Source organism: Acanthopleuribacter pedis, assembly GCF_017377855.1.
Lineage (GTDB): Bacteria > Acidobacteriota > Holophagae > Acanthopleuribacterales > Acanthopleuribacteraceae > Acanthopleuribacter > Acanthopleuribacter pedis.
This window is the reverse complement of the sequence record NZ_JAFREP010000049.1, coordinates 1-54,281: the sequence shown is the minus strand read 5'-3', so window position 1 is coordinate 54,281 and position 54,281 is coordinate 1. Positions and strand designations below refer to the sequence as shown.

Annotated in this window: 30 protein-coding genes and 2 tRNA genes; 11 read left to right on the top strand and 21 right to left on the bottom strand. The window is 60.1% G+C overall.

Annotated elements, in window-relative coordinates; translation table 11 throughout:
* Positions 1–11,540 (bottom strand): Ig-like domain-containing protein (locus J3U88_RS31865; RefSeq protein WP_207863074.1); only part of this gene is annotated, 11,540 nt, incomplete at its 3' end.
* A 440-nt stretch (positions 11,541–11,980) separates the two neighbouring features.
* Entirely contained in the window at positions 11,981–14,920 is a 2,940-nt protein-coding gene (locus J3U88_RS31860; RefSeq protein ID WP_207863073.1) for a TonB-dependent receptor plug domain-containing protein, read from the bottom strand.
* A gap of 738 nt (positions 14,921–15,658) precedes the next feature.
* On the opposite strand from J3U88_RS31860, the gene J3U88_RS31855 reads away from it, so the two are divergent.
* Both J3U88_RS31855 and J3U88_RS31850 read left to right on the top strand, forming a co-directional pair.
* Entirely contained in the window at positions 15,659–16,225 is a 567-nt protein-coding gene (locus tag J3U88_RS31855; protein ID WP_207863072.1) for a hypothetical protein, read from the top strand.
* 183 nt (positions 16,226–16,408) lie between these two features.
* Positions 16,409–17,068: an HAD family hydrolase gene (locus J3U88_RS31850; protein WP_207863071.1), complete on the top strand. Its 660-nt coding sequence runs from the start codon at positions 16,409–16,411 to the stop codon at positions 17,066–17,068.
* A 4-nt stretch (positions 17,069–17,072) separates the two neighbouring features.
* Here the strand turns inward: J3U88_RS31850 and J3U88_RS31845 are convergent, their stop codons facing one another.
* The 10 genes from J3U88_RS31845 to J3U88_RS31800 form a co-directional block, all read right to left on the bottom strand.
* Positions 17,073–18,077 carry an XdhC family protein gene (locus tag J3U88_RS31845; RefSeq protein WP_207863070.1) on the bottom strand — a complete coding sequence of 335 codons (1,005 nt, stop codon included), beginning with the start codon at positions 18,075–18,077 and terminating at the stop codon, positions 17,073–17,075.
* Positions 18,070–20,376: a xanthine dehydrogenase molybdopterin binding subunit gene (locus J3U88_RS31840; RefSeq protein WP_207863069.1), complete on the bottom strand. Its 2,307-nt coding sequence runs from the start codon at positions 20,374–20,376 to the stop codon at positions 18,070–18,072. The genes J3U88_RS31845 and J3U88_RS31840 overlap by 8 nt, the downstream gene beginning before the upstream one ends.
* A complete protein-coding gene (locus J3U88_RS31835; protein ID WP_207863068.1) occupies positions 20,373–21,797 on the bottom strand; it encodes an FAD binding domain-containing protein in 1,425 nt (474 codons plus the stop codon). Before J3U88_RS31835 ends, J3U88_RS31840 begins: the two co-directional genes overlap by 4 nt.
* A 558-nt stretch (positions 21,798–22,355) precedes the next feature.
* On the bottom strand, positions 22,356–22,658 hold the full coding sequence (locus tag J3U88_RS31830) for a hypothetical protein (RefSeq protein ID WP_207863067.1): 303 nt from the start codon (positions 22,656–22,658) through the stop codon (positions 22,356–22,358).
* Between the two features lie 526 nt (positions 22,659–23,184).
* Entirely contained in the window at positions 23,185–25,065 is a 1,881-nt protein-coding gene (locus J3U88_RS31825) for a prenyltransferase/squalene oxidase repeat-containing protein (protein ID WP_207863066.1), read from the bottom strand.
* A 138-nt stretch (positions 25,066–25,203) separates the two neighbouring features.
* Positions 25,204–26,061 (bottom strand): prenyltransferase/squalene oxidase repeat-containing protein, encoded by an 858-nt coding sequence (locus tag J3U88_RS31820; protein WP_207863065.1) that lies wholly within the window; start codon positions 26,059–26,061, stop codon positions 25,204–25,206.
* Entirely contained in the window at positions 26,021–27,748 is a 1,728-nt protein-coding gene (locus tag J3U88_RS31815; RefSeq protein WP_207863064.1) for a polyprenyl synthetase family protein, read from the bottom strand. The genes J3U88_RS31820 and J3U88_RS31815 overlap by 41 nt, the downstream gene beginning before the upstream one ends.
* A 59-nt stretch (positions 27,749–27,807) precedes the next feature.
* Complete coding sequence (locus J3U88_RS31810; RefSeq protein ID WP_207863063.1) at positions 27,808–28,731, bottom strand: 4Fe-4S dicluster domain-containing protein; 924 nt, start codon at positions 28,729–28,731, stop codon at positions 27,808–27,810.
* Positions 28,732–28,792: 61 nt separating this feature from the next.
* Positions 28,793–29,923 (bottom strand): GTP-binding protein, encoded by a 1,131-nt coding sequence (locus J3U88_RS31805; protein WP_207863062.1) that lies wholly within the window; start codon positions 29,921–29,923, stop codon positions 28,793–28,795.
* Entirely contained in the window at positions 29,910–30,374 is a 465-nt protein-coding gene (locus tag J3U88_RS31800; RefSeq protein ID WP_207863061.1) for a glycine cleavage system protein H, read from the bottom strand. The genes J3U88_RS31805 and J3U88_RS31800 overlap by 14 nt, the downstream gene beginning before the upstream one ends.
* A gap of 446 nt (positions 30,375–30,820) precedes the next feature.
* Here J3U88_RS31800 and J3U88_RS31795 point away from each other — a divergent pair, with 446 nt between their 5' ends.
* From J3U88_RS31795 to J3U88_RS31780, 4 genes are all read left to right on the top strand, one after another.
* Positions 30,821–32,017 carry a cysteine desulfurase family protein gene (locus tag J3U88_RS31795; protein ID WP_207863060.1) on the top strand — a complete coding sequence of 399 codons (1,197 nt, stop codon included), beginning with the start codon at positions 30,821–30,823 and terminating at the stop codon, positions 32,015–32,017.
* Positions 32,018–33,546: 1,529 nt separating this feature from the next.
* The gene (locus tag J3U88_RS31790; protein ID WP_207863059.1) at positions 33,547–34,737 is read left to right on the top strand and encodes a radical SAM/SPASM domain-containing protein; all 1,191 of its coding nucleotides are present in this window, start codon (positions 33,547–33,549) and stop codon (positions 34,735–34,737) included.
* 176 nt (positions 34,738–34,913) lie between these two features.
* A complete protein-coding gene (locus J3U88_RS31785) occupies positions 34,914–37,469 on the top strand; it encodes a polynucleotide kinase-phosphatase (RefSeq protein WP_207863058.1) in 2,556 nt (851 codons plus the stop codon).
* Between the two features lie 69 nt (positions 37,470–37,538).
* A complete protein-coding gene (locus J3U88_RS31780; RefSeq protein ID WP_207863057.1) occupies positions 37,539–38,960 on the top strand; it encodes a 3' terminal RNA ribose 2'-O-methyltransferase Hen1 in 1,422 nt (473 codons plus the stop codon).
* A 388-nt stretch (positions 38,961–39,348) separates the two neighbouring features.
* Here the strand turns inward: J3U88_RS31780 and J3U88_RS31775 are convergent, their stop codons facing one another.
* Both J3U88_RS31775 and J3U88_RS31770 read right to left on the bottom strand, forming a co-directional pair.
* Positions 39,349–42,087, bottom strand: a complete 2,739-nt coding sequence (locus J3U88_RS31775) for a CHAT domain-containing protein (protein WP_207863056.1) — start codon at positions 42,085–42,087, stop codon at positions 39,349–39,351.
* A 535-nt stretch (positions 42,088–42,622) separates the two neighbouring features.
* On the bottom strand, positions 42,623–44,158 hold the full coding sequence (locus tag J3U88_RS31770; protein ID WP_207863055.1) for a tetratricopeptide repeat protein: 1,536 nt from the start codon (positions 44,156–44,158) through the stop codon (positions 42,623–42,625).
* A 278-nt stretch (positions 44,159–44,436) separates the two neighbouring features.
* On the opposite strand from J3U88_RS31770, the gene J3U88_RS31765 reads away from it, so the two are divergent.
* The gene (locus tag J3U88_RS31765; RefSeq protein ID WP_207863054.1) at positions 44,437–44,928 is read left to right on the top strand and encodes a DUF4214 domain-containing protein; all 492 of its coding nucleotides are present in this window, start codon (positions 44,437–44,439) and stop codon (positions 44,926–44,928) included.
* A gap of 270 nt (positions 44,929–45,198) precedes the next feature.
* On the opposite strand, the gene J3U88_RS31760 is transcribed toward J3U88_RS31765, so the two are convergent.
* The 5 genes from J3U88_RS31760 to J3U88_RS31740 all read right to left on the bottom strand — a co-directional run bounded on the left by J3U88_RS31760 (position 45,199) and on the right by J3U88_RS31740 (position 49,103).
* Entirely contained in the window at positions 45,199–46,620 is a 1,422-nt protein-coding gene (locus J3U88_RS31760; protein ID WP_207863053.1) for an MATE family efflux transporter, read from the bottom strand.
* Positions 46,621–46,699: 79 nt separating this feature from the next.
* Positions 46,700–46,789, bottom strand: a tRNA-Ser gene (locus J3U88_RS31755).
* Between the two features lie 25 nt (positions 46,790–46,814).
* Positions 46,815–46,901 (bottom strand) — tRNA-Ser (locus J3U88_RS31750).
* Positions 46,902–47,002: 101 nt separating this feature from the next.
* Positions 47,003–47,959: a cation diffusion facilitator family transporter gene (locus J3U88_RS31745; protein WP_207863052.1), complete on the bottom strand. Its 957-nt coding sequence runs from the start codon at positions 47,957–47,959 to the stop codon at positions 47,003–47,005.
* Positions 47,960–48,368: 409 nt separating this feature from the next.
* On the bottom strand, positions 48,369–49,103 hold the full coding sequence (locus J3U88_RS31740) for an HAD family hydrolase (protein WP_207863051.1): 735 nt from the start codon (positions 49,101–49,103) through the stop codon (positions 48,369–48,371).
* 155 nt (positions 49,104–49,258) lie between these two features.
* Between J3U88_RS31740 and J3U88_RS31735 the strand changes: the two genes are divergently transcribed.
* Both J3U88_RS31735 and J3U88_RS31730 read left to right on the top strand, forming a co-directional pair.
* Positions 49,259–49,675, top strand: coding sequence for a VOC family protein (locus J3U88_RS31735; RefSeq protein WP_207863050.1), 417 nt, complete (start codon positions 49,259–49,261; stop codon positions 49,673–49,675).
* A gap of 134 nt (positions 49,676–49,809) precedes the next feature.
* Positions 49,810–51,216, top strand: a complete 1,407-nt coding sequence (locus tag J3U88_RS31730) for a WS/DGAT/MGAT family O-acyltransferase (RefSeq protein WP_207863049.1) — start codon at positions 49,810–49,812, stop codon at positions 51,214–51,216.
* Between the two features lie 127 nt (positions 51,217–51,343).
* Here J3U88_RS31730 and J3U88_RS31725 read toward each other — a convergent pair whose 3' ends face one another.
* Positions 51,344–51,658: an FmdB family zinc ribbon protein gene (locus J3U88_RS31725; RefSeq protein ID WP_207863048.1), complete on the bottom strand. Its 315-nt coding sequence runs from the start codon at positions 51,656–51,658 to the stop codon at positions 51,344–51,346.
* 378 nt (positions 51,659–52,036) lie between these two features.
* Here J3U88_RS31725 and J3U88_RS31720 point away from each other — a divergent pair, with 378 nt between their 5' ends.
* Both J3U88_RS31720 and J3U88_RS31715 read left to right on the top strand, forming a co-directional pair.
* Positions 52,037–52,360: a hypothetical protein gene (locus J3U88_RS31720; RefSeq protein ID WP_207863047.1), complete on the top strand. Its 324-nt coding sequence runs from the start codon at positions 52,037–52,039 to the stop codon at positions 52,358–52,360.
* Positions 52,361–52,460: 100 nt separating this feature from the next.
* A complete protein-coding gene (locus tag J3U88_RS31715) occupies positions 52,461–53,276 on the top strand; it encodes a hypothetical protein (protein WP_207863046.1) in 816 nt (271 codons plus the stop codon).
* 584 nt (positions 53,277–53,860) lie between these two features.
* On the opposite strand, the gene fliN is transcribed toward J3U88_RS31715, so the two are convergent.
* Positions 53,861–54,281: flagellar motor switch protein FliN (gene fliN / locus J3U88_RS31710; RefSeq protein ID WP_207863045.1), on the bottom strand; the 421-nt coding region annotated here is incomplete at its 5' end.

The window sequence follows — 54,281 nt, the reverse complement described above, 5'->3', positions numbered from 1 at the left end:
CGGTGGCGGCTGTCGTATTCGTAGCTGGACAGCCGGCCGTCTTTCCTCATCGCGCGCAGGCGGCGCTCGCCGTCCCATACAAAATAAGTGTCCGCGCCGTCCGTTTCTTCGATGCGTTCCAGGTTGCCGTTGGCGGCGGCGTAGGTCATGGTCCGGTCGCGTGTTACCTCCGGCGTCTCGGCCTGGCCGAGCACCCGCGCTTGCGCTTCGCTTTGCGCCGCGATGCGTGGGCCCGCTTGATCCGTGGTCTCCCTTCGGCGCAGTTGGATGTCGCCCCGTTGCGTTCCATCGCCCAAGGCCTGGTCGCGCAGGACCAAGGTTAGGTTTTGCAGCAGTTGCTTGTCGCCGCTGCCGTAGGTCTCATCGAAGCGCAGCGTTTCGTAGCTTGGCTCCGCCCCCGACTCGCCTTCCGGCGGCGGCGGGCCCCGCTCGCCGATGTGTCGTTCTACCGCCACGCTTGCCAAGGTGTGGTTGCTGTTGTACGTCGGCGTCAGAATCTCGCGCAGGTCTGGGCCCGCCCGCGTCACCCGGCTGATTTTGCCGCCGATGTAATCGGCCGCGCTGTCGCATCCGTCGATTTGCGCGCTCCCGTCATAACCCAGCTCAAGCGCAAAACCACCGTCCGCCGATTGGACCGCCGCCAAGCGGTTGCTCCCGTCCAAGGTGACCGAAAACGCGGTGCCGTCGCCCCAGGTCATCGCGGTTGGGTACCCGTTTTGCCAGTCGCCAAAAGCCACATGCATGCCCGCCGCGGCAACATCGGTCATGTTACCCGCATCGTCGTAGCCATAATAAAAGCTGGGTCCCTCGTCCAACCAAATCCCGTTTAAGCGATGGTGCCGGTCGTACGTGTAACTCTGAACCACCCCGTTGCCGTCCCGGTAACTTTGCAGGCGGCCCAGGTCGTCCGAGCTTGGGTCGTAGGTGAACACCTCATGTGACGGCGCCCCCACACCCGACACCTGGGCACGGGTCAAACGCACCACCCTGCCGTTGCCGTCGTACTCGGGAACGGTGGTTTCGCTACCGATCCCCGGCAACTCCGCCGCGGTCACTTCCGATACGGGCGGGGTCGTGGTGATGCGCGTGACACGGCCGTCCGCCCATTCGAGCGCACGCGCCTGGTGATCCGCGCCCTCGAACAGCCCGGTCAATCGGCCGTCCGCGTCATAGGCAAACTGCTTGGCCGCCAATCCCGGATAAGCCACCGATTCGGTTAATCCCCGTTCGTTGATCACCACCGAGACGTTGTTGGGGAAGGACAATTGATTGCTGTTACCTTCCTCAAATAGTGGGAAGGTTTCACCGCCGTTGGTCAGCGATTGCGGCGCACCCCAGGCGTTAAAAGCCACCGTGGTGGACGCCTGATGCGGTCGCTGATGACGAATCAGGTCACCGTGGACGTTGTAATGGAAACTCTCCGGCGCCTGGCCGGCGGGTTTGACGGTGACACACTTGGCTTGGCCGCCGGCGTGGTAGGTCACGGCCACGTCCTGCAACAGGATGCCGTCATTTTCGGTGGTAATGCCGTGGGGCCGGGTCTGCCCGGCCTCATAAGCGTAGGTCACCCGCGTGCCGTCGCTGCTTTCGATTCCGGTCAGGTTCCAACCATCGTAGGTGAAGGACAGCCGCTCGGTGGCGGTAACAAGTTCGGTGATGCGCTGTTCGGCATCACGGACGATTTCCAGCGTTGGGGTGAAGTTACCCGCTGTGTCGTTGACCCCGCGACCCATCAGCAGGCCGTAATGGTTGTAAAAACTTTGGGCGGTGGTGCCGTCAGGTGCCTGCAGCAGCACCTGGTGGTTGTCCGCTTGCCAGGAGATGTGGGTGGTTTCACCGGTGAAGGTGGCGAAGGAAGCGGGCAAGCCGGTGTCGGTGTCGGTGATGATCCGCGCGCCGGCCTCGCCGCGGGTCAAGGTGGTGACGCCGAGCGTTTCCGTGTCCCGTGCCACCTTCACCGCGTCGCCCAGCCAGGTGCGGTGGGTTTGGTTGGCGCTGCTCACGCCGGCGACGGGGTCGGCTTGGATCAAAGGGCCGTCGGCGCGGTTGGCTTGTTGGGTTTCGACGGCGTCGATGACACCACTCGCGCCTTGGTAGCGGGTGCTCAGGGTGAGGTCGCGCGGCGAGGTGCTTTGGTTGATGCGGCCGCGCGCATCGTAACCGTAGCGCGATTCGAGCCCGCCGAGGGTGGTTTTGGTGATTTGGGTGGCGGCGTTGCGGGTGAATTCGAGGGTGCGCCCGTCGCCGGTGGTCCAGGTTCTAAAGGCGCCGTCGGTTGCGGTATCGGGATTGCTCGCGGTCAGGCCGCGGTTCCCGCTCTCAAAACCGGTCACCCGACCCAAGCCGTCGAAACCGGTCCGGCGTTGGATGCCGCTGGTGGTATTGAGCGCATGTTGTTCGAGGCTGTTGCCGTTCACCGTGGTGCGCACCTGGTGATGGATGTTGGTATTCAGGTTGCCCAAATTGGGCAGCGGCACGGGGCCCTTTTTAGATTGGGTATTGAATTCGAACGCAAAGGGTTTCAGCGTTTCGGTGATGTCCACATCCAGCCAGGAGCCGTCGACCGCCGTGGTCAGGGTTTCCCGTTGGTTGAGGTTGTCGGCGACGTGGACGGCGCCTGGGCGGTAGGTCCAGGCAAGCAAAGTCCGTTGGTTTTTGCGCGGGCCGGTGGCTTTGCCAACACCACCACCGCCGCTACCTGTGCCGCCGGCCTCACCTTCGCCCTGCAAACTCAGCGGGTTGCCAAAGGCGTCGGTCGCCAATCGCACGGTGCCCACCCCGTCCACGCGCGTTTCAACCACGCGCCCGAGAGCGTCGACTTTGAGCGGCACGTTGTCGGGCTGACCGACAACCGGCGTGACGGTTAACCCGTCCACAAACAGGCCGGCGTCGGCGCGAACGGTGTAAACCATGGAACCGGCCGGGGTGGTCACACTGGTGAGCACCGGGGTATCGCCGTGGTAGCGGTAGGTGGTTTTGAAGCTCGCGTCGTCGCGGTCGATGCTTTCGGTTAAGCGGCCGTGGTCGTCGTAAACGAAGGTACGCGAACCGGGAGCGGGCCCACCCACGACTTCTACCGCACGCAAGAGCCCGCGCTGATCGGTGTTCAGCGTGGTGGTGCTGCCGTCGGCGCTGTCCACCACGCTGACGATCCGCCGTCCGTCCTCGTAGCGGTACGCGTAATCACGCCGCTGGGCAACCTCACCCAAACCCCGGCGTTCCTGAGTCAAGCGACCCAGTCGGTCGTAGGTCAGGGTGGTTTCCGCACCCAAGCTTTTGCCGCCGACCGGTTGGCCCCAGATGTTGAAGCGGGTTTCCGAAACCACCCCCTTGTTCGGGGTCAGCTTCAGGGCGAGACGGGTTGCATCCGACCGGGCAATCAGCCCACCGCGCGGATAATACCCCAAACTATCGGTGGGCCCGGTTGCGATGCCGGTGACATCCTCGGCGCGCGTCGGAACGCCGCTTGAGGAGAAATGCTGAACCACCTTGGGGCGGCCTGGCGAGACGTTATCGGTGATGGTGACACGGTTATCCGCTCCAACAGCATAGCTCAGGCTCACGGCCGCTTGATCCTGGCCCGGTTCCACGTCAAAGGTGGCCGGGACATGCTGATAACCGGGGGTGGTGTGGTAGGTGGTTCGTTGGCGCAGGCCGTCGACGGCGGTTTCGGCGACAAAGCCGCGGTTGTTGTAGACAAAACGTTGCGCGCGGAAGCTGTCGGCGACCAAACGCTGCTCGTAAACCGTCCGCCCCTCGATCAGCCCGTCAAACGCCAAGCGTTCCCAGGTCAAGGCCCCCGCGGCGGCGCCCCGTGCCCAGCTTTTGCTGAGCCGCCGTTGGCTGCTCGCATCAAAGGTCACCACCCAATCCGGGGTAACCCCGTCACAAGCGGGCACGCTGACCCGCGCGGTCTCGCCGCCGGCCAATTCGAAGGTGTAGGGGGTGTCGGTGCTGCAGTAAGGATCGCGAAACGCGTTGACGGTAACCCCATTGCCGTGGGCGTACCGCCATGCGCCGATCACAAAGGAACCCTCGCCGCTATCTTGTTCGACGGCGGTCAGGCGTTTGATGGGGAGATCGCCGGCTTTAATGCCGGTGTCTTCCCAACGGTAGCGGGTGACACGGGTTTGACCGTCCGGCGCGCTCCGGCGGACCAATACGAGGTAGGCGTCGCTGTCGTATTCGTATTCAACCAAACTGCCGGCCCGATCCACGACTTCCAGCAGGTTGCCGAAGCGGTGCGGTCGGTAGGTACGGTCGACACGCCGGTGCGCGCCGCCGTCGTTGGGGCGGTCGCTCAGGGTTGTGGGTAAATCGGTGACGGCTTGGTCTAAATCACCGCGTTTGAGTTGGTTGTACCAGGGAAAATCTTTGCGTTCGCGTTCGATGACGCGGCCGAACAAGGCGCCGGGCGTACCCGCGGCGGCCTGGTAACGCATCAAGGGATAAATGATGCGGTCTTTTTTGTCGATGCCGCCGGCGCTTGGATCGGCGTCGTCCTCGGCTTTGTTCAGGCTTCGGAAGATGGGTTCGTAGGCAGGCAAGGGCCGGCTGCTGTACCAGGTGGACGTCATGGTTTCCCGGTGGGTCAGGGTCCATTTTTTCTGTTCGTAGGTGAGTTTGCTGAGGGCGTCGTCACGCACGGCGACCTGCGCCCCACCTTCCTTCAAGTCCCCCTCAATCCGCCACAAGCCTGGCTGCCCCAGCAGGATACGTTGATCGGCTTTGAGGCGGTCGGCGGTGATTTGGGTGGGTAAATCCCCGGCGCGGAACCAAACGGCGGAACCCAGGTGCAAAGCGCCGCTGTCGCGCATGGCGACGCCGTAGGTGCCCACCGAACCGAGTAAATCCCCGTGGTGGTAGCGCATGGTGCTGAGGTCGATGCGGCTGTCAACCGAGCTGACCGCGTCGTCCACGGCGAATTCGCTCGGGGTACGGCTGAGCAGGTCGAGGGCGCCGTGGGTGCGGTAGGGATCGTCCGTGGGTGGGTTGATGTAGCGCACGACGAAGGGGTAGCGCTTGACCAGGTTGTTTCGGCCGTTGAGGGTAATTTTTAGGTCGATTTCGAAAGCGAGGATGCCGCGGGTTTTCAGGATTTCCTGCCGCCCCTGCAGCCAGGTGCTGAGTTCGCGGGTGTTGACGCTGATCAAACGCGGTTGGTTCAGCGGTTTGACGGCAAAGCTTTGTTCCCAGTCCGGGTCCAAACAGGTCATGGTCAGTTCCAGGGCTTCGCCGGGGAAGAGTTGAACCTGGAAAGTGCCGACCTCGGTGGTGAAGGCGCGGGTGACGGCCTCGCTCTGGCCTTGGCCGGGGTCCTCCCCGGCGGCGACGTCGGCGGCGTGCAGCACCACGGTCGCTTGGCGCTGCCAAACGTCGGCCACGGCGTTGCGCTGACCCGGGTCGCTGTTCCAAACGGTCATGTCGTAGCTCAGCCAACCCAGTTCACGGCGCAGGGCGGCGTTGACGGGCTGGCGCACCAACTCGGTTTTGCCATTGGTCCAGTAGAGGTAGCCGTCGTGAAAAAACAAGGCGTCGCCGACGGCGTTGTCCAGCTCGGCCCCGAAAACGGCGGTCACGAAAGGCGCCTCGGTGGTGACGGCGATGGGTTCTTGCGGATCGTCTTGGAGGGCGGCGTAGACGGCACGGGCATCCAACAGCATGACGTCCAACGGCTGACCCTTTTGGTTTTTCTGGAAGGTGACGGCGATCAGACCGGTACCCGGGTCGGCGGCGAGGTTGCCGATGCGACCGTCAAACACGAGGCTCACCCGCGGTAGGCTTGGCTCGGTGCGGTCCTTGCCGTCCTGATCCTTGGGGATTTCCAAAAAGTGCAGCAAGGCCTTGGCGTCACCGCGATCCGTGCTGCCGAAGTTTTCGGCGAACAGGGTGAGGTCCACCACCTTGGCGTTGCCCCGATCAACGAGGCCGATTTGGGGAAGGACGGCGGTGCGTAGGCGGAAGCCGCCGGGTCGGCCGGGTTTGCCGGCTTCCTCCGGCCGGGTGATGCCGTCGATAACGGGATAATGACTGCGAAACAGCAGCCGTTGGTCGTACCAGGTGTCCCTGGGCGCGATGAAGGTATTGTTACCGGGCACGAGGCGGCCGACGGCGGGGAAGGTCGCGGCGGCGGCGGTAAAGGCGAGCACCTGTTTTTGGGCATCGGTGTGGACCAAAGGGGCGAGGTCGAACACGCCGCGCGGGTAAAAGAATTGGGCGGCGAGGCCGGCCTCGGCAAAAGCACGGGCCCGTTGGTGCGGACTGAGGTTGGTGTGAACCTGCTGTTCCTTGAGTTCGTCCAGCTTCTCGAGATAGGCGCGCAGGTCGCGCACCTCAATGCGCCCGATCTGGGTACCGATGGATTCAAAGGCGTTGTGACCGAACACCAAAAAGGGGCCGTGGCCAATGACGTCGTTGATGATGCCGGGCGAGGGCAACGCGTGGTGCCCGATGGATTCGAAGGAAGCGCCGGTCCAATGCAGCAGGAAGATGCGGTTGAGCGCTTGATTGCCGTCCCAATAGGTCACGGCCAGCACACTGCCGGCGGGTAATTGTTTGACGGCCTTGCGGGAAGGCCCCTCGATCGCGGCGAGTTCGTCGCCTTCGGGGGTCGCCAACGCCTGTTGGGTCACCAAGGCGGGTTTTGGGAAAAAGGGGCTGGGCGCAACCAACTCATGGCGGGCCACAACCTGCCAGGGTTTTTGGTCGTCGCCTGGCTCAACGACCTCGATCGTCAGGCCCTCGCGCTGGTCACGCGACCCACCGCGCCGGCTGACTTGCACCAATAAATTGCGGTACTGGGTGTAGCCGCGTTGGCTGCTTTCGTCCTGGTCAATGCGCTTGGGTTCGATGGGCTGGGTGGCGAACACGGCGCTGTAGCGATCCGAAACGCCGGCATCGGTGTGAACCACCAATGGGTTGCGGTCTTGATCGCGCACACCTGTCACGATGAGGGTGTAGCGGTGGCCGAGCTTGAGCACCTTTTCGGCGCGAACGTAGACCTCGTGGACAAGGTCGGTGTTGGCGATGGGATCCCCGGCGAGGTCTTCGAAAACGAGGTCGACGGCGGCGCCGCCTTCTTCGCGCAGTTCAATATGCGCGGCGGATACCCCGGTGACGGGTTCACTGAAGTTGATTTGGATGGGGTCGAAGAGAGGCACGCCCCGGTCCTGATCGGCGGGAAGTGAGCCGGTGACGGTGGGCGGGTTGGCGGGATCATCGGCAATGGTACCGGTCTCGCCAATCAACCAAATGCGGCGTTCCAGCTCGCGAGCCTGGCTGACATCGGTTTCAAAGCGAATGACGAGGTCGATATAGGGGCGGTCGCGCGGTAGGTTTTCGTAGCGGTAAACGACCTGTGTACCGGACTGATTGGGGGGAACAAGCACGCCGTCCTGGTAATCAGCCTCAAAACGCACTTCTTTGAACGGGTTGTTGGCGGCGCGCAGGGTGACCTCAAGCGCGCGGTTCTCGGCGAGTTTGATTTTGCCGAGTTTTTCGAGCCGGGTCGTTTCGGCGGCATTGAGGGTCACCTCGGGTTCGGGGCGACCATCAAGGGTTTTGAGGTCGACCACGGCGTATTCGAAGACGACATCTTGGTTGGCGGTGCCGACGCTACCGGGATCGGGCCAGTTAAGGTAACCATAGGCACGAATGCTCTGCATCCCGGCAATCACGGGCCCCTGACTTTCGGGGGTCATGCTCGTCAAGGCTTGGGTGACGGGGTCCATGACGAAGTAGCCGGGGCGCCCGCTGGAGGCGCGCGAAAGGATTCGTGTTTCACCCCTGACCCCGGTACTGCCGACGTAACGCAGCGCGGTGGCATCACCGCTGCCGACGAGCTCGTAGACGGGTGCCCCTTTGATGGTGGCATAGGTAACGCCGCCACGCTGTCGCAGGGTTGGCGGCTCGGCCCACAAAAGTTCGTCCTCATCAATCCCGGCGGCATCGGGCGGGATGATGACGTCGCGCAGGCCGGCCAGCACGGCGGCGTAGGTCTCGGGTTCGGCCAAACGCAGCGCGAGGGCGAAGGCGGTATGGGTGGTGAGGGTCCCCATTTGGAACGAGACGTAACCCAAGCTGCCGCGTTTGCCGGGGTCGGCGGCGGTTTTGCCGGCGCCGGCGGCGCTGACGGGGACGGCATCTTGGAAGACGGCGATGGTGTGCTCGGAGAGCTCCTCGGGCTGACGGGGATCGGCGGGTGCCCGCACCCCTTCGATGATGCCTTGAAGGGTGAGGAACTGTTGTGGGTTGTTTTGCAGCAGCGCGGCGTGGGCGCTCAGGTCGGCGAGCAGGCGCCCTTTGATTTGAGGAACGGGTCCGCCGTCGCTGCTTTCCAAAATGAAACCGGTGACGGCGGTGCCGAGGTTGGCTTGGCTCGCGGGCAATTGACCTTGCAGGCGCGTTTCCTCGGCGGGGTCCAGGTTACGCCAACGCAGCTCGCGGCCGACCCCGGTCACGACCTGATCGACGGCAAGGGTTAAGCCGTCGCCGACGGGAACCCGGAAGGGCAAGCTGCCGAGCAAAACGCGGTCGTCACCGAGGCGCACGTTGTCCAACACGCGGGTGCCGGTTTGCCCGCCGGGCGTGGTGACGGAAACGCTGATGCGGTGGCCGGGATTGCCGGCAATGATCCGTGCGAGGGGGCCGGCGGCGAGGGTTTCGCTGCTGCTCCAGGCGGTGTCGAGGTTGAGCACGACAAGTTTGCTTCGGCTGGGGAAACGGTCGGCGGGTGCGTGCAGCACGAGGTTGTTGTTTTCTTGGGCGAGGTACCAGGCGTCGAGGTCCAGTTGGGTTTCCTCGGCGCGGGCGTGGGTGGTGAACTGGAATTGCACGGGGTTGCCGAGCAGATCGCCGGACTCGGCCTGTAACGCGGGGTCAAGGTCGACGGTGTAGGTGGTTGCTTGGTTCAAGGCTTGGCGCGCGCGCAGACGCACGCTGCTGGTGCTGAAGCGGCGGGTGAAGTCGAGCGGGATCGCGCCCTCCGGGCCGGTGAGGCGGATGTGTTGGGCGAGATCGGCGGACTCCCAGCGCAGGGGTTGGCTGAAATCGAGGTCGATGAAACGCCAGGGCGGGACCGCGACCGCGCCCGCCTCGGGCGTGTGGGCCACGAGCAGAAGGTTGGTGCGGCCGAGGTTAAAAGCGACGCCGGTTTGGGGGGCGGAATCGATGCCGGCAAAAGCGCGGGTGGCGTGGAAACCGGTGACGTTTTGGTGGGCGGTCACGGTTTGTGTTTGGTCCCAAACGGGTAGGAAGAAGTGGTAGGCGCCGTCGGTGTCGCTCCAGGCACGCCAGGGATGGGAAGGCGTGGTGAGCAAAACATCGGGGTGGGGTTGGTTGTCGAGCAGGGTTTGTCCGCTGAAGCGACCGATGGCGAAATCCAATGAAACCAAGGCATAAAACCCATTTTGATGCAGTTCACAATGGCCGTCGTTGTTGTGCCAAGCAGTGCCGTCGTGTTGCAGGGCGCCGACGAACAGCCAGCGATCCGCGCTGTCGCGGCGCAGCAGGATCATCGCGCCTCGGGCGGGATGGTCAAAACGGAGGCGGGGCGGCGGGGTATCGGCGCCGAGGTGCCACTGGAAGCCAAAGGCCAGGTCGGCGCCGTTCATGAGGGGCAGATCGGTGGGGGCGTCGGCGAAGGCGTTGACGGGTTGGGTGCCGTCACCGGGGAGCTGCAGGGTCAAGTTTTCGAGGGTGATTTGGTTTTGGAAGCGGAAGTTGCCGGTGGGCGGCGGGTAGACGATGCCGGTGAACAGCACGACGGCGCTTCGGGTCTGGCCGGATTGAATGTCGCGGCGGGTGTGGACGGGCAGGGACCCGCGCATGGGTGCGCCGGCGTCGAAGGGGTTGCGGTAGAGCAATAGGTCGAGGCTGTGTTCGGGCAGGGTGACGGTGCCGCCGACGTGCTGGTGGCGTTCGCGTGCATGAACGCGGGCCCAGGCGCCGGAGGGCGCGGTGGGCGCGGCGGTGATGGTGACCTCGGTTTGGGGTGTTTTGAGGAGGGAGACGGCGGGGGGATCGATGGACAGGGTGCTGAGTTGGGCGTGGCTGAGGTGGTATTCGCCGGTGCGTTGCAGCAAATCGCCGATGTTGGGCGCGCGGGTACCGGGCTGGCCGGCGGCGAGCAAGAAGGCGCCGGCGCCGGTGTCGAGGGCGACGCTTTGGGAGCCGCTTAACAGGGCGGCGAGCCGCCAGCCGGCAGGTTCGCCGCGGAACAGATAAAGCACGGCGCCGGCGGGTGCGGCATAGGGCAGGCGTCGGAAGGCGGCCTCGATGCGGCCGGTACCGGTGACCTCGGCGAGTTCAAAGCCGGCGAGCGGGGTCCAGCCGAGCGCGAGTGGGACGGGCAGCGCTTGTTGGGAAAAGGGCGAGATCCGGGGCGTACCGGCAAAACCACTGAGGCGCAGGTCCAAGGTGTCGGTTTGGAACGGCAGCGACAGGGATTGGGGCGGGCCGCGCGGGGTGAGCCGCCAATCGCTAAAGCGACGGCCGCCGCCCGCGGGGGTGTCCATGCGGCGACGGGCGTTGACGTAACGGGCGTCGCTGATCTCGAGCAACACGGGCGAGCCGGTCAGGGTGAATTGGTAATCGCCGTCGGGCCCGCTGACGAGGTCTTGGCTTTGCAAAGGGGTGCTGACACGCAAGGCGACACCGGCGAGGGGGCGGCTGTCGCGGTCGTCCAAAAGGGTGCCGTACCCAAAAGCGGGGAAGGCAACCTGAACAAGGTGTTCGGCGCGGGCGCGATTGCCCCAAAGGTCCTCGGCCTGAACCGCGATGCGCCAGGTGGTGGTAGCGCCGTGGGCGATCTGTTGGCTCTGGAACGGCGCGCCGTTTTCGGCTTGGTGCAATTCGGTTTGGTTCAGATGAACCTGGTAGCTTTTGATGTGATCGGGTTGGGCGAAGGTAACCTGGAGGTTGAAGCTGTCGCCGTGGGCGAGGTGGTTGGGCGCGGTGATCACGGGTTGCGGCGCTTGATCATGAAAGGAAAGGGTCAGGATTTCCTCGGCGACGTTGCCGGCACGGTCGGAAACCACATAGGTAAAAGTATTGTCGCCGGGTTCCAGGCTGATCCCGGTTTCTTGGAAGCGCCCGTCGACGAGGGGCACGGGGTTACCGGCGCGGGCCAGGGTAAGTTGGGTGTCGTGGTTGTCGGCGACGCGACCGGCGAGGATGATCGGGGTGCTGTTGACAAAAAGCGGGCGGGCGGGTTGGGTCAGGGTCAAGCGGGGCGGTTCGGTATCGCGGACAACGACGAGGGTACGCTGCAAGGGCGGCTGACCGGGTTGGCGCGCGGTGAGAAAGAAGTTGTTGACGCCGTCGCGCAGCGCGAGGTTTTGGGAAAAAGTACCGTCGGGATTAACGGCCACGGTGAGGGCGCCGAGGCTAAGGGCGCTGTCGGCGGGTGTGACGGTCCCGGCGATGGTGACCTCGGTCGCGCGCGTAAAGGCGGGTGAAGGTTCGAGCACAACGGTGGGCGGCGTCTGCGCGAACAAAAAAGCAAGGGACAGCAAAACCCAAACAAAACAGGACCGAGCCATAACAACACACCTAATCAATAAGGATGGTTCGTCAAGAGTACCGGACATCCCCAAACCACGCCGAACAACTAAAAAAACAAGAACAAAAAACGGGCGTCACCTGGGTGTCCTCCAGACTACACGGACGATTACAACTACCCGCGCATTTTAAAAGAGAATCCGGTGATCGGAAGGGTCACTTTTTCAAAAATCACGGGCAAGGCCCACCCCAAAAAGTCACAAACATAACAAAACAAGCACCTTAATCTGGATCTTCAAAAAAACGCGCGTTCCCCCTCTGATGCACAAAAAAAAGCGGAAGCGAGCAGGCCTGTGAAACGCCGTTGCCAACTTCCGCTTGTTCTTTGAGTGGTTGCCGTTTCAACAGGGCAACTCGGCTATTTTCGGTTGTGGGTTACCCAAACCGTCCCCGCGAGGACGGCTCGGGTGATTGGGTGGGGTTACATTTGCCAGCCGAGGCGGACGTAGCCGACGCGGCCGGGAAGATCGTGAACAACAGGACTCATGCCGATAACACCGCAGGAATCGCAGGTGGGCGGATCTTCGTCCAAAACGTTGTTGGCGCCAATCACGAAGGAGAACATGTTTTTGCCGAGGGGGCGACGGTAGCGGAATTGGAAGTCGGTGAAAACCGCCGAATCCAGTTCGTTGCCAGAGGCCATGGTCATGGAATCCACGTACCGCCAGGTCAGGTCGGCACCCATGCTGTCGAGGTCCCAACTCAGCGAGGAACGCATGCGCGTTTCGGGGAAGGCGCGTTGGAAGGTTTCGTCGGTGATGGTGCCGGTGCGATCATTGCGCGTCAGGCTGCCGTCGGGGTTGTCGGTCAGTTCGATGAACTCATCGAGGAAGGTGGCGTTCATTAGGAAACCAAAGCTACCCACGCTGGTGCGCGGTGAGGCGTAACCCAGAGAAAAGTCGTAACCGGAAGCCTCGATACCACCGATGTTCTGCAGTTGGTTGTCAACGAGGTTGATGTTGCCGTTGGAAGTACGCTCGATGGCGTCGCAGAAGAAGGGGTCCAAGGTGTTGACACAGGCGTCGATCAATTCGCCGGGATCGCGACCTTGCACGGCGTTATCAATTTCCAATTCGTAGAAATCCACGGACACGGTGATGCGGTCGGCCCAGTCGATGTTTTGTACGAAGGAGGGGCTGTACACCAAACCGAAGGCGAGGTTGTCCGAGGTTTCCGCGGTGAGCCGCTCGTTACCGGCGGAGACGGCGGAAAGCTGCGGGTTGCGTTGGATCAGGTCGGTGGGCAAGCCGAGCGAACCACAGTTGTCGATGATCTGCTGCGATTGCGGCGTGTCACGACCACCGTTGGCGGAACCAATCAAACCCAAAACGTCGGCACAAGGATCCAAGAAGGTGAAATCCTCACGGGCGGCGCCGCCGAACAATTCACCAATACCGGGTGCACGGATCCCGGTGGAGACCGAAGCACGCAGCGACAGATCGCGAACGGGACGCCACAAGGCGCCGGCTTTGTAGGTGGTTTCGTCACCGAAGTTGCTGTAGTCGGATGTACGACCGGCAAGGTTGAATTCCAAATAATCGAGGCCGGGTTTTTCGATGGCCAGCGGGACGTTGACCTCGCCGTAGAACTCGGTTACGTCGAAGGCACCGGCGGTGGGCCCGGAAGCAATACCGGCGGTTTCACCGCTGGCGGCAACGGGATCCGGTTGGAACGAACCGTCGTGCTCGCGGTACTCGAAACCGGCGGCGAAACCGACGTTGCCGGCAGGCAGGTGGAAGAGGTCACCGGTGATGTTACCGGCGAAATCAATCAAGGTCTGCTCACTGAAATCCCGCTGGACGTAGCTGATGTAGTTCAACATTTCCGGGGTAATGGAACCGGTACCGTTGGGGCCTTGGCCACCGAACAGGTTGAAGGGAACGCAGTTGGGCGTCGCCGCACAAAGCGCGGGGTCACCCAAGGCGATGGCGATCCGCGCCATGTTGTGGGCACCGTGTTTCTGCTGGAAACCGCGGTTGTCGCCGTAGGATGCGGTGAGGTCCCAAGAGAAGATGCGGTCGCTGTCGGTCACGAAATGACCTTCCAAACCAACGGAACCGAAGTAGGTGTTGATGTCCTGGTCGAAGATACGGGGACCGGATTCCAAAGGACGACGCCCGAAGAATTCCAAGGTGCCGTCGGCAACGGACAGGTCGACACCGAAGGGGTTGTAGATCTGGTCGGCATCAATCACGATGTTTTCGGAAATGCGGTTCCCGCAACCGGCGCCGAAACACAGCGGCTCGGGTGCGCCTTTGGTTTTGGATTGGCGGTTGGTGTAGGTGGCCTTGGCAACCAAACGCACATTGTCGTTGATTTGGTGGCGGGCATTGATGAAGAGGTTCACCCGTTGGTTGGGGGTCGCCAAGAAGTTGAAGCCGGGACCGTTGAAGTTGAAACGGTCGGCGGCGGAGAAACCGTGGAAATCGCCACTGGCCGGGTTGTTGGGATCAAAAAACGGAACACTGGCGCCGCCGTCGTTGAGCACGCCGTTGTTCAGGGTGATGTCCGCGAAATCAAACGCGGGTCCCAAAATGAAACGACCTTGCGGGGTGAAGGAGGAACAGCCGCCGTCCAAACAGGAGTCACCAAAAGGCGTGGGGAAAGCGGATTGGGCGCGGTCGGCGGTGAGGATGTCGCGCTCTTCGGCGTAAGACAAGCTGACGGTGAAGCGGGAACGGTCATTGCCGCCGCCCCACAACATGGAAACCTCGTTGGTCTCGCCGTCGTTGGTGCTCATGAATTCACTTTGGTGGAAATCAAATTTGAGGCCGTCAAAGTCGGTTTCGGTGATGATGTTGACAACCCCGCCGATGGCGTCGGAGCCGTAAATGGCGGAGGCACCGTCTTGCAGCACCTCAATGCGTTTGATGGCGTTGGCGGGCAGGGTGTTGAGGTCAACGGCGCTGGGAACACCGGATGCCGAGGCACCGGCGATCCAGCGTTTGCCGTCCACCAGAACCAGGGTCCGTTTGGCGCCGATGTTGCGCAGTGAAAGCTGAACGGCGCCCGCGCCGATACCGGTCCCATCCTGAGGGAAACCGGAGTTGCCGGGTACGTTGAAGCGGGTGTTGATGGCGCTACCCATGACAGGTAATTGTTGCAGGGTGGCACCGAGGTTGGTCAGACCGGATTTTTCCAGATCTTCTTTTTCGAGTTCCATGACAGGCGCCGGTTCATTGAGCGGATTCTTGCGAATGCGCGAACCGGTAACGGTAATTTCTTCGGCGACTTGAACTTCTTCCTCGTCCTCGTTGTCGCTCGACTCTTGGGCAAACGCGAGGTTGGGGACAAGCCAAAACAACAGCGTCGCGCAGGTCATCATCCAAAGGGCAAAGCGGTCCTTATTCGACTTCATCATAAATCTCCAAAGCTCCCTGGTCCGAAAAACGAATTCACCCGGAAACGGTGGTCACGTTCAGCGATCAAGAAAGCCAAACCCCGCGGTTTTATCGAAAAGGCCAACCGCGGGCGCGAAAACGTGCCGGGGCTGAATGGATAGAGATAAACGCGACGTTGGAAAAGCGAACGGCCTTGGCGGTTTCGCGCGCTTGAGGAAAACAGCTAGCTGCCTCTAAGCGAAACCATTTAGGCAAAATGTTCTTCGGTATATTGCCGGTAAACTACCACGGGAAAATACGAACCGTCCAGCCCAAAATTCTGCCAACACGGCCGTTTTGCGGTAAAACCGATTGAAAAAAATCCTGAAACCGGGTCGGCGGTACCGGGGCGCACGCAGGAAGCAAGCAGCGGGGGTGCGAAGCACGCAACCAGTTGACCCGCAAGCAAACTCCGTCGCACAATAGGCATCACCAAGTCCTGAACCCATCCGCCGCCCGACCGGGAACCCCAGTTGCCATCCGCACCCTGAATCACCCGCCCGGGGACCTTTTGACACAAACGGCGGAAAAGCCATACCAAACACCCCGAGCGAAAAAAACGCGGCACCGGTTGACCCAAGGCGCACAACGACACCGCATTCCCAACAAAACCCAGGGTTCAACGAAAACGACTTGGCATAAAACCTAAGAGGCGCGATAACGCGCGGTTCTTAGGTAGAATGAACGGCTGAGGCAGCCGCTTCACGGAGAACTTCACCATGACAGCACTTTTGTTTTTATGTTTTTTGCCGATCTCTTCACCGGCGACGCAAGCCGCCCAACAAGATTGGACAGCCCTGACAGACAAGCTGTACCAAGCGTTGCGGTACGACGATTGGGACACCTTTCAGCACTTTATGAAAAAAGCCGATTCAAACTTGGTGAACGATTTTCACAACTTGCGTTTCAAACCGCGCGGCGCATTCATCGGCGGCAATCTGTTTCGCGCCATCGTTCACTGTCGCGCCAACACCATCGGGTACCAGGTGGTGGCCAAACTTCGCACCAGTGTCGCGGAAGACCGTTTTGTCGCCGATTACCTCAACCACATCGACGACCAGGACGGCCTGACCTTCCTTGGCTGGCTGAAAATGCGCGCGCAGAGCCTGAACTTCGACGCGCCCCATGATTGGGAAGAACTGCGCAAGGACGCCCTGGTCCTCCAAAACTTCCGGGTCATGGGCGCCAAAGTCGAATGCGAGCTCGATCCCGAGTTCCCGTGCACGGAAGAGTTCGACCCCTGGCTGTTTTGGATCGCGGAAGAGCTCAAATCCCGGGTCAAATAACGGCCGCAACCCTCATCTTCCCAGCCCTTGGTTAACCATGGGTCCCACCAGAACGGCGTCGCGTTCGAGCCGGCGCCGGGGACAGGTCGTCGGTCGCGCTTTCCTTAGCCGCCGACTTGGTTTAGGCTTAGCGCTTTGGCGCGTCTCCTTGGCGCGCTTCACTCCTCGAAAAGGCGGTTGGTTATGGCTGGGTTGCGTTATCCCACCTTGATTTTTGATTGGGACGGGACGCTGATTGATTCGATTCCGCGCATCGTGCGGTGTTTCCAGGAAAGTTTTCGGCAGCTCGGGTTAACCCCACCCGCGGACAACGCCATACAAGCCACCATCGGCCTGCCGATTGCCACCGCTTTGCGCCAGGTCGCCCCCAACGAGGCCGTTTTGCCGGAACTGGCGGCCTTGTACCGCACCATCTGGCGTGGGGACAGTGTTCCGCAAGCCACGCTTTTTGATGGCGTTCCCGACATGCTGCAAACCCTAAAAGACGCCGGATACCAACTGCTGATCGGAACCGGCAAGTCACGCGTGGGTTTGGAACGCGAAATGAACAACAACGGCGTCGCCCCCTTCTTCAGCCACAGCTTGTGCGGCGACGAGTCGTTCCCCAAGCCGGACCCCCGTTTTTTGACGGAACTCTGCCGCATCGCCGGGGTCACGCCGAATATCTGTTTGATGATCGGCGACAGTGATTTGGATATGGCGATGGCGGAAGACGTACCGATGGATGCGGTGGCGGTCACCAGCGGGAGCGTTAGCCGCGCGGTGTTGATGCGCCACGCGCCGGTGGCCTGCTTGGCCTTGGCAACGGAATTACCCGCGTGGCTTGAACCCGAACCCAAATAGCAGGTTAAATCGCGCCTTCCCGGTTGAAGGATCGGCGCCGCGCGATGATTTGGGCGGTGATGCTGACGGCGATTTCGGCAGGGGTTTCGGCGCCGATGGGCAGGCCGATGGGCATGGCCACCTTGTCAAATGCGGACGACGTCACGCCCCGTTCCAGCAAGCGCCGCTTAATCTCGGCGATTTTGGCCTTCGAGCCCATCAAGCCAAGGTAGGCGATGTTTTTGTCGATCACCTGGTACAAGGCCTCGGCGTCATGATCGAATCCGGTGGTCACAATCACGACGTAGATATGGCTGCCGTCGGGTACCAAGGCCCCCACCCGCGCCATGGGTAGGTGGTGTTTTTCATCCGCGAACGCGTTGTCGCGAAAGGTGGCCACATCATCGCGATGATCCACGGCGACCACGCGTAAGTCGTTTAAGGTTTGCAGGGTCCGACAAACAGCCAAACCGACGTGCCCGGAACCGATGACCACAACAGTGTCCACGACACCCAGGCGCTCACGCCACACAAAGGAATCGCCGCTCTGTTCAAAATGGAAGGGGTCGGCGTCAGCCTCGACCGGACTTAATCGCGGGGCTTGATGCGCGCTTAGGTTCAGCCATACGGCTTCCTGACGCGCGTGGTGGTCGATGATGCGTTGGAACAACGGTGCCTGGTCTGGGTAAACCGGCCACAGAATTTGCCACTGGCTACCGGCGCAAATCATGCCGGACTGCTCGGCGAGGGGCGCTTTTTTATGGTGGACCTGCTTGATCAAGCGCGGCGCCTGCTCGCGGTCGGCAAGCATGCGCAGCGCCTGTTCGCGCAAGCGGAATTCCATGATGCCGCCGCCAATGGTGCCGACGGTCTCCCCTTCCTCGGGCACCACCATCTTGAAACCGGGCCGACCGGGCGTGCTGCCCTCGGCACGGACCACCAACAAAAGCACCAGAGGAACACCCGCGGCCAGGCAGGCGTGGGCCGCTTGGAAACGGGCGTCGCCGATATGGTTGGGCGGATTAGTCATTGGCACCGGAGGCAACTTCTTGGTCCACAACGGGTTCGTCGGCGAAATCGGGGTACAGCCCCAACAGGGCGCGCTCCGGCGTCATGGGCGCGTGAAACGCCATGGCTTTGGTGTCCCGCCAAGCGCGGATCGCGTCACGAATGGCGAAGTAAGCACCCATGCCGTACATCAACGGCGGCTCGCCGACGGCCTTGGATTTGAGAATCGCGAGCGGTGCGCCCTCGGTGTCAATGAAGGTCACGTCCATTTGTTTGGGAACAGCGTAGATGTCGGGGATTTTGTAGGTCGAGAGCGCGTTCGACATCAGGCGGCCTTCCTTGTCGTAGAGCAGGTCTTCCATGGTCATCCAACCCATGCCCTGCACCAAACCGCCCTCGGTTTGCCCCAGGTCGATGATCGGGTTCATGCTTTGGCCGAAATCGTGGACCACGTGGACGGCGTCGAATGCGTAGGTACCGCGAATGATGTCGAGGGTGACCTCGTACAGGGCGGTCCCGTAAACGTGGTAGGCAAAAGGTTCGCCTTTTTCGGTGTTGGTATCGAAATGCAGGCCGGGCGTGGCGTAGTGGGCTTGCTGGGACAGGCTGATCCGGTTGAGGTAGGCGCTCATCACCAGGCGCTCCCAGCTCAGGTCGGTGGCGGCACCGTCGGCCCACACGGCGTTGTCTTTGAGGGACAAGCCGGCGGTGTCGGCGCGACCGAGTTCGCGCGCGGCCTGTTCCAGCAGCCGATCCCGCAAGCAGTCACAGGCCTTCTCAAGGGCTTTGCCGTTGAGGTCGGCACTCGCACTGGCGGCGGTGGGCGAGGTGTTGGCGACGCGCGTGGTGTTGGTGGTTTCGATTTTGAGTCGGTCGGCGGAGACGGAAAAAATGCCGGCGGCGACCTGCAACATCTTGGTGTTCACGCCTTGGCCCATTTCCACGGCACCGGTGCTGACACCAATGCTGCCGTCGCTGTAAATATGCACGAGCGCGGCGGCTTGGTTCATGTGGGTTTTGGTGAAGGAAATGCCGAAACAAATCGGCTGCATGGCGATGCCTTTTTTGCGGAACCGGTTGGCGGCGTTGAAGGTATCGCGTTTTCCCAACAAGGCGGCATAGCCGTATTGCTCCTCGGTTTGGCCCCAGGCCCGTTGCGCCAAACACCCCACGGTTTTCTGGCCGTAGGGGAAGCTGTCGCCCTCGCTCAAGAGGTTGGCCTTTTGGATCTGTTCCGGGCGCACGCCCAACTGCTCGGCGGCGTGGCAAATGGCGGCTTCGATCACGAACATGCCCTGCGGCCCGCCAAACCCGCGGAAGGCGGTGTTGGGCGGCACGTTGGTGCGGCAGGGATAGGCGGTGGTTTTGACGTTGGGCACGAAATAACTGTTGGTGCAGTGGAACAAGGTGCGTTCCAACACGGCGGGCGACAAATCGGCGGCGGCGCCGGCGTCCTGGTGGAAGGAAGCCTCGTAGGCCACGATCTTCAGGTCTTTGTCTAAGCCGATTTTAAAATCCGAGCTGTAGGGGTGGCGTTTGCCGGTCATGCGCATGTCGTCCAGGCGATGCAGGACCACCTTCACGGCGCGACCGGTGACAAGGGCGCCCAAGGCGGCCATGACGGCCCAAGGCGTGGCCTGGTCTTCCTTGCCACCGAAACCGCCGCCCAAGCGGGTGACATCGACCTCGACGAGGTGCATGGGCACACCCAAAACCTTGGCGGCGGTGCGCTGCACGGCGGTGGGCCCCTGGGTGGAAGAATAGACGCGAACCCCGCCGTTCTCAACCTGATGGGCGTAGGCACCCTGGGCTTCGAGGTACAAATGTTCCTGACCGCCGGAATCGGCACGACCGGAAAAAACGTGAGAACAGGCGGCCCAGGCGGTGTCCACATCGCCGAGCTGGAAGGTACGCGGTGGATGGAGCAGTTCGCCCTTGGCGCGGGCCTCGCGCGGATCGGTAATAACGGGTAACTTTTCGTATTCCAGTTCGATATGTTCCAAGGCGGCACGTGCCTGGTCCTCGCTGTCGGCCAACACCACGGCAATCGGCTGCCCGTTAAAGTGGAAGGCGTCCTCGGCCAGCAAGGGCTCGTCGGGAATGATGCCGCCGATTTGGTTTTCGCCGGGAATGTCGGCGGCGGTTAACACGGTAAACACGCCGGGCGCGCGTTGGGCGGCGGAAACATCCAGCCGTTTGATGTGACCGTGGGCGTAAGGCGCGCCGAACACGGCGGCGTGCAAGGTGCCCTCGCGGACGGGCATGTCGTCGACATAAATACTTTCCCCGCGAACATGACCCCGTGAATCAATATTTTTCATCGGGCAACCTCCATGTCGACCAGGCCCGGCGCCAGTACTTGAAAATGGGCAAAGATGAGTTGTCGCAGCAACAGGCGCTTGTAGCGGGCTTCACCGCGTGCATCGCTAATCGGCGTGGCCTGGGCGGCGGCGGCATCGGCGGCTTGTGCCACCAATTCGGCGCTGAGCGCTTTGCCGGTCAGCAAGGCGGTGACCTTGTCAAGAAACAGGGGCGTGGGACCGACCCCGCCGGCGGAACAAAAAGCGCGGGTCACGGTATCGCCGTCAAATTCCATGCGGATCGCGCTGTTGACGGAGGCGATGTCGAGATGGGTCCGTTTGGAGACTTTTTCGAAGTTAAACCAAACCTTGCCGCGCGGCGCCTCAAAGCGCACTTCCCCAACAACCTCGCCTGGCTCCCGATCCAGGGTTTTGTACCCTTTATAAAAGGAACGCAGCGGCACCACGCGTGGGCCGGCGTCGCTTTGCAACACGACCTCGGCATCATTGGCCAACAAAAAACAGGTCAGGTCGCCAATCGGCGAGGCGTTAACCAGGTTGCCGACGACGGTACCCATGTTGCGGATGGGCGTGGAGGAGACCAGCTTCATGTAGGTGCGAATTTGGGGAAACAAACGCTGCATCAGGGCGGAGGAACGCATGTCCTCGGCGGTGGCGGAGGAACGGATGATGACCTTGCCGCCGTCTTGGTAAATCTGTTCTTTGTGGGAACGGTCGAACACCAGGGTGAGTTTGCGCTGGGCGGCCATGGCCTCGGGCCGCTGAACGAAGAGATCGGTGCCGCCGCCGACGACGACGGTATCGTTTTCAGTTTTTAAGGTGTTGAGCCCGTCTTGGAGGGCTGCCAACCGGGCGGGAATGCCGGGAAAATAAGCGGGCAAAAAATCGTGTTCGGCCAGCCAAGGAAGCACGGCGTCGGTTTGGGTCGGCCGTTCTTGCAGCAGGTCAACCACCTTGGCGGCGGCGCGTTCGATGGATTTGTAACCGGTGCAGCGGCAAATGTTGCCGTCGACGGCGGCGACGGCGTCTTCCTGGGTCGCTTTGCCCTCGGCCAGACAATAACCGGCAAAGGACACGATAAAACCGACGGTGCAGAAACCGCATTGGGTGCCGGCCTCGTCGACCATGGCCTGCTGGTAGGGGGTGAGGTCTTTGACGTTCAAACCTTCGATGGAGACGATGTGTTTGCCGTGGGCGTTGGCAACGGGCATGATGCAGGAAGTCATCGACTGGTAGCGCATGACGCCGTCTTCCAATTCGCCGACCAGCACGGTACAAGCCCCGCAATCGCCCTCGCGACAGCCGATTTTGGTGCCGACCAAGCGTTGATGTTTGCGTAAAAAGTCAAGCATCACGGTGCCGGGCGGCAGGGTGGTGGTCACTTCACGATCATTGAGGATGAAACGAATCGGTTCGAACATCGGGGTTAACTCCTTCAGAAGCAGCGCCACAAATTCTCACCATTTTCTCACAAAAGCAGAAATGGGGATGCTTATCTTGCCGCAAAAGGCGGCGAGGAGCAACGAAGAATCCAGCGTCATCAAATGGAAATTGCCCCATTTTAGCATTTCGTGAAGCGGATGGGTTGGGTTTGGCCTTGTGGCGACCGGGCGGGGACCTGTTTGGGCTGTGGTTCATCCGGCGTGATCCCTGGTTGGCCGCGTTGTTGTTTGGCCGGCGCCTTCAGCGGCCTGCTCGACGGAAACCCCCTCTTTGGACGCTTGCCGACCCGGCGCGCCACTTCAGCACACGCGTGTGCGTGTACCGGAGCGGGCCGCACCACCCCATCTACGGACCATGCTTTGAATGAACGCGAGGCGCCGCCTCGCCACCCTGTACGCCCTCTGAAGGAGGGCCATAGGTCAGCCCCGGGTACGACCATTGAAAATGGTCGTACCCTGGGTCTCTGGGGTTCACGGAGAGGAAAACGCTGAAGGCGTTGACACCCGAGGCGCCTGGGGTTCAAACCCCGCGGCGTTTCATGGCGTCAGGGTCGGGTTTTCGGTGGTGTTGGTTCGTTCGGTGTGGGTGGTGTTGGTTCGTTCGGTGTGGGTGGTGTTGGTTCGTTCGGTGTGGGTGGTGTTGGTTCGTTCGGTGTGGGTGGTGTTGGTTCGTTCGGTGTGGGTGGTGTTGGTTCGTTCGGTGTGGGTGGTGTTGGTTCGTTCGGTGTGGGTGGTGTTGGTTCGTTCGGTGTGGGTGGTGTTGGTTCGTTCGGTGTGGGTGGTGTTGATCCATTGGGTTCGGTGGGGTGTTGTTTGGCCGGCGCCTTCAGCGGCCTGCACGACGGGAACTCCCGGGGACCTAGGGTAAACGGTTGTTTCACAACCGTTTACCCTAGGCTGAAATCTCATAACGCCTTCAGCGTAACCAGTTGAAATTCGCCTCCGGCTCACAGCTCAAATTAGTGGTGGTCCAACCATTTCGGTGTGCGACCCCGTTGGGGTGCGCCGGATCAGCCACGCGCGAGCATTCCGTTTACCGGATCGCCCCCGTGCGAGCATTTCGTTTGCCGGATCGCCCCCGTTCGAGCATTTCGTTTGCCGGATCGCCCCCGTTCGAGCATTTCGTTTGCCGGATCGCCCCCGTGCGAGCATTTCGTTTGCCGGATCGCCCCCGTGCGAGCATTTCGTTTGCCGGATCGCCCCCGTGCGAGCATTTCGTTTGCCGGATCGCCCCCGTGCGAGCATTTCGTTTGCCGGATCGCCTCCGTGCGAGCATTTCGTTTGCCGGATCGCCCCCGTGCGAGCATTTCGTTTGCCGGATCGCCCCCGTTCGAGCATTTCGTTTGCCGGTTCACCCCCGTGGCGGCTAGGCCGGGATTGAGACCAAACCCGGGGCGACGCGGAACCAGGCCTGCTTGGCGGCCACCGCGTTTAAGGCGCCGGTTGCGAAGATGAGCGGGTACAACCGCTCGAAATACCACAGGTTGGCGAAGTAAAAGCCAATCGGGGCCGCTTCCATTTCCCCCTTGAGGCGTACGTGGTCGATCAACCAAGCTACCGCCGATTGGATGCGGTGCCAATCCGCAACCAGCGCGGGATCCTCGACGACCTGGTCGGGCAAACCCACGGCCAAGGCCTCAATCGCCAACGCCGTTTCTTCAATCGACGAAGGTAAACCCCGTGCGCCCCCGTAACCACCGTCCTCGTTGATCTGGTTGCGCAGCCAAGCGCGACCGCGCCGGATCATGGTCACCAATTGGGTGTCTTCTTTTTCTTCCATCGCCCACCAGGCCTGCAAACCCAGCAACACGCGGGCGGTCCCGTACACGGGGTTTTCGTTGTGTTCGTCGCCTTGGTTACCAAACCACAGCGGCACCCAACTGCCGTCGGCTCGCTGGTTTTTGACCAAATACTGCTTGGCATCTTCGATGGTGCCGTCCCACTCGTCGCCAACCACGCCGCGGAATTTCCAGGCGGCAAAGGCTTGCAGCGCATGCGCCGTGATGTCGGGACAGCTGCGGTCAAAGGGCAGGTTCCCCCAACCCCGGCAAAAAGTGGGCATGCCGCCGTCGCGATTTTGCAGGCCGGCCAACCAGCCGAGCCCCAGCTTGGCGGGTTCGTCGGCCTCGTGGCCGGACGGCACCAAGTTCGACAAAGCAATCACGGCACCCGAGGTATCGTCAGCATCGGGCACGCCCCCCGGCAACGGGGTCCAGGCCCAGCCGCCGGGATCGGCGCCGGTAAAGGGATGGACACCGTGGTATTGCTGATCCAACAACCACTTTAACAGCTTGCTTTTGTCTTGTTCGCCGAGGAAACGACCGTGCCGTGAAAGCGCGTTGACCGACAGGGTGGTCAGCCAAGTGGCGAGATGGGTGTCAATCGCCCAGGATCCGTCGTGCTTCACCAGGGACTTGAGAAAGTCACAACCCTTCTTCACGACGGGATGATCTTTTAAACCCATGGAGGCCAGCGACATCACCACGAAGGAAGTCAGCGGGACGGCCTCGAGGAAACCGCCGTTTTCGGGCTGGATCCGCGCCAACAAGTCCATGGTTTTGTTGCGGGTGAGCAACCGCGCCATGCCGGTCACGGGGTTCCAGGTCGGCTTGTGGTGTTGGATCGCTTGGCCGATGGCAATCAGCGCGGGCAGGGCGTAACTCACCACGGGCAGTTGCAGCATGCGGTACCACTTTTGCGGGAAAGCGGCCAATTCAAAAGGCAAGTGATTGATGTGACGCCAGGCCGCGCGCCCTTCACCCATGCGGCCGCACAGCGCCAACATGGTCATGATGGGGACGGCGAAGGTTTGGTCGGCGCCGTAAATGGATTTCATGGCGTCGGCAATGTGGCGCGGTTCGGTGCCGCCAATGGCGTCGGTCAACCATTGTTGGGCGCGTTTCAGGGCGCCGCGGGTTTCGGGATCGTCCACCAACGACAGGGCGGCCCAAGCCAAGGCAGTGGTGCTGACGTTGGAATCGCTGCGAACGGTATCGCCCCAGCCACCGTCTTTATTGGCGTGGCGCGCCAGCCAATGCACGCCGTCAATCACCATGGGGCGGTGGTGCTCCGCGTCAACGAGGTAGAGCGCGACCACCGCGGTGGCGGTCGACAGGGCGCTGGTCGACAATTCCCCTTCCCAAAAACCGTCGAGTTCGCGCCAGCCGAGCAGGCCGTCGATCAGGGATTTGTGGGCCCAAGCGAAATCAGCCGGTTCAAAGGTACGGTTCATTCCTTGTGCAGTCATGATCACTCCCGCATGAACAAATCAATCTCAAGTTGTTTGGAGGGCACCAAAATAACATCGACACGGGCGTCGATTTTATAAAGCACCGTTTTTACCGATCGCCGACAATTCGCGCTAGATCACACTTCGGCATTTTTTTCACAAGGCAAGGCATCCCAAGGCGAGCAAACCGTAAAAAGTATACTCGCAGTCCAGGATATCGTCGCCCCAATTGCCGTAAAAGGCGCCGCGGTTAACCCATAAGCTATCAATGTAGTCCAAGCATGGTTCGCGGATAACCTCAAGCGAAACACCCAGCGCGGTAAGCGCGAAAAGAGCGACGGCCGTGGAAAGTAGGTCCGGCATGGGCGCACCTGGCACGGCGAGAAAACCACCGTGTTGTCGTTGGTTCAACAGCCAGTCGCCGTCTTCCGGGCGCAACGGTTGACCCAAGGCGCGTTTGACGTTTTCCGCGGCGGAAAAAGCGGGCGTGGTGCCCATGGGCAAATCGCGGTAATTGCCGAACCCGCCGTCTTGGGTGCGCAAAGCGTCGACGGAGGCCAAAATGCGGTCGGCATGGGGTGTTTCGCGGTTCAAGTCTTGGTAAGCACCCACGGCCAGAAAAGCACCGTACGCGCTGCCGGTCGCCTCGTCCGGGGTTTCGTTAAAACCGCCGTCGGCGCTGCGGTAGCGCTCAAGCCCCGCGGCCAGGGCGTCGTGGTGTTGGGCGGGGACGTCGCCCAGCCCGGCCCAAGCGCGGATCAAGGCGCAACGGTGGATCAGGTCCAGATCTTCGCCGGACCCGAAACTTTGGAGGTAACCCACCAAGGCCTCGGCCGGTACGGTTTCTTGGAGCGCCAGAAGGTTGCCGAGCCCGAACACGGTGTAGTACAGGTCACAATCACCGGCGCGGTCGGCGAAACCGCCTGCTTGATGGTGGTGTGCGTGGGTGAATTCGGCAACGAGTGACGCGGCGTCAGACAGTAAACGGGGCGCGAGCCTCGCGGTCTGCAGCATTTCGAGCCTCATACTCACGGCACCAATCCTTAATTTCAATATCGTCAAAAATTTTGCCCAAAACGCGGCGCAGCAGCCCTTTCAGGTTGATGCTCTCCAGCGTTTGCAGCGATTTCACGGCTTGATCGCGGTAGTGGTTTTCCAACTGTTGGGCGCGATCCACGATCTCGTATTTTTCGTAAAGGCGGGCGACGTCCTTGGAGAAGTTGGGATGATCGCCGGTCTGGCGCGACCACAGTTGGGTCAACAACTTCTTGTCGGGACCCTTGGCGCGTTGGTGCGCCATGGCCAATAAGACGGAAGGCCGCAGCGCTTCGATGTCGTCGGCCTCGTGCTCGCTGCCGGAATCCTGGAGATCGTCGTGAACCTGGTAGGCAATGCCGAGCGCTTCGCTGTAGCGCTGCATGGCGTCGTGAACCTTGGCGTCGGCACCGGCGAAGGCGGCACCACAGCGCAGGGCGACCTCAAAGGCGGGCGCGGTTTTTTTGCTAAAAATGCCGAGCACGTCGTTGACTTTCAGGGGCATAGGCGTGCGCAGCCATTCCAACTCGCGGCCCTGACCAATGCACAAATCGCGTTGACCGACGGCGGCGATGCGCAGCATTTCAGCCACGGCAACGGGATCGGCGCCGCATTCGGCGATCAGGCGGTAGCCTTCACCGATGAGCAGGTCACCGATGTTAATCGCCATGGCTTCGCCGTAAATTTCATGCAGGGTTTGCTCGCCGTAGCGGTAGGCGTCGCCGTCCTGAATGTCGTCGTGAATCAAGGAAGCCTTGTGGAAGCACTCGATGCCGACCGCCAACTTGTGGAACCCCTCGGGCAGGGGCGCCTCGGGATCCTCGGCCAAGGCCTTGGCGACACAGGCAGCCAGGAAGGGACGCCAGCGTTTGCCGTTTTTGCGAAGCCAGGTGCGCGCGATTTGTTCACTCTCACCGGAGGCGGGCCCCATGATGGTTTCGAGGCTTTCTTCGCGGAACCAGGTACTTACCTCACGGCGCAGTTCTTCCAAATCGAGGCGCCGGGTTTTGTCGTCGTGGGTCAGGTGGATCGCATCCCACACCCAATCCAAATCGACATTGGTGTCCAGGCAATCGCCCTGCAGCAGCGGGATGGCCACGCCGGGCACGGCGGCGGCTTCCATGTAGGGGAAGGCGCGCTCCAAAACGGAAAGACAGGAAACCCCGACGATGGCGTCGATTTTTCCGGTTTCAATGATGGCCATGACCAGCGCCGAACCCTCGGCAATCAGCACGGCGTAACCCATTTTTTCGGCTTCCAGTTGCAGGTCTTCCAAGGAACACTGGCCGCATTGTTTGCAGAGCAGGCCGAACTCGTCGAAGGGCGCGGGGCACACGGCCTCGGTGCGCAGGCACTTGGGCAACAAGAGCAAGCGGCGGTTGAAGGGGATTTTGGCCAGCGTTTCTTCCCAACTCTGGTTGTTCATCAGAACCGCCAAGAAGTTGAGGAAATCGTGGGGGATCGCCTCGCGCTCGGCAAGTTCCAACGCGTGGACCTTGAGGTCGTCGATGGGGATGGGCGGGATCAAGGCTTTTTCGGTCACGTAGGCGCGCACCTTGTCCTTAATTTGGCGACGCAATTCCTGGGTCGGCGGGACATTGCCCTCGGCGGGACGCTCGGGCCGCGAGGTAATGATTTTCGGAAGTGTAAATTCGCTGGTACTCATCAGTGTTGCTCCCTATCGTAAACCAAAGAAAATTACGGCCGGCGAGGCGGCCCGGCACCTTAAGCTTCAGCCGTGGGCGGCTGTTCCGAGGCTTTTTCGAACCTGTTTTGGATTTGCTCGGCCGACGGCAGTTGCTCCATCAGCTCTTGCGGAATGTCCAGGGTTTCCTGCAGTTTCTTTAAGCAGCGTTTGCGTTCTTTGAGCGCGCGTTCCTCGTCGCGTTCCTTGGAAAAGCGCGAGCGGGCGCGGGTGGAGCGGTCGCGCAACATGCTGTAGATGTCGCCGCCGAGCAAGGAGGAAATGTCGACCTTCATTTTTTCCCGCTCCAAATCAGCTTCTTGGACGGGGGCGCCGTTGATGGGTGCGGCGCGGTATTTGGGGAAAAGGATGGCGGCCTCGGGGCAAACCCGCGAGCAAGCCGGGCAGTCGGTTTTGCACTTGGTCGGGTTCTTGACCTGGATCTGCTTGTCGTCGGAAACGCCGTAGACGTCGAACAAACAGAAGCTGAGGCACTGCATGCAGTTGGTACAGCGGTCGAAATCGATGACGGGGAACCAGGGTTTCCACGGCTGACTTTTCTCGGCAACCACCTCGGGGCTCTCTTCCGGCAGGGTGACGGGTTCACCGACAATCGCCTCGCACACGGCCTCGGCGGAGTCCTCACGCATGTTGAGTACCTCGTGGTTTTCCTCGTCGAGTGGGTTCTCGGCGGCGTGGAACAACCACTTCACGGCGCGTGGATAACATGCTGCAATTTTGAGACTTTTTTTGTCGGCCAACGCTTTGAGACGCGGATCCTTCTCTGCCGACATGCGACACAGATCTTCCACTTCTTCCACGGCGACCTGGCTTTGTTTCAGGCCGGCCAAGACACCGTCCTTCACTTTTTGCGGCAGAATTTTGGTGTAGGCGCAATGGCAAAACACGATGGTGGTGTCTTGCTTTTCAGCCGAGGCTGATTCGGGCGTTTCGGTAACATTCATGGGCGAGGTTCCTTGCAGGCAAAAACGTGTGGGGGTTCAACCGAAAACGGCAACGGTTCGGTTATACATCCGCTTCGGCATGCGCCATGCGGTAGATGGGTTTGGGTTCACCGGGGCGGAAGCATTCTAAATGGTCAAGCTCCCAGCGCACGACGTCGTTTTGACAACTTGCCACGGCATCTTCAAGGACGGCGCGCAGTTGTTCGGGATCGCCCTCGGCACGGAGGTTCACGATCAATTCACCCTGCTGGAGCGGGTCCATCAGGGATTGGGTAAATTCAGGCCGGTAATCGGAACCAACCAAGTTAAGCACCGCGATTTCACCACTGCCGTCGAGGGGGTCGAGGGTCATTTTGAAGTGGGCGATTTCAATATGCAGGCTGTTGAGGCGTTTTTGCACGGCGAGCGCTAAGTTTTGCAGCAGCGAGTCGCCGGCGGTGAGCGCCGCGGCGCGTAATTTGAGCGAAGCGTTGAGCCAGCCGAGCAGGGCTTCGCCCTCGGCGTAAATGCGGTAATCGAGCGGCATGGTTTCGCCGAGCGGGAGTTCGCGGTCCCAAATCGCGTCGAACCAAGGTTCCAGTTCCCAGCCCTCGCGGGCGGAAATGCCGATCACCTCGGCCTCGGGGAAACGCGCGCGCAGGGCGTCGGCGAGTTGCGCGTATTCGGCGTCGTCGAGCAGATCGCGTTTGTTAATCACGATCATGGCCGCTTCTTCCAGTTGCTTCATATAAATGTAGGTGACCTTTTCGGAGAACCCGCGTTCGTCGCTGAGGCCCAAGACGCGGCGGGCACGGCGCGGGTCCACCAACACGCTGAGCGGGGCGACGCGGTATTGGTCGCCGTAAATGCGGCGCAGCGGGTAGGAAACGGAGGCGACCAGGTCGGTACAACTGCCGACGGGCTCGGCGATAAAGACGTCGGGTCGGGTTTCGCGCGACAGGTTTTCGGCGGCTTCCATCAGGGAATCGAAGCGGCAGCAAAAGCAGCCGCCGGGAATTTCTTCCACGTCAAAACCGCGCGAGGCCAGGTTCAGCGTGTCGACGAGGCGGTTGCCCTGGTCGTTGGTGATCAGGCCGACGCGCAAACCGCGTGCGCTGAGGTGTTCGGCCAAGCGGGCGATGGCGGTGCTTTTGCCGGCCCCCAAAAAACCACCAATCATGATGTAGCGCGCCAGGGCGTCAGGGTTCGTCATAACCTTCTCCAATCATGCGATCAATTGTTTGATCCAAAAATGCGGCGTACCCTTCCGCGTCGAGGGCCTTGGGTTCGCCGGTACCGCGAACCTCGTAGAGCCAGCCTTTGCCGTAGCCGTCTTTGACCAGCCATTGCGGCGATTCGTTGAGCGCCTCGTTAAACGCGGTGACCTCGCCTTCGACCACGGCGTAGAGGTCGGAAGCAGCCTTGAGGCATTCGATAAAACCAATGACATCACCGATTTGGATGCGGTTCCCCAGCGGTACTTCAATGCCGGTTTCCACCAAATCACCCAACATGCGGGTGGCAAACTTGGTGAGGCCGACCCGCAACAGACCGTCGTCCTCGCCGGCGATCCAAAAATGGGCCTGGGTATAACGGTAGTGACGGGGTAAACGGGTCGAAAAACGCGATCGCTTGTAGGCAATCGTTTCATTTGAACCAATCATGCTTGAGGTATTCCTGAATAAATCCAAAATCGCCGCGAGGCGCGAGATGCGCACGAGGTGACGTTGTGCCGCGATCTCCGTGGAGGGTAATAGCTGCTTGTACGTAGGTAACGCGTGTTTAGGTTTCACAAAGGATCGTTTCGAAGCGACAGGGCGTCGGTGGCGGATCCCGGCGAGGCCGGCATGACCTGACAGGTTTCAACCTTAAGTGTGGGATTTAAGGGGTAGCAATCGGCCAAGATCCTGGAGCGAACCGTGTTGGAAGGCGCGGGCCTATTTAAAAGAACCGCGAGCATTTTTCCAGCACGTTGCAGCCCAGGGGATTGCGCGCGTGCGCCGCTTAAGAATCGTTCACATTAGGTTTATTGAGGCAACCAGATGCGATGTTAGCATGAGATGATCAGAAATCGTGAAACTCCGAGGCAGGCAAACACGTTGGACCGGCTATGAACAACCCAACTTTCCCCGAAACCATCTATCTCGATTACCAAGCAACGACCCCGGTTGACCCGCGTGTCCTAGAAGCGATACGGCCTTATCAAGAACAAGGTTTCGCCAATCCGGCGAGCAACCACGCGGCGGGCCATGCGGTGCGCGCGGCGGTTGAGGCGGCCCGCGACGCGGTGGCGGCATCCTTTAACGCGGACCCGCTCGGCTTGGTTTTCACCAGCGGCGCCACGGAAGCCAACAACTTGGCGCTCAAAGGTCTGGCCGAACAGTACGGCTCGGAGAAACGCCACCTCATTTCCAGCCGCGCGGAACACAGCGCCGTCATGGATGTCTTGGAACACCTGGGCGAACAAGGCTTTGACATGACCATCATCCCCCATGACAGCGAGGGCCGTTTGCGGATGGACCGGCTTGCCGAGGCGTTCCGCCCCGACACGCTGGCCGTATCGTTGATGGCGGCCAACAACGAGGTCGGCACCATCCACGACATCGCGGCCATCGGTCGACTCGCCAAAAAACACGGCGCCTTTTTTCACTGCGACGCGGCCCAACTCGCGGGCAAAGCAGCCATCGATGTGCAGGAGGCGGGCATCGACCTGTTGACCTGGTCGGCCCACAAATTTTACGGCCCGCCGGGTTGCGGCGGCCTGTGGGTGCGCCGCAAACAACCGCGCGTGCGCCTGGCGACCCAAATCCACGGTGGCGGCCACCAGCGCGGTTTCCGCTCCGGCACGCTCAATGTACCGGGCATCATCGGCACGGCGGCAGCCCTGGCCCTGTGCGAGGCCGAACACGCGCAAGATCACCAACACGCCGCAAGGTTGGGGCGGTTGTTACAGCAGGAATTGGCCGAGGTCGAAGGCGGTTACCTCATCAACGGCACGCGCGAACCCCGCCTAGCCAACAACCTCAACCTGCGTTTCCCAGGTATTGCGGCCGACCGCCTGCTCAAGCGCATCCCGGAACTGGCCGTCTCCCAAGGCGCGGCATGCAGTTCGCATCTGCCGGGCCCGTCGCGGGTCCTGCTGGCCATGGGCCAAACCCCGGCCCAGGCACGCGAGGCGTTGCGGTTTTCCTGGGGCCGCTTCACCACGGCGGACGAAATCACCCGCGCCGCGGCGTTGCTAAGTGAAGCGGTCGCCTGGTGCCGCAACCAACCCCAAGAAGCGGAAGAAGCCGGCTGCTCCCTGTAGCGAAGATTGCCCTGCTCGAAAGGGCCGCGCCCACGTCGTTCTCCTACTTTCGTTGGCCATGTTCACATCGTTGTCCTGCCTGCGTTGGCCCCGTCCACGTGGTTGCCCTGCTTGCGTGGGCCCCGTCCACATCGTTGCCCTGCTTGCATGGGCCGCATCCACATGGTTGCCCTGCTTGCGTGGGCCGTGTTCACATCGTTGCCCTGCTTGCGTGGGCCGTGTTCACATCGTTGCCCTGCTTGCGTGGGCCCCGTCCACGTGATTACCCTGCTTGCGTGGGCCCCGTCCACGTGGTTGCCCTGCTCGCATGGGCCGCATCCACATGGTTGCCCTGCTTGTAGGGGCCTTATCCCCGTCATTGCGGTGCTCGCATGAGACCTGACCCCGCGCGCCCCAACGGGGGCCGCACCACCGAATCGATGGACCATGCTTTGATTGAACGCCGGGCGGCGCCCGGCCACTCTGGACGAATCCTGAAGGGATTCCATATATTAGCCCCGGGTACGGCCATTGAAAATGGCCGTACCCTGGGTGCCGGGGGTTCACGGACGGGAAGGCCCTGAAGGGGCCGACACGACAGGCGTCGCGGGGATCGCGCAATGGATGCCGCGGCAATGATTGGGCGATTCGGTGATGGGTTGTGGGGCCGACGCATTCAGCGTCTACACGACGGGAACCCCATGGGACCCAGAGCAAATGGGGTTGGTTATACCGCGGCAGGCAATGATTGGGCGATTCGGTGACGGGTTGTGGGGCCGACGCATTCAGCGTCTACACGACGGGAACCCCATGGGACCCAGAGCAAATGGTTGTACCACAACCATTTGATCAGGGCTGAAATCCTAAACACCTTCGGTGTAACCAAAGGTTGTTCGGCGCCGCCTCACGTTTAAAATCAAGAATGGTCCACGCACGAGGGTGGGCGACCCCGTTAGGGTTCGCCGGATTGCCATTATTCCCAACGGATTTTCAACACGGCCACCATCATCACCACCCGGTTTCCGCCCGGATCGCCATCATTCCCAACGAATTTTCAACACGGCCACCATCATTCCCACCCGGTTTCCGCCCGGATTGCCATTATTCCCAACGGATTTTCAACACGGCCACCATCATTACCACCCGGTTTCCGCCCGGATTGCCATTATTCCCAACGGATTTACAACACGGCCACCATCATCACCACCCAGTTTCCGCCCGGATCGCCATCATTCCCAACGGATTTCCAACACGGCCACCATCATTCCCACCCGGTTTCCGCCCGGATCACCATCATCACCACCCGGTTGCCAACCCACCACCATCATTCCCACCCGGTTTCCGCCCGGATCGCCATCATTCCCACCCGGTTGCCAACCCACCATCATCATCCCCACCCGGTTTCCACCCCATCAACCCATCTAAAATCAAAACAAGCCATCGCCGGCCACGTATATTCACCAAGCCGCCCCGCCAACCCGCCGCATCCCTTCCCTCCCCAAACAGGAAAGCCGGGTTAGAATAGGGCACCCCCACAAGGAGACGCGCTTATGCTCGCCCGGTTCACCTATCGCATGGCTACCGAATTGGCCCCCAACGTGGCATTTAAGGCCGCTTACCTCTACGGCTTCAAAGGCATGAAGGCCATCCATTCCTACAAACGGCGCCTCAAAAACGACGAACTCTACCCACCTTTTATGTTCGTCGCGCTCACCAACACCTGTAACCTGCGCTGCCAAGGCTGTTGGGTCGAAAAAGTCGGCAAAGCCCGTCACATGACGCCCGAGGACATCGACGCCGTCATCGAAAACGGCAAAAAACAAAACGCTTACTACTACACCCTGCTCGGCGGTGAACCCTTCCTGCACAAAAACCTGATGTCGATTTTCGAGCGCCACAACGACTGCTACTTCCAGGTCATCACCAACGGCATGTTCTTTAGCGAAGAGACGGTGCAAAAGCTGCGCGACCTGGGCAACGTCACCCCGCTGATTAGCATCGACGGCATGCAGGACCAAAACGACATGCGCCGCGGCGAAGGCACTTTCAAAACCATCATGGACGGCCTCGACCGCCTCAAAAAACACAAACTCTTTTTTGGCATCGCCACCACCGCCACCGGCAAAAACATGGAAGAAGTCATGTCCGACGAATACGTCAACATGTTCATCGAAAAAGGCGCCATGTACCTGTGGTACTACATCTACCGTCCCGTCGGCGAAGAACCCCACCCCGAATACTGCATGCAGAAACAACAAATCGTCGACATGCGCCGCCGCCTGCTGAAATTGCGCCGCAAACACCCGATCCTGCTGATCGACACCTACTGGACCGCCGAGGGCGAAGCCTTTTGTCCGGCCGCCACCGGTCTGGGCTTTCACATCGGACCCGAGGGCAGCATCGAACCCTGTCCCCCGCTCTCCTTCGCCACCAACAAGGTCCAGGACAACCGCGACGACCTGTTCAGCACCATCAACGAAAGTGAATACCTGCGTGGCTTCCAGCAGTTTGTCAAAAACCGCACCAAGGGCTGCGTGATCCTCGAACATCCCCAGGAATTGGCGAGCTTCATTCGCGATCACGGCGCGGTCGATTACAGCACCCGCGACGCGCTCAGCGAAATCGATTCGATCAGCCCGCGCCATTCCCACCACCTGCCCGACGAAGAAATTCCCGAGGACTACTGGGTTTATCGCTTTCTGAAGAAACAGGTTTTCTTCGGCATGGGCGCGCTAGGGTAGTCACTTAGACATTTTTTTGTTTACTTTTTGTCGTCAAAAGAATACGCTCTCAACCATCCCAAGTTGCCCACCTCCATCATGAGCAATTTTGGGATCCGCGCCGATATGAGGCTTTGAAGTCCCGCGCGGGGACGCGGTTTACCCCTCGGTGAACAGCGCTGGTTTAGGAGTATTCAATGAAAATATCGATACCCGATTTATCCCTTGTTCTTTTGGTCGGTCCCTCCGGCAGCGGCAAATCAACCTTCGCCGCGCGCCATTTCCTGCCGACCGAGGTTATTTCTTCCGACCGCTGTCGCGGCATGGTTTGCGACGATGAAAACAGTTTGGAAGCAAGCAGTGATGCCTTTGATTTGGTCCATTATTGGGCGGGCAAACGCCTGAAACGCGGCAAACGCGCCGTGATTGACGCCACCAATGTGCAGCGCGACGCCCGCGCGAGCCTGATCAAACTGGCGCGCGATTACCACGCCCGCGTGGTGGCGATTGTGCTGGAAACCCCGGAAGCGGTGTGTCACGAACGCAACGCCTCGCGACCCGACCGCAACTTCGGCCCGCACGTGGTTCGCGGCCAACACCGCGACATGCGCCGTTCGATCAAACACCTCAAAAAAGAGGGCTTGCACCACGTTTACCGCCTCGACACCCCGGAAAAAGCGGCCGAAGCTGAAATCGTGCCGACCCCCATGTGGCCGGACCGACGCGACGAACGCGGACCCTTCGACTTGATCGGCGACATCCACGGCTGTTTCGACGAAACCCTGTTGCTCTTGGCCAAATTGGGTTACCGCGTGCGCGAGGAACCCCACGAGGGCGAAACCCGTTTCATCGTGGACGCACCGCAAGGGCGCCGTGTGGTTTTTCTCGGCGATTTGGTCGACCGCGGGCCCGCCAGCAACCGTGTCTTGCGGCTGGCGATGGACATGGTCGAAGCAGGCGTCGCCTTGTGTGTCCCCGGCAACCACGAAAACAAATTGGAACGTTGGCTCGGTGGCCGTAAAAAAATCAAGCCTAGCCACGGCTTGGCGGCAACCATTGAACAACTGGAAACGGAAACGCCCGCCTTCCGCGAACGGGTGCGTACCTTTATCAACGGCCTGGTCAGCCACATGATCCTCGACGAAGGCCGCTTAATTGTCGCCCACGCCGGGATGAAAGAAAGCTACGCGGGCCGCGCCTCGGGCGTCGTGCGCTCCTTTGCGCTTTATGGCGAAACCACCGGTGAAACCGACAGCTACGGCCTGCCGGTTCGCTACGATTGGGCCGCGGAATACCGCGGCAAAGCCGCGGTGGTTTACGGCCACACCCCGGTCCCCAACGCGACCTGGGTCAACCGCACGATTTGTTTGGATACCGGCTGCGTGTTCGGCGGCAAGTTAACCGCGCTGCGCTGGCCGGAACGGGAACTGGTCGCGGTACCCGCCGCCAAGATGTACTACGAACCGGCCAAACCCATGGCGGAAGAACGGGCGGAACGGCCCGGCGACGAACCCTTCCGCATCGAAGACGTGCGCGGCAAACGCATCGTCAACACGCGCTTTGACCGCCAGGTCGTGATTCGCGAGGAATTCGGCATGGCCGCGATGGAAGTGATCAGCCGCTTTGCCGTCGATCCCCGCTGGCTGACCTACCTGCCCGCCACCATGGCGCCGACCGAAACGAGCAAACGCGCGGGTTACCTGGAACACCCGGAAGAAGCTTTTGCCACCTTCCGACGCATGGAAATCAGCGAGGTGATTTGCCAAGAGAAACACATGGGTTCGCGCGCCGTGGTGCAACTGTGCCAATCGGCCGAGGTCGCGCGGCAACGGTTCGGCACGGAAGACGACGCAATCGGCATCGTTTACACCCGCTCGGGGCGCCGTTTCTTCACAGACCGCGATCTGGAGCAGGCCTTCCTCACCCGCTTGGTGACGGCGGTCGGCAAGGCGGGCCTGTGGGATTCGCTGGAGACGGAATGGCTCACGCTGGACTGCGAGCTGATGCCCTGGTCGGCCAAAGGTCTGGATCTGCTGCAACAGCAATACGCCCGCGTCGGCGCGGCGGCCTCGGCGGCAATCCCGGCGACGCTTGCCGTCCTGGAACAAGCACAGGGCCGCGGCATCGATGTGGCGCCCCAACTGGCGGCCTGGCGCCATCGCGAAACCAACTTGGCCCTTTACCGGCGCGCCTACGGTCACTATTGCTGGGAAACGGACGGCTTACAAGGTTTGCGTCTGGCCCCGTTCCACATCCTGGCCGGCGAAGGCAAAGCCCATTACGACAAGGATCACCTGTGGCACATGCAACAGGCCGAGGCCTTGGCGGCGGCCGATCCCGAGCTGATCCAGGCCACCCGTTACCGGCGCTTGATGCTGGACGACGCCGAAGCGGAAAGCCGCGTCACCCAATGGTGGCTGGACATGACCGAGGCAGGCGGCGAAGGCATGGTGGTCAAACCCATCGCCTTTGTGCCCTACGGCAAGGACAACCGCATTATCTTGCCGGCGGTGAAATGCCGCGGTCGCGATTACCTGCGCATCATCTATGGACCCGACTACACGGAGCCGGCCCAACTGGAGCGATTGCGTTCACGCGGCCTGAACCACAAACGCCGCAACGCGGTTCGCGAGTACCTGCTCGGTCTGGAAGCTTTGGCGCGGTTCGCGGCGGGCGACAGCATCAGCCAGGTCCACGAATGCGTCACAGCTATCGCGGCATTGGAAACCGAACCGATCGATCCAAGATTGTAACCCCCATGTTCAAGGTGACTTTCTCGCCTTGGCTTCCTCAACTATGTGTTTTTTTACGAGGTTTTTTATATGTTAATGACGATTACCACCACCCACCAACCGGCACAGGATCTCGGTTTTTTGCTGCACAAGCACCCTGACCATGTGCAGTCGTTTGAATTGAGCCACGGCACGGCCCATGTGTTTTATCCAGAAAGCAGCGCGGAACGCTGCACGGCGGCGCTGCTGCTCGACATCGATCCCATCAAGCTGGTGCGTTCCTACAAAGCGCCACCCGGCACCTCACGAACGCTGGGCCATTACGTCAACGACCGCCCTTACGTGGCCTCCTCGTTTTTGAGTACGGCCATTTCCAAGGTGTTCGGCACGGCGCTGTCCGGCAATTGCAACAAACGGCCTGAGTTGGCCAAACAAGCGATCCCGCTGAGCTTTCATCTGCCGGCGTTGCCGGTACGCGGCGGCGAAAAAGTGCTGCGCGATCTGTTCGAACCCTTGGGTTATACGGTTGAAGCGGAAGCGCATCTGCTCGACCCCAAGTTCCCGAACTGGGGCAAGGCCGCGATTTTCACGGTCACCCTAAGCGTTACCCTGCCTTTGCACCAAGCGTTGAGCCATCTCTACGTGCTGATCCCCGCTTTGGACCGCGAGAAACATTATTATATCGGCCCGGCCGAAATCGAGAAGTTGATCAACCACGGCGAGGGTTGGCTGGCGGAACACCCGCATCGCGAAACCATCACGCGGCGCTACATGGTCAACCGCCAAGCACTGGCCACGGTCGCGATTGAGCAACTGTTTCAAGATGAGTCGGCGCCGCAAGACCTCCCCGAAAGCCAACAGGTGGAAACGGCGATTGAAAAACCGCTGAGCCTGAACAGTATTCGCTTAAATACAGTGGTCTCCATTCTGGAGCAGGAACAGGTGCGTTCGGTGGTGGACTTGGGCTGCGGCGAAGGCAAGTTACTGAAAAAGCTACTGACCCATCCGCGATTCGCGCGCATCGTCGGCATGGACGTCAGCCACCGTATCTTGGAAGTGGCGGCACGCCGGCTGAAGTTGGACCACCTGGGCGAACGGGTGCGCGAGCGCATCGAACTGGTACACGGCAGTTTGGCCTACAGCGACCAACGCTTGGCGGGTTTCGACGCGGCCTGTTTGGTTGAAGTGATCGAACACGTCGATCCCGAGCGCCTCGGCCTGTTGGCCCGCAACGTCTTCGGCGCCTTGGCCCCCGGCCTGGTGGTGGTGACCACGCCCAACGCGGAATTCAACGCCACCTTCGAGGACTTACCCGCGGGCAAGTTCCGCCACGGCGATCACCGTTTCGAATGGACCCGCGCCGAGTTCCAAAACTGGGCACAAAAAGTCGCGGACCAATTCGGCTACAGCGTGCGTTACCAGGACATCGGCGAAGTCCACGAGGAACACGGCCCACCCACCCAATGCGCAATCTTCAAACAGAAGAAAGCGGAAAACAATGCAGAAACCTAAGCGAAGTGCTGTCGGTTTTGGATAAAATCAAAACCAGGTAAAACCGAGGTTCACCATGCAACACACAAAAAAGCAGGGCAAAAAGCAAGCAGCCTTGGACACCTGGCTCCTTACCGAGGTCGGGCCGGCTTATGATGCGTTGAAAGCCGATCCGACTCGGGCCTTGACAGGCTCCCAGGTCAGGGCACATCTCGCTGACGTGCGAGCTAAAGCTGACGGTCCTTCCAGCGACCAAGCCCGCATTTTCTCAAACCGCGACCACCTCCCGCACCAGTAAGGTCCGACCCGGTGTGACCACAAACCACTGCATGATACCGCCCAGGGATACCCGAAAAATCCGCGGCGGTAGCCATGAAACGAGCGACCATCACGGCACCGACAGCGGAGATTAATCCCAAGGGCCGACCAACTGGAATGCGGCCCAGTGGTAAGGATGGGCGGTGTCCTCGCTAAGACCCAACCAGGACTGCCACCCCCGTTTTTTGCCGTGGCGCAAATCAAGTTGGGCGCGGCGCAGGGCCTCGGCTGTGCCCTCCACGCGCCCCAAATAATGGTAAAAACGCTGCATCAGGAGGTGGGTCGAGGCATCGGAAATCCGCCAATGGGCGGCCAGTACCGCGCGCGCACCGGCAATGTGAAATGCGCCGGCCAAACCCTGTAACCCTTCACCGGCACCGTCGCGACCCAAACCGCTCTGACACGCGGACAGCACGGCGAGATCCGACCGAAACCGCATCTCTTCCATCACTTCCCAAGCGCGCAAAATCCCGTTTTCTTCACCGGTGGCAACGACGGCGGGGTCGGTCGAAAAGATCAAAGCAGAGTCAAACGGGAACCGCGGGTCCAAAACCCCGTGACAGGCGAGGTGAATCACACGCCAATCACCCCGCAATGCCTTGCAGGCATCCTCGGTGGCCCGCTCACGTAAGAAGAGCCGGGCCTGATCGCCGAAACGTTCGCCGACTGCGCCGACCTCGGCCGCACTAAAAGGTAAGCGCTGCAGATCCTCCCCACCCAAACGTTGGGCGCGAAGCCAAGCAGACCAGGTCGGACTCGCCGCGGCGGTTGATTGATGGTACACAGGATCGCCAAATGCAGCCACACGACCCGTGCCACCTTTGGGACGGCGCTTTAAGAACCCATAAACCGCGGCGGAGCCCGAGGTCGTGATCGGTTTCCACGCGATCAAATAGTCCTCCGGTCCAGAATCCGCCAGGGGACCCACCAAAAGTCCCCAGGTCAGCCGACCCAGCGGAGTATCCGGGAGAAAAACCAAACGGTCGGCGGCCTGAACCCAGGTCCGCGCGGGCGCAATGAGATCCTGAAACACGCGGCGGGAAACGGCACGAAGTCGCGCCTCGTGGTCGGCACCGATCCGATTGGGCTCCACCTCATCCAGCAAATTTTGCAAGGCTTGCATGTGTTGTTGCAGCTCGGAACGACCCACGGGCAGCCGCAAGGCATCAAAGCGATCACGACGAACCAGGAACAATAACGTGGCATCCTCGAGCACACAATAGGAAAGCAACAAGGTTCCCGGCGCTAACTCGGCTTGCACATCCTCTAACCGAGGTACGAAGGGTTTGGCGACGTCAACCTCCCCTTTCGCCTGTGCAAGACGCCGCGCCTTTTTGGCAGCCTGCAGCCGGATCTGGCGACGACGGGTTTGCTCGGCATATTCGGGGTGGTCGACCGCCCATTGGCGCGTTGCTTCGTAACGCCGGTTCAGTTGAACCACGGTCGGGTCCGCCTTCGAAGCGGTTTGATCTTGTTCCGCCGCGCGCTTGGCGAGTAGCCGACACATGCCGACGGTACGAAACCGTTCCAACAGATCAAAAGCCTGCTCTGGTTGACCCAGGTCGAAGGCAACCGCCACCAAGGTGCGATGCGTGTGCTGCATCTTTACCATGAAGTTGCCGCGCGTTTGGGGCAAGCGACTTACCCGATCAATTTGGCCTTCCAAATGCAGGGCGGACCGTTCCAAATAAGCCGAGGCCTCCAACTCTAGGCCCAGCTTCGCACAAACCTGGCTCAAAAACAGCAAGGTCTCCTCGGTCCATTTCCCGTCGGGAAAGTGGCTGATCACCACCTCAAGAGACTGTTCCAAAAGGTCTTTGGCCCGTTGATGGTCACCCCGCGCCGCGGCGAGCCGCGCCATACTATTGGTGATCATCACCCGGTTAATCGATGCAGGCGACCCGCCTTCCAACCCTTTGCTTGCCCGGTTTAAATAGACTTCCGCCTGATCGTAACGCCGCTGATCCATGGCGATACGGGCCAAACTGTTTAAGATGGTCACGGTGCGATGCTGGTTGCGGTGTTCTTCAAGGGAGAGGGCGCGCTCCAAATAGACAACCGCTTGCGCCAGGGCGCCACGCTCCTTCTCAACCATACTCAGATTCAACAAGGACAGCACCACCAAACGACTTTCAGGGCCGAAGCTTTGGGTCGCACGCTTTAAAACCCTGCTGAAATAATCCTCGGCTTCATCCCATTCCCCGCTGTTGCGGGCGACGATGCCCAAGTTGTTAAGCACCCCCAAATAAAAACGCCCCTCGGTGAGGCCGTGCTCTTCAAAGTAGATCTTGGCGCGATGGAATTGTTCGGTGGCGGTAATTAGATCACCCAAACCAAAGGCGGCATGACCCAAACCAGTTATAGCTCGGCCACGCGAACGACGGGGCGTGGGTTCGGGCGGTAACGCCGCCAAAGCGGAACGCAGGGTTTGTTGCGCGAAGGCATAACGGTCTTGATTGAGCGCCAGCACACCAAGATCGGTGAGGCAATGGGCGACGGTCTCGGTTTGCCCCTGATCTTGGGCCAATTGGTAAGCAGCCTGGAAGTAATGCTCGGCCGCGGCCAAACGTCCGTGCCGCATGGCGGCCTTACCCAAAACCGAAAACGGATCGGCGGCATTGGCGGGAAGCTCGGGCAAATCGGCAAGTAAAACCAAGGCCTCCTCGGCAAAAAAACGCGCCTCGGCGGTTTGCGCTTGTTCAACATGGAACCAAGCGAGACGAACCAGCGTGTGCAGGTAGGCTTCGCCGCGGGGCGCCCGTTGATGCTGGATGACATGGGCGTGTTCTAAAAGAGCCTGCCGGTGAGATGCCTGGGTTGGGTGGCGCATGGTCGAAGCCCATTGCGATGCCGCGGAAGCCTCGGCCAAAGGTGTTTTGCCGCGATACAACGCCTGACAATAAAGGGATTCAGCGAGCGACCGGTCATCGGCCCAAGCTAGTGAAAACCCTGCGATCATTGCGAGCCCGATACTGAAGCGAACCAAAGAACCACCGCATCTACGCGGCCCACCGAAAATAGAACCACAGATCACAAACACCACCATCTTCACATAAAATTTACTTCACACAAAAAGAACAAACATCGCGAAAATAAGCTACAAACCAACCGGCCCGAAACTTTAGCAAAAACCTCACAAGACATCAACCTGACCGCTCAGGCATGCCGGCAGCAGGACAAGATCGACAGACAGCCCCCCCTGTGAACGCCCGCGATACGAATCAAAGTGGTGAAAAATCGCCGGCCCATCCAAATAAAAAAACGGATTGCCACGGTGAAACGCCGTCAACCGAAAGCAGCCAAATCAGTCCCAACCTGGGTCATCCAAAATATGAGAAACAAAATTAAACCTAAGAAACGCGCGCTCACTCTTCCGCAAGTTGGCGGCGCACCTCGTCGTAAAATCGACTCTTTTCCAGTTCACCGGTTTCTTTGAGCAAGGTTGAAAGCAATGCCAAAACCCCAAGATGACGCGGGGCCAACCGACGGGCTGCTTCCAAATCTTCAAGCGCGGCTTGATGATCGCCTGCCTCGGCAAGTGCCTGGGCGCGCTGAAACAAAACCTCGGCCATGGCCAGGTTGTGGGGTTCCATGCCGGGCCGCGGCTGGTGTTGTGGTGGGACGTCGGCGGAACGCTTGATCGACAAAGGGCGAAACATCGGCACGAGCAACAAAGCCGGAAACAGCATGGCAAATCCGGCAAGCGGTGCCCACCAAGACAGGCTCACGCGGCGGCGCCACCAAGGAAGGTCGTCCGCGACAACAGGCGCAGCAACCGGTTCCGCAAAATAAGCCAAGTGGATCCTAGGCGAAGCATCGTAAATGGTGGTGAGGCAAAGCGTTTGGCCACCTTCCAGGTGGATGGTTTCGCAAAAAGGTTCCTCGGAGCCGGCGCCGGGCAACAGGCTATAAGCCAGGGGCACCGCCTCCCCTGCCAATTCCGCCCAAAGTTCGAAAACGCGGGCGTCGGCACCCAGGGGCAAGGTCAATTCACCGAGCACACTCACCCGCGCCTGCTCCTTCCCATCTAACTTGAGCACGAAGGCACGTGGGGGTTGTTTCTTTTTTAAACCCCGCAATTTATTCAGGCGTTGGTAAAAAGTGGTCATCCCGGCTTCGAGATCGGTTGATCCACCGCTGCCGTCATCGTTTCTGTCCGCTTCCATGCTTCCTCCCATCTCGGGCAAGCGCAAGGCCGGGGTTTCCTCGTGGGGAAGCGCCTTGGCAGTCAACGCGCGGAAGGCCTTGGGTTCAATGAGTTCGTAAATCAGCGCCAATTCCCTATCGGCCGCCAACTGATCCGCCTGCCAGGGCGCCAAGTGGGTCAACACCTCATTCACAAAATCACGCAGGCGGGCCGGCTCGGCCATCGGCTCAAAACGCTTCTCGCCTTTGGCACCGGTCGCGGCTTTTAGTTGACCCTCGAAGTGGTGCTCAAGCGCTTTGAACCAGCGGCTTTTGGCACGAGAGCACTCCGCTTCATCCTTCGTCGCATCAGGACTTTGCGCCTCATGGACCGCCAAGACCCAGCGATTCGAGTAGGTAAAAAGCAGGCGCATCACGCCCACGCCCACGTGAAAGGCGGTATGGGGCATGGTCAGCACCAACAGGTAATTGATATAGCGCTTGATTTGGCGCCTTCGGGAATGGGCACGCGGATCGACCTCAACCTGATAACGCTCAAAAAAGTCCATCACAAAATACTGAACAAGGTGATCGGCTTTGGTGAACACGGTTTTACGGGGGGTGCTGCTTTCCCGTTGGACAACATTACCCTCGGTGAGAAACACCAGCAAAAAAGCGTCTTCCACAATGGACCAGGCTTCGCCGGGCGATCCCGTTAAATAGGCGGCCAGATGGTAAGCCCGCTGTCCTGTTTCTCGAAATTCTTGTGGCACCAAAACACGCCCCTCACATGCACCGCATCAAAACGCGGTCGGTAAGGCGGGGAATTATAGCAGCTTGTCAAACCATGTTGGGGTAACAGACCCCTTTTGTCCCTGGTGTTTTGCACCGTCACATCTCCATGGTTGGCGGCGCGGGCCCGCCCTAAGATGGCGACGAACCCGAACGAGGGGCTCGCGACATGCGTAACCCCCCGTGCATTCGAGGCGATCACGCACATTCGATTCGCCTCATTGGGCCCCTATTTTTTACCCACACGATTAGGAGATTTTTTATGAAAAAGGCATTGATGACCCTCGCACTATTAAGCTTCTTCGGTACAGCCCTTGCCGTGGATCCTCCTCCTTATTACTTAATCAATCCACACGACGGCGAAACCTGTTACGAGCCCGGCGACCCCGCACTGGGTTACCTGAAAGACCCAGCAGTCACCACCATGATTGCCAACATGATGGAAGCCTCCTGGGGGATGGTGTTCGGCCCAAGTCTTTCTGATTACTGGTTCCGTCTGGTAACTCAGGACATGACCATGGAAGAGGTCGCCCTTGACATCATCCGTCACCCTCGATTCATCAACCCGAGCTTTGATCGCTTCGTCGGCAACACCTACCACGCTTTGCTCCTGCGGGAACCGGACTGCGGCGGCTTCGAATGGTGGCTGAATAACCACAACGACCGTGATTACGAAGCGGTTGTGAAGGGTTTCACCTGGTCGAATGAGTTCGGTTCGCTTGCAGAGGACCTGCGCATTAAAGCACACCGGTAGGTCTCATCCGCCCAAGTGGTGACACCCAGGCCCGCATGCGGGGCATTTTGCCATGCATGCGGGCCGATCCGTGTTTCTGCCGCGGGGTTTGGCCTCGGCATGAGCCAATTGAACGTCGGATAGTAAGGCGCCGGTTCAGAAAAGTACCCAACGCCGGCCCGCGCACAACAAGCACGCTCTCGCGTCACATCACCCGAGAAAAGAGAAAAGATCGCCCCCTCGTAATCGCATGGGTTGCCCCGTAGCAGAACTCCTTGCGAAAAAGGCGGGTTAAACCTGACGGTCTTTCCAGCGACCTAGCCTGAACAAATAGGCGCCGAGGAGGCCCAGCATGGTTTCGGATAGGGCGATGGCGATGAAGACGCCGCGTGGCCCCAGCTCGAAGGTTTTGGCCAGCAGGTAGGCGACCGGGATTTGGAAAAGCCAGTAACACAGCAGGTTGACCGAGGTCGGTGTGCGCGTGTCGCCCGCACCGTTAAACGCCTGCACCACCACCAAACCAACGGCCAAACCAAGGTTGCTGTAGCTGACGATGCGCAGGCAATCAGCCGCCACCAACGCCACCTCGGGCTCGGGTTTAAACAAGGCGACAATCGGTTCAGCCCACACGATGAACACGACGGCGACACTGCCCAAAAACGCCATGTTGAGCAAGGCACTGCGCCACACACAAATGCCCGCGCGTTTCGGGTTACCCGCGCCGAGGTTTTGGCCGACCAGGGTCGCGGCGGCATTGCTAAGCCCCCAAGCGGGCAGCAGCGCAAAGACCACCAGACGCACGCCGATGGTGTAACCGGCGACGGCGTTCTCGCCGAACATGGCCATCACGCGCACCAGCAGCGTCCAGCTTGACGTGGCCACAAACCACTGCATGATGCCGCCCAGGGAAAGCCGGAAAATGCGCGATAACAGCGGGATATCCAACCTGATTTTGCTGTCGCGTAGGCGAATCAGACCGCTGCCTCGGTACAGGATCACCAGCTGAAAAAGAACACCAATGCCGCGCCCGGTGCAGGTCGCCACGGCGGCCCCGGTCAAACCCATCTCGGGAAACGGGCCCCAGCCGAAAATAAACAGCGGGTCGAGCACAATATTAATGAAGTTGGCCAGCCAGAGCACCTTCATCGAGAGAACGGCGTCGCCGGCCCCGCGGAAAATTGCGTTGTTCACGAACAGCAGCAACAGAATCACGTTGGTGCTGAGCATGATGGTGATGTAGGGCGTGCCCAACTCGGCGGTTTCCGGCGAGGCGCCCATCAACATCAGGATTTCTTTGCCAAACAGCAGGCCGAGCGCGGCAATCGGCAACGACATCAGGAGCGATAGGAAGACGGCCTGGGTGGCCGATTTACGTGCCGCCTCGGCGTTTTTTTCACCGACCCGCCGCGCCACAATCGCGGTGGTCGCCAGCGACAGCCCGATGCCCACGGCAAACACCGAGACCATCACCGATTCGGTAATCCCCAGCACGGCGACGTGCTCGGAACCCAGTTGCGCCACGAAGTAGACGTCGGCGATGGTGAACAGCGATTCCATGATCATTTCCAGCACCATGGGAATGGCGAGCAGGATAATCGAGCGGGTAATCGGGCCTTTTGTATAGTCACGGGACTTACCCCGAAGCACCTGGCGCAAGTCGGCCCAAAAGTGGGGGACGGCGTCGGAATCGTGCTTATCGGGTTCGGTTTGCATGTCGGGCTCCGTTGGCTAACGGGATGAAAGCAGAAATTAAAAAAGCCGCACTAGGCGGCTAACGACAAAACCGATAAGGTGGCGGAGAGAAAGGGATTCGAACCCTTGGTCCCGTTGCCAGGACAACTGCTTAGCAGGCAGCCCCGTTCGGCCACTCCGGCATCTCTCCAACCTAATTTGTGAAAGAACGTGAATGGCGGAGGAAGTAGGATTCGAACCCACGGACCCATGAGGTCAACGGTTTTCAAGACCGCCGCTTTCGACCACTCAGCCATTCCTCCGCTGAGCCGTTCACATTCAAGCGGTGATTGTATTGGCTTTTCCGAGAGGGGTCAACCGCTTTTTTCACAAAATTTTCGCGATCCCCGCAAACCGTTGGGCATCAAGGAATCTTCCCCGATTCGAGCGCTTTGTCGAAGCCGTCCTGCGCTTCCTGATACCCCTCGGGATCGAGATGGATCAGAATTTCCATCTGGGGATAAACAGCTTGGATGGTCCGCTCCACCGCTTCCCCAATCAAATGGGCGTCGTAGAGGTTGAGGGTCGGATCCAGTTCCACGTGCATTTGGGCCAAATAGTGAACACCGCTGCGCCGGGTACGCAGATCGTGTACACCGCGAACCCCTTCCACACCGCGTGCGCGCAGAAAGATATCGCGCCGAATCTCGCCTGGCAACTCCCGATCCAACAGCATATCCATGGCGCCGGACAAAATTTGGCGCGCGGCGTTGAGAATGTAGCCGGCGATCAATAAGCCAAACAAGGGGTCGGCCCAGGTCCATTGCAGGAAATCGGCGCAAATCAGCGACACAATAATGGCGAGGTTCATCAAAATGTCGCCGGTGTAGTGCAACTGATCGGAGTCAATCGCCAGGGAACGGGTTTTTTTCACAACATGCCGCTGGTACAACACCAGCACGAGGGTAATCCCAATCGAAAACACCATCACGGCAATGCCCAGTTCGCCCTGCTGAATAGGTTGCGGATCCACGAACCGCTGCACCGACTCATAACCCAAAAAGGCGGCGGAAGCGGCGATCACCAGCGCTTGGCCCATGGCGGCGACGGCTTCCCATTTCCCGTGCCCGAACCGGTGTTGGTGATCGGCGGGTTTGAGAGCGAAGCGCACGGCAAAAAAATTTATGAACGAGGCGAGCGAATCCAACAGCGAATCCACAAGCGAGGACAAGACGCTGACCGATCCGGTATTCACCCACGCGGCGCTTTTCACCACAATTAACAGGGAGGCCACCGTCACCGACGCCAGGGTGGCGCGGCGCAGCAGAACACTGACTTGGTCCACGGATAAACTTTCGCTTCGCTCCGACACCGGGTTCATGGCCGTCCCTCCTCGCGCGACAAACGGCCTCAAAATATCAGGAAACGCGAGGCGACGCCAGCCCGCATTTCGGCTGGGGTGGATAGGTGGGGGTGCCCGTGGGACATGGCTTGGGTTCCTTTATTTCTCAGGATATGCGGATGTTTAGAGGATGCGGCCCCACTGCTGCACCCTATTCAACCCTTTCCCGACTTGGATAAACCCGTCACTTCGAGGGTCCAGACCGCGGGGTCACTGTCATTTTTTGGGTGATCGGGCTTTACCCACGTCAATATAAACCATTCGAAGTGACGGCTCCATCCGCGTCGGGAAGTGGTTAACGAGGGCTCATAAGCGAGGCCGCATCCTCTTATCATCCGAGTATCCTGAGAAACCACTGCAACCCAAAGCCCATCAACCCTTCCAACGATCACGACCGTTGGATCAGCACCTCACGCAGCGCGATTACCTCGCTCAATTCATAGTGCGGTTCCTCGAACGCATCACGGGCATCCAGGTGCGCAAATTCACCGTAGCGGATGCGACAGGACACCATCCCCAGTTGGTTGGCGGCGCGAATCTCGCGATCCACCCGATCCCCAACGCATAAAAAATGATGGGCCTCCACATGCGCATAGGTCGCGCGAATCGCGGTCAGCGCGCTTTCCTTCTTTTGACCCGCGGGCGAATCCACCAAATGGATGCCGTGAAAATAGCCCGCCAACGCCAACAACTCGATTTTGCGTTGCTGGGTCGGCGGCGACCCGGAAGTCACCAAATGCAGCCGATGCTCGGCCTGCAAGGCCTCTAAGAGTTCATACACCCCGTCGAAGGGTCGCAAGGGTCCGCGCACATCGCGTTTAAAGTAAGCGTCATAACCGGCATCGCGAACCCGCCGTCGATGGGCCGCTTCATCCAAACCGTCGGCCCGCGCGGTATCCACGCCAAAAAAGGCCACGAGCGAGGCATACAGATCGGCGCGCGGCGCCTCGCGAAACAAGGCGGCCCGCTTCCCCAAGCAGGTGGTCACATCCGTAGCCAGGCCGGCCGCAACCATGGCCTGGCAAGCCTCGCGCGCGGCGGGTTGAACCAACTGGGCCCAGGTATCCAACAAGGTGTCGTCTAAATCGAAAATCAAAACCCGAAAACGCGAACCAGAAACCATGACACCCACCACAAACTTTTACAAACCATAATCAAAACAAGGCATCTTAACACACCAAGCGCATCCACCCGCCGACCCACAATTGAACTCCCCCGCCCCATCGTTATAGAATGCGAGCACGCGCCGCGCGCGCACTTTTCCCCCGCGAGGTCACCGTGTCACAGATCCCTTTCCACCTAGCATTTCCGGTGCGTGATCTCGACGCGACCGAGGACTTTTACGTCAATCGTCTGGGCTGCACCATCGGCCGCCGCGATACAAAATGGATTGACTTCAACTTTTTCGGCCACCAAATTTCCGCCCACCTCGGCCCCGCCCGCGAGGATGCCTTCGCCAATCCGGTCGATACCAAAATGATTCCGATCCCCCACTTCGGCGCGGTTTTGCCGTGGGCACGGTTTCATCAATTGGCGGATCACTTGCGCGCCGCGGAAACCACCTTCATCCACGAACCCCAAATTCGCTTCGAGGGTCAAGTGGGCGAACAGGCGATTATGTTTCTGCGCGATCCAGCCGGCAACGTGCTGGAATTCAAATCGTTTCGCGATCCCGACAACTTATTCGCTTCTTAACCCAACCGGCCCGAGCCAAGGCGACGGCCAACCCATTTCTCGATTGATTCGTTTCCATTCCCCGCGGCCAAGTCCCCTCCTGTTTCCATCGTCGCCGCGTCAATCCACCACGGATCCAACAAGAGGAGTTTTTAATGTCCGCCACACCCCAAAAAGAATCTATGAGCAACGTCGATGCCGCTTGGCGTCACATGGAGGAGCCCGCCAATCTGATGATGGTCTCCGGCGTGATGCACTTTGCCGACAAAATCGACCCCGAACAGCTTCGGCGCACCCTGAACGAGCGGCTGTTGGGCCGTTACAAGCGCTTTCGGCAGAAGGTGGTGGACACACCGATTATCGGAACCCCCCATTGGGAAGAAGACCCCGATTTTGATTTAGAGAACCACTTGGCTTACGAGGTTCTGCCGGCGCCGGGCGACAAACAAGCCCTGCAAACACGCTGCAGCCAATTGCTCAGCAAACCCCTGGATTTCGAACGCCCCCTGTGGCACGTCACCATCATCGACGGGTTTGGCGAGGGCAACGCCTTGTTCATGCGCATTCACCACTGCATTGCCGACGGTATTGCGCTGATTTCGGTACTGATCTCGCTAACGGCCGAAAGCGCCGAGGCCTCGTTGGAACCCTGCGAAAAACCACGCCCCCGCCTCAGCGGCTCCGGCAACCTCTTCAAACAGGCGGCCAAAGCCTGGGACACCACGCTTAAGGTTTCCGAGCAGTTTGTACAGGATTCCATCGACGTGCTGAGCCAACCCAGCCGCATCCTCGATTTGGCCAAGCAAGGCACCCAAGGCGCGGCCACGGCGGCAAGCCTGGTACTCAAATCCCCCGATCCCCACACCCTATTCCGCGGTCAGTTGGCGGTGCCAAAAGTAGCGTCCTGGTCGGAACCGGTGCCCCTGGACACGGTCAAACGCATTCGCAAGGTCACCAACGGCACGGTAAACGATGTGCTGCTGGCGGCAATGGCGGGCGGTTTGCGTCGCTACCTGCGGGAGCGCGAACAACCCACGGACGGCCTCAACTTTCGCGCGGCGGTACCGGTCAACGTACGCCCCCTCGATAAGATGGACGAACTCGGCAACCAATTCGGCCTGGTGTTCCTGGAATTGCCTATCGGCATCGAGGACCCGCTGGACCGGCTGTTCGAACTCAAAAAGCGCATGGACTACATCAAAGAGAGTCAACAAGCGGTGGTCGCCTTCGGCATGTTGAAGGCGGTCGGTATGACCCCGGCCGACATTCAAAAAATCATCGTCAACATTTTCGGGACCAAAACGACCTGCGTCATGACCAACGTGCCGGGCCCGCGGGTGCCGTTGTACCTTGCGGGCAGCGAAATTAGCGACATGATGTTTTGGGTACCTTGCTCGGGCCGCGTCGGCATGGGCATCAGCATCCTGAGCTACGCCGGCCAGGTCCGTTTGGGGATTGCAACGGACGCCGGGCTGGTGCCGGACCCGAACCGCATTATCGACGGCTTCTACCGGGAAATGGACGCCTTGACGGCCTTGGCCGACCAAGTCGCCGACGAATAAGCCCATAAACCAAAAACGCATAGCCTGTCATGGAAAACGGGCTATGCGTTTGAACCGATTAAACCGAAGAAGCGCGACAACGCGCAATGCTTAGGTTGAAGGCCGATTCGATGTCGGCACGGTGTTTTTAGCCGGCCTTGGCGCTGCTGTCGGACTTGGTGGTACTGCTGCTGCTTGAGCCGCCTGAATCACCGCTCGACTTGGCGGCATCACCGCCGCTGGGCGCGGTGGAACTGTCTGAGTTCGCCTTGGTGCCACCGGAACTGCCGTAAAGGTCTTTGTACCAGCCACCGCCTTTAAATGTGAAGGCAGGCGCCGAAACCTTTTTCCGTAACTCGGACGCGCCACACTCGGGGCATACCGCTAAGGGTTCATCATTAATACCTTGCAGGGTCTCAAATTCATGCTCACAAACAGGGCACTGGTAATCGTACAACGGCATTCGTAAACCTCCACGCTCAGAACCGGACCGCCGCGGAGAGGCGGTCGCCTAGTTTTCCCGGAAAAATATAGGGGAAAAACCAACTGACACGCAAGCACTATTTAAACATGAGCCCCGCCTTTCGCAAAAAGCACCATCCCAGCATTAAAATTTTATGAGCCCCCTTCTATCAACATTTTTTCCATCAACCTAAATCACTTTCGTATTCGTCGATATTTCTGACCGGTTGCATTTTCGGGGCGTTTTGACAATAATAACGCTGTGGTATTCGATTTTTTGCCCCATGCTGCACAGGGATGAGCCCGGCGCCCGCGACAAGCCCTTCGCGATACCGTGATCGACGTTCCAACCGAGGTTCTAAGACAGGCAGGTCTCTTGATGTTTAGAGAAATTCATCCCGAGGATTTGATCATCCGGTCCCACGACGGATCGGCCCGGATCAATCACAAGATGGTCCGCGAATTTGGTCTGTTTAACCTCAGCCAAGACATGCAGGAAGAACTGCTGGGCGTTTACCTGCGCAACGCCACGGAGCGCGGCCCGCGTGCCTATTACAAAGTCTCCACCTATATCCGGCTATGCCAGAACATCAACCTGTTCCCTTTTCCGGTGATTACCAATTTCACCTCGGGTATTGCCTACGAATACAACATGAACATGTTGGAAAAATACGCGGAACCCATTGGCTCTCTTTCCGTTTAACACGCGCTTCCGCCGGGATCCCGCCTAGATCACCCTCATTTCAGTGATCCGGTTTTATAATAGGCGTGGCTGTTCATTAAACCCACGCGAAGGTGGATCCATGCTCCGACTTTTCCCCAAGCTGTTCATCGCCGTTTTGGCGACCCAACTCCTGCTATTCGCCTACCAAAACCCAAGCGACAAGATCCTGATCCTGAAGTCGGGCCAAGTGATCGGCATTGACGGGGATTATGTGGTTCAGGGCAACGAGGTCCATTTCACCTTGGGCGGCGGCCAACCCTCCTCAATCTCCTTGAGTAAGGTGGATTTGGAGAAAACCGAAGAGCGTAATCGGCAAATCGCCGAGGGGACGACCACGGCCAAGGAAACAATTAACAAAAATTCAAAGTACCGCGAGATCCGCGGCCGGAACTATCAGGGTTTGCGCAAGGTAGTCGCCCCCGAGCCGGAGCAAGGACAAGGCGCGGGCGGCACGGCGGAAGGCGGCCTCCCCACGGAACTGCGTGAGGTGCTACAGCAGTTGCCGGACGATCAACAATGGATGATTGATAAGCTCGATCAAGCCTTCCAATCCAAACTGTTTCTGATTGTGTTCATCTTCGTGGCGGTGATGGGTTTTCTGTGTCAATTGATTTACATGTGTTTTTATTTCTACATCATCGCGATCACGCTGCAGGATCGTTTCTTTTGGGGCATGCTGATGCTGGTGGGGCTGTTTGTAGGTTTCACCGCGTATCTGGGCTGGATGATCGGCATGGTGGCCAATATGGTTTCATGGGTGCTGGTGTTGCTTTACATTGTGACCCAATGCCACGGTCGCCGCGGCGGCTTTTTGTTTTTGTTTTTCCTGCCGATCCTCAGCACGATTTTTGGGATCGTCCTGTTGGTGGGAACCTTCGCGATTACCGCGGCCTAGCCCGCATCTCTCACAAGGATTCGTCGCGAGAAACTGAAAGCCTTGTGAGTACGAAGATTACGACCGAGAGACGGCACAGGGGTCCGACCATTCGGCGTAGCAATGCTACGGCGAAGGCGGCTCGACCGAGTAAGGCGGAAGGCCGCCCCCTTGTAATCGCATGGGTTGCCCCGTAGCAGAATTCCTTTTGAGAGATGCGGGCTAGTTCGCTGTAATGGATGCGGATCGGGGTTGCAACCCACTTTTTCCCCTTCCCGCCTTGGATGCGGATCAACGTTGCCGCCCATGTAGCATGGTTTCCGCCAGGGATATTGCGGATCGGCGTTGCGACCCTCTTCTTCCCTTTTCCAGCCGCGGATGAAGCCGTCGCTTCGATTGCACCGCACCCATCCCCTGTCCGCCATGGCCTTGGCAAAGCCGGAGGGCAACCGCGCTTCACCCGAGGCGCACCCAAGCGGGACAAACACCCCACACCAATCGCCCATCCTGCTCTTATCCTGAGAAATAACAGGTTCGGCGCAATGTTGCACGCAAAGGCCTTCGAAGCGACGGCTTCATCCGCGACGGGACACGGCGTCATCAACCTATCCCAGGCTGCGGATCCGCGCCTGGGGCGAAACGATCTCGGTAATCCTGAACGCGAAGTTACCGTCAACCACGACCACCTCACCCCGCGCGACCAACTTGTTGTTCACCAACATGTCGATGGGGTCGTCCATCGCTTTGTTCAATTCAATAATGGAGCCAGGGGTGAGCTTGAGAATATCCTGGAGCAGCAGCTCCGTGCGCCCGATGCGAATGATGACCGGCAACTCGATGTCCATCAACAAATCGATGTTGCCGCCCAGGTCGGGTATCGCCGGCCCCGGCGGCGGCTGGTATTGGTACGCCGCATGCGGCGGTGGGGCGGCGGCCGGTGCGGCACCCGGCGGCGGGGGCGCGGCTGCCGCCGGTGGCGGCGCGGCGGCACCCGGGGGTGGGGCGGCGGCCCCGGCGGGGGGTGGG

What these genes read in the sequence shown, in the direction of transcription:
- J3U88_RS31860 (WP_207863073.1), bottom strand. Translation starts at nt 14,920, where the DNA reads ATGATGAAGTCGAATAAGGACCGCTTTGCCCTTTGGATGATGACCTGC.
- J3U88_RS31855 (WP_207863072.1), top strand. Translation starts at nt 15,659, where the DNA reads ATGACAGCACTTTTGTTTTTATGTTTTTTGCCGATCTCTTCACCGGCG.
- J3U88_RS31850 (WP_207863071.1), top strand. Translation starts at nt 16,409, where the DNA reads ATGGCTGGGTTGCGTTATCCCACCTTGATTTTTGATTGGGACGGGACG.
- J3U88_RS31845 (WP_207863070.1), bottom strand. Translation starts at nt 18,077, where the DNA reads ATGACTAATCCGCCCAACCATATCGGCGACGCCCGTTTCCAAGCGGCC.
- J3U88_RS31840 (WP_207863069.1), bottom strand. Translation starts at nt 20,376, where the DNA reads ATGAAAAATATTGATTCACGGGGTCATGTTCGCGGGGAAAGTATTTAT.
- J3U88_RS31835 (WP_207863068.1), bottom strand. Translation starts at nt 21,797, where the DNA reads ATGTTCGAACCGATTCGTTTCATCCTCAATGATCGTGAAGTGACCACC.
- J3U88_RS31825 (WP_207863066.1), bottom strand. Translation starts at nt 25,065, where the DNA reads ATGACTGCACAAGGAATGAACCGTACCTTTGAACCGGCTGATTTCGCT.
- J3U88_RS31820 (WP_207863065.1), bottom strand. Translation starts at nt 26,061, where the DNA reads ATGCTGCAGACCGCGAGGCTCGCGCCCCGTTTACTGTCTGACGCCGCG.
- J3U88_RS31815 (WP_207863064.1), bottom strand. Translation starts at nt 27,748, where the DNA reads ATGAGTACCAGCGAATTTACACTTCCGAAAATCATTACCTCGCGGCCC.
- J3U88_RS31810 (WP_207863063.1), bottom strand. Translation starts at nt 28,731, where the DNA reads ATGAATGTTACCGAAACGCCCGAATCAGCCTCGGCTGAAAAGCAAGAC.
- J3U88_RS31805 (WP_207863062.1), bottom strand. Translation starts at nt 29,923, where the DNA reads ATGACGAACCCTGACGCCCTGGCGCGCTACATCATGATTGGTGGTTTT.
- J3U88_RS31800 (WP_207863061.1), bottom strand. Translation starts at nt 30,374, where the DNA reads ATGATTGGTTCAAATGAAACGATTGCCTACAAGCGATCGCGTTTTTCG.
- J3U88_RS31795 (WP_207863060.1), top strand. Translation starts at nt 30,821, where the DNA reads ATGAACAACCCAACTTTCCCCGAAACCATCTATCTCGATTACCAAGCA.
- J3U88_RS31790 (WP_207863059.1), top strand. Translation starts at nt 33,547, where the DNA reads ATGCTCGCCCGGTTCACCTATCGCATGGCTACCGAATTGGCCCCCAAC.
- J3U88_RS31785 (WP_207863058.1), top strand. Translation starts at nt 34,914, where the DNA reads ATGAAAATATCGATACCCGATTTATCCCTTGTTCTTTTGGTCGGTCCC.
- J3U88_RS31780 (WP_207863057.1), top strand. Translation starts at nt 37,539, where the DNA reads ATGTTAATGACGATTACCACCACCCACCAACCGGCACAGGATCTCGGT.
- J3U88_RS31775 (WP_207863056.1), bottom strand. Translation starts at nt 42,087, where the DNA reads ATGCGCCACCCAACCCAGGCATCTCACCGGCAGGCTCTTTTAGAACAC.
- J3U88_RS31765 (WP_207863054.1), top strand. Translation starts at nt 44,437, where the DNA reads ATGAAAAAGGCATTGATGACCCTCGCACTATTAAGCTTCTTCGGTACA.
- J3U88_RS31760 (WP_207863053.1), bottom strand. Translation starts at nt 46,620, where the DNA reads ATGCAAACCGAACCCGATAAGCACGATTCCGACGCCGTCCCCCACTTT.
- J3U88_RS31745 (WP_207863052.1), bottom strand. Translation starts at nt 47,959, where the DNA reads ATGAACCCGGTGTCGGAGCGAAGCGAAAGTTTATCCGTGGACCAAGTC.
- J3U88_RS31740 (WP_207863051.1), bottom strand. Translation starts at nt 49,103, where the DNA reads ATGGTTTCTGGTTCGCGTTTTCGGGTTTTGATTTTCGATTTAGACGAC.
- J3U88_RS31730 (WP_207863049.1), top strand. Translation starts at nt 49,810, where the DNA reads ATGTCCGCCACACCCCAAAAAGAATCTATGAGCAACGTCGATGCCGCT.
- J3U88_RS31725 (WP_207863048.1), bottom strand. Translation starts at nt 51,658, where the DNA reads ATGCCGTTGTACGATTACCAGTGCCCTGTTTGTGAGCATGAATTTGAG.
- J3U88_RS31720 (WP_207863047.1), top strand. Translation starts at nt 52,037, where the DNA reads ATGTTTAGAGAAATTCATCCCGAGGATTTGATCATCCGGTCCCACGAC.
- J3U88_RS31715 (WP_207863046.1), top strand. Translation starts at nt 52,461, where the DNA reads ATGCTCCGACTTTTCCCCAAGCTGTTCATCGCCGTTTTGGCGACCCAA.